Source organism: Mesorhizobium sp. LNHC229A00 (genome assembly GCF_000502415.1).
GTDB lineage: Bacteria > Pseudomonadota > Alphaproteobacteria > Rhizobiales > Rhizobiaceae > Mesorhizobium.
In genome coordinates this window covers 1-56082 of record NZ_AYWQ01000030.1, presented here as the reverse complement: position 1 = coordinate 56082, position 56082 = coordinate 1, and the positions used below count along the sequence as shown (strand labels likewise).

Sequence of the window (56082 nt, the reverse complement as noted above, 5' to 3'; positions counted from 1 at the left end):
GGTTGCTCCTGTCCTGTGCAGCGATCCGCTCGTCCGGCGCGCGCTGGTCGCCGTCGCGCCAGATCAGGGGACGAAAGGACCCTGCGGGATCCGAGGCTTGGTGATGGGGCCCAGTTGGCACGAAAGACAATGGCAGAACAGCGTCGTCTTCATTAGCTTTCCCAGGGAGCTCGCGCCCGAGTTCGGACTTCCGGAGATGAGCTAGTGCACTGATCCCACCGGAGTTGTTATAGCGCTTGGCATCTTCATCCAGCGACCCCTCGTGAAGCCGAGCCGCAATCCCCGGCTTTTTGTTTTCAACCAGGTATTCACTGAAACGTCTAGGAGCAGATCCATAGGTCTGAATGGTAGCGGGATTCGGCCCGGTCGGCGCTGCCTTGTACTCTTTGATGGGAGCCGCTGTGTAATCTCTGATGAGCGCGGCGTCGGCAGGGTAGGGATTATTCAGGACAGCGGCGCGGTCCAGCACTGGCGCTCCGCCCGCCCACGTCTTGAGATGACCCACTGCTCTAGCCACGTCCGAGGAGCCACTCTTGCTCTCGTACTCCTTGAGATCCGGATCCAGCGACTCCTCGTGAAGCCGAGCAGCAAATCCCGGCCTGTTATTGTCAAAGAGCCAACGACCAAAGCCGAGAAGAGAATTTACATGGCGCTTGACCGTGCTCTCCNTTGCTCTCGTACTCCTTGAGATCCGGATCCAGCGACTCCTCGTGAAGCCGAGCAGCAAATCCCGGCCTGTTATTATCAAAGAGCCAACGACCAAAGCCGAGAAGAGAATTTACATGGCGCTTGACCGTGCTCTCCAATGCTGACCTCAGCCCTTCGACAATGGTCGCATCGTTGGAATAGAGAGGACCCTTGTCGCGACCGGAGACCCCTATTGGAGGATCTGGCTGCACCGCCGGCGGCACAGAACGAGCATGGCCACGCAACTCGGACGGTGCGGGGGGATTCAGATCAACCACTGACGAATCCGGCGCATCATGATGGCGCGCCGTTGAGTGACCCGGCTGCAGCACCGAGGCACCTAGCCTCGACCCACTGTCTCCGGCGTAGGGCGCCGCGGCGTGTTCTTGTCCGCTCCCTTGCACCATGAGTTGCGCCTCCCATGGCGATGTATCCACNTTGAGTGACCCGGCTGCAGCACCGAGGCACCCAGCATCGACCCACTGCCTCCGGCGTAGGGCGCCGCGGCGTGTTCTTGTCCGCTCCCTTGCGTCATGAGCTGCGCCTCCCATGGCGATCGTAGAAGGTCCGCGTGCGGAATCGAGTCGAAATATCCCGACAAATCAGCGTCGACCTTCTGCTTTTGCAACCGAGCCCACCTTTCGGCCACCGCGGCCTCGCCAACTGCGGAGGGCGTCTCCCCAGCCCTGGCGAACGCTGGCCCGGCAGGCGCCGCCGGCACAGAACGAGCATGGTCACGCAANGAGGGCCGGGATCATGCACTGGTTCGTCCATTTGCTTTTGCAACCGAGCCCACCTTTCGGCCACCGCGGCCTCGCCAACCGCGGAGGGCGTCTCCTCAGCCCTGGCGAACGCTGGCCCGGCAGGCGCCGCCGGCACAGAACGAGCATGGTCACGCAAATCGGACGGTGCGAGGGGATTCAGATCAACCACTGAATCCGGCGCATCATGATGGCGCGCCCTTGAGTGACCCGGCTGCAGCACCGAGGCACCCAGCATCGACCCACTGCCTCCGGTATGCGGTGCCAGGTGCTCGTCCCCCAGCATCATGGGCTGCGCCTCCCATGGCAATGCACCCACTTGATGGGTGGGGGCCTGCATCAGCACGCGAGCGCCTGAATTGCCGATCTCGCTCNTCCCATGGCAATGCACCCACTTGATGGGTGGGGGCCTGCATCAGCACGCGAGCGCCTGAATTGCCGATCTCGCTCAGCTGCTTAGCTTTCCCAGGGAGCTTCTCTGGCCGACCCAATGCCTTCTGCGGCCCGCTGTGCTGCGCAGCGGCGTCCCCAATGGCACGAGCCTCCATGCCGACTGCGTCTTCCGGACGAGCAGCAAGGGCAATTTCGCGCCCGAGTGCGGCGTACGGCGGGAACTTCCGGAGATGAGCTAGTGCACTGATCCACCGGTTACCACTGGAGTCCAAATAACGCCTGGCATCTTCATCCAGCGACCCCTCGTAAAGCCGAGCCGCAATCCCCGGCCTGTTGTTTTCATGCAGGTATTGACTGAAACGTCTAAGAGTAGCCGCATAGTCCTGAGTGGTTTTGGGATTCGGCCCGGTCGCAGGCTCTGCCTCGTACTTTTTGATGAGAGCCGCTTTGTAATCTCTGATGAGCTCGGCGTCGACAGGGTCGGGATTCAGGGCAGCGCGGCCCACCATTGGCGCTCCGCCCGCCGACTCTTTGAGACGACCCAGTGCTCTAGCCACGTTCGAGGAGCCACTCTCGCGCTGGTACTCCTTGAGATCCTGATCCAGCAACGGATCGTCAAGCCGAGCAGCAAATCCCGGCTTGTTATTATCAAAGAGCCAACGACCAAAGCCGAGAAGAGAATTTACATGGTCCGTGACCGTGCGCTCCCCGACCTTACCGGCATAGAGTGCTGACCGCAGCCCTTCGACAACGGTCGCATCGTTGGAATAAAGAGGACGCTTGTCGCGACCGGAGACCACTACTGGAGGATCTGGCTGCACCGCCGCCGGCATAGAACGAGCATGGTCACGCAACTCGAACGGTGCGGGGGGATTCAGATCAACCACTGACGAATCCGGCGCATGATGATGGCGTGTTTCCCCGGGAACAACGTCCCGTACGAACACCGAGTCTGGGTTGCCTTGGTCCGGCGCGACTGGAGCCAGGGCTCTGTCGTGCAACGCTCGCGCTGACTGGCCGAGCCGCTTGATCCGCTGGTGAAACGTCCCAACGGGGCTTTCCTTAACCGCGTCTCGCGCCTGTCGGTCCATGAGTTCAAAGTTCGTGAGATAATTTGCCGTTCCAGATGTATCGTCACCCATGAGTCGGGTTTGTAGTGCCTGCCGATTGACGACGAGGTTGTTGAGGTTCAGGTCTGGCTGGTCTGGCTGCCATCTTTGCAATCGCCCAACCAGCGCCCGCGTGCCGTCCACCACGTAGACTCCGCAATCCCACTCGTTGCTCTGCTGGGCGATGCGGGGTAAGTCCACGCGGGTCTCCAGGCTGGCGCCCAGCCTTTCTGCGAGGTGTTTTGCAAGCTTGTCATGCCATCCGCTGACGGAGTCATAATGATAGGCAACCGGCCGTTCCCGGTCGCTGCGATCAACGAACAGCAGCGACCAATGTTTGCCGCGCTCCGCAAGAGTCTTACCGCCATCGCTCACTGGCACGAACAGGAAGTCGGCTGTGTCGTTACCGTTCTGATTATGGACGATGCGCTGGAATGCGCTTAGCTTGTCGCTCTCGGAGCCCAAGCGCAGATGATAATTGGCTACGAGGGGATCCACGAACCGCGTCCGGGCGGCGAGTTCTGGATTGTTCCCCTGCAACTCCTGCTCCAGGAGCTGGTAATCCCTCTGGATATGTTCGTCGCCTAGCAATTGCAATGCGCCGAGCACCCGCCCGCTGGGGTCGCCGAAAACACCAAAAAACCCTTCGACCGCGGGGGACATCCCCTCAGGAAAGAGCTCTGGCGAGGCGGAATTCCCCGCCCGCAAGCTGGGCGGAGCGAATTCCGGTGGCCTCAGTGGCACCTCCTCCCTTGGTAGCAGGTTGCTCCTGTCCTGTGCAGCGATCCGCTCGTCCGGCGCGCGCTGGTCGCCGTCGCGCCAGATCAGGGGACGAAAGGACTCTGCGGGATCCGAGGCTTGGTGATGGTGCCCAGTTGGTACGAAAGACGATGGCAGAACAGCGGCGTCTTCATTAGCTTCCCCAGGGAGCTTCTCTGGCCGACCCAATGCCTTCTGCGGCCCGCTGTGCTGCGCAGCGGCGTCCCCAATGGCACGAGCCTCCATGCCGACTGCGTCTTCCGGACGAGCAGCAAGGGCAATTTCGCGCCCGNGCGTCCCCAATGGCACGAGCCTCCATGCCGACTGCGTCTTCCGGACGAGCAGCAAGGGCAATTTCGCGCCCGAGTGCGGCGGACGGCAGGAACTTCCGGAGATGAGCTAGTGCAATGATCCTCCGGTCACCACTGGAGTCCTTATAGCGCTTGGCATCTTCATCCAGCGACTCCTCGTGAAGCCGAGCCGCAATCCCCGGCTTGTTGTTTTCAACCAGGTATTCACTGAAACGTCTAAGAGTAGCTCCATAGTCGTGAATGGTTTGGCGATTCGGCCCGGTCGCAGGCGCTCCCTTGTACTCTTTGATGAGAGCCGCTTTGTACTCTTTGATGAGCACGGCGTCGGCAGGGTCGGGATTCAGGACAGCGCGGCCCACCATTGGCACTCCGCCCGCCGACTCTCTGAGACGACGCAGTGCCACAGCCACAGTCGAGGAGCCACCACTGCTCTCGTACTCCTTGAGATCTTCATCCAGCGACTCCTCGTGAAGCCGAGCAGCAAATCCCGGCTTGTTATTTTTAAAGAGCCAACGACCAAAGCCGTAAAGAGAATTTACATGGCGCTTGACCGTGTCCTCCTTGGCCTTACCCGCGTAGAGTGACCTCAGCCCTTCGACAACGGTCGCATCGTTGGAATAAAGAGGACGCTTGCAGCCGCGACCGGCGGAGACCACTATTGGAGGATCTGGCTGCACCGCCGCCGGCACGGCGGAACGAGCATGGTCACGCAACTCGAACGGTGCGGAAGGATTCAGATCACCCACTGACGAATCCGGCGCATGATGATGGCGCGCCGTTGAGTGACCCGGCTGCAGCACCGAGGCACCTAGCATCGACCCACTGCCTCCGGCGTACGGCGCCGCGGCGTGTTCTTGTCCGCTCCCTTGCATCATGGGCTGCGCTTCCCATGGGGCCGCGCCTTCGATGAGGCTCAGGTCTCCCTGAGACGGATGAGGATGGAACGGGTCTGGCAGAGCCGGAACGCCGGGGGCGGGAATTTGGGCAGCGGCTTGGCGCGCCTCGCCCGAGCGCTGCTCAAAGCCCTCTTGCCCGGCCTGTGCCGCTTGCTCTTGAGATGCCGGGGGCTGCACCTGCCGCCAACCTGTTACATTGGATAGGTCAAATTTGTGCCGGTTCACGCTAGCCTCACGTCCACAGATCAGCTGAGCAACCTACTCGGGCATACTTACGAGAAGCTGACGAGGTCCGCGGTCCCGGAGCGGGTAGGCCTAATTTTCTGCGCGCCGATTGCGCTGGCGCGACGTAGCCCGGCCTTTTGCCAGCTCGGCAGCTACGGCTCGCAAAGAGCGTCGTAAGGCTTGCGGAGCCGCCCCTCAGCTCCCGTCGAGGAGCAATCCACAATTCACATATTTGGAAATGGCTCGCTGGTTTACCGGTCTGCGAGCCCTGCAAGCCCATGCTTCAGATGCCGCCCGTGCAGAGGTATTTCATTTCGAGGTAGTCCTCGAGGCAATGGCGGGAACCCTGCGTCAGCGGGAGCGTCAGCTACATAGTCGATAACACGCGCTTTTTACCTCGGTCTCGGCTCGCAACGATGGATTGCTAACGGCGAACTCATGCTGGTCGGCAAGGCGATACTGGCTGGAGCATCAACTCGGCCGACGAGAGTGGCCACACCATCCTATACAGGATCGGCCGATATGCCCGGCATCGCCGCTCTGCAAAAAGCACAGCGGGCATCCAGACGTTGCCGGGTTGACTATGGGTGTCCGAACCGCGAAAAGAGGCCGCTCTTTATGAGTGGCGTGCGCTGGCAGTCTAACCCCAAGCCCCCCGCCCGGGCTGCCGGCGCGCTTCTAGGAACATCGAGGTAGATGACGAGACTCCGAACTACATTTCCAAAGCTATCGGTGGATTCACATTTCAAGCCCAATCGATTTCCTACAGCCAGGCGCGAACGTTCGATTGGAACATTCAGAATTCACATCAAGGTGCACCGCTATTGCGTCCCGAACAGGTTCGGCTGCTCGATGACGACTACGAGATTGTTCTCATCAAAGGTCTGCCACCATTAAAATTGAGGAAGGTGCGTNACATTCAGAATTCACATCAAGGTGCACCGCTATTGCGTCCCGAACAGGTTCGGCTGCTCGATGACGACTACGAGATTGTTCTCATCAAAGGTCTGCCACCATTAAAATTGAGGAAGGTGCGATATTTTTCGGATCGCATTCTGAAACGCATCTTTGAAAGCCAGACAGGCGCCCTCCCGGAGCCGGCGCCCTTGACGGGAGCAGAGGAGGCGCTCTCCGCAGAATCTCAACTCGATGACCCGCTGTGTGAATTGGCGCAGGACTTTGACGATACAGTTTGATGTGAGGCTAGTATGAACCCGCGAAATAGTAATCCATCCCGTGTAACAGCTTTGTCGCAGGTGCAGGACGCCGGCTTGGAAGACGGGCAAGCGGTCCAGGCCCGGCGAGTGGGCTTTGAGCAGCACGTGTCCGAGGCGCTCCGGCCGCTGTTCGATGGTCGAGCTGACGAGCCGCCTACCGGTCCAGAGGAGCTTCTGCGACTGGAAAAGGGGTTTCGGGAGGTGCTTCAGCGAGGGCAGGATCATCAAGCCGCCTCGTCTTTTTTCAGCGATCCAAGGATGCCCGCTGGACGGGATGACCCCAAGGGAAGCGTGTCGGACGCTTTCGCAGCAGCCGGCTCTAGGCACGCCGGAGTTGAGGCCGCCGCCCCGCCAGTGTTAGCTGCCAGCCAACAGCAGATCCGGCCCTCGCCAGTTGCGTTTGACCGACCGGTATCATCCTCGGCTGCTGCAGGCGTGCGCTTGTATGCCCCTTCGATGATCTCTCGGAAGACCAGTTCCGAAAACTGCGATCAGTTGCCCGCCTTGTGCTGCCGCCTCGCCGTCGAGGTCGAAACGCCCGCGAATCAATGGAAGCTCAGCGGGCCATCGGGGCAGAGTGCAACGCCGTCTACACCGCCTATTTGAGGGGAGAGGTACACTTGGCTTTCCTGTTCCAGCAGCATCCGGCCGCACACCGACGCGATGGGGAGCTAGAATTCAAATCGGACCTTCGCAAGGCACGCACCGCGGATCAAACGCCGTTCGTTTGGGAAAAATGGCTCAGTACCGACAAAGCTTCTGTAATGGCCCTAGTGGCCTCGGTTGCGCTCTTGGTCGCGATACAGTGGCAAGACCCCCAGATCAACGAGGCGGTCCTAAGCGAACTGCGGACGATTCAGATCAACTACGCATTGCTCCAGCGAGACGTCGCCCGCGCCGACATGGTATTGGACTTCCGTTCCGTTGCTTCTACCGGGCAAGCATTAAAAAGGAACCTCCAAAACTACCAACGCCTTGTTGAGATTTCGCCCAATGAGAGCTCCGGGGTGCACTCCAGGTTGGTTGCACAGCTCAAAAATTCCCTCGAAAACACAGAAGCTGCCATCTCGGCCTCGGCCGCGCAAAATGAGCTTCTGCAAAGCTCTCTCGTACGCTTTGCTCGCTCGGCTAATCGCCTTCGGGGGGGAGTGTCGAACAGGCCTGAATTTTCCAATCTGATCCTTCAATTTTCGGCCAGACCGGGATTCAGCCTCGCACTACAAATCGATCAGTCTCTCCGCCGACTTCCTCCTAGCCAGGACCAAGTCACGGAGGATGTTGCCCGCGAGGGCCGCGCTATCCTGTCCTCAATGTTGAGGTTGGACCGCGCTGTCAATCGGATCCCATCCTTCGACACGTTCGCCAAGGCTGCGGAATTGGAGCGAGAACATCTGAAAGCCTACAGCTTCGCCAGCGCGCAAGCGCAGCGTACACGACTTTTCTTTGGCTTGGTGTCCATATGCCTCTGCTTGTTTGCGACCATTCGAGCCTCCACGCTGCATGTGCGGACGAACCGGTTGGAAAGGCGGTTAGAGCTTGAAGCGGCGATGAGTGAGATCGAAGCTTGTTTCATCGACAGTCAAGCAACGAAGGCTTCGCGGCGCTTCTCCACCGAAGCAGCACTTAGACTCATTCAATGCGTTTTCGATGCGGATCAATGCGCGCTTGCTCTGGTGGATCCGAGTATCAGCAGGAATACCGAGTACTTTGTCGCGAACAAGCGCATGCGCGTCTGGAACGCCACGCTAATCCATGAAGTCGTCTCACTTGTACACCCGGAACAGCCAGTGTTTCGCGTCGTTCCGGCGTCGGAAGTGGTTCGGACTGCCGTAGGCACTACCGGTGTTTGTCAAATTGTTGGTTGCAGGGCCTCCGATCAGCAGGCTGCGGTTTGTATCCTTGTTTTTGAAGGAGATCGCTCACCACCCTCCACAGACGACCTCCTGGTTCTGGCGAGCGCTACTGTGCGTTTAGGCAACCATCTTGAAATGCAACGTGTACACACGGAACGTAACCTTTTTGAGAGTCGATGGGAGCATGCGGAAAGGCTGACGGCTGTCGGCACAATCGCAAGCGGCGTTACACATGAATTCAATAATGTTCTAGGAGCAATAGTCGGCTACGCAGAGATGGCTAAAGGTCTTGTGCGCCGCCCCTCGAGAATTCGGGGCCACATCGGCCAAATTATCTTAGCCAGCAACCGAGCCAAACTGATTATTGATCAAATTTTGTCACTAAGCCGAAATCGGAAGCGCGTGACGATGCCTTTCGACGTCTCGGAGAGTGTAATGGATCTCGCGCCATTGCTGCGGGTTACACTTCGTGCGGATGTTGAGTTGAACTTCAAGATCAACGAGTGGCAAACGGTGATCGAGGGCAGCCCGACCGAGATACAGCAGATCCTTATGAATCTATGCAAGAACGCGTCGGAGGCTCTCTTGAATGAGGGCCGTGTCGAGATTAGCGTTTCTCGCGCTCACGTCTGTCAAACGAAGCCCGTGGCTAAGGGCACCTTGAAACCGGGAGATTACGTTCTCCTCTCCATCAGCGACGATGGCCAAGGAATCGCAAGTTCGGTGCTTCCGCATATCTTTGAGCCCTTTTTTACCACGCGCTCTCGCGTCGGCGGGACCGGACTGGGTCTTGCTGCAGTGGACCGCCATGTGAGCGCGCTCGCAGGATGCCTTGACGTCACCTCGGCTGTTGGCCGAGGTACACGCTTCGATCTCTACTTACCGGCCTGCGCTGAGGAGCAGGTCAGAGCTGATAGCGCTTTCGGCCCATGCGATGGATCACTTGGCAACGGAGAAATCATTGCAGTCGTTGACCCCGATCCAGCAGCGTTGGAGATCTACAAGGATAAGATCGCCGCGCTGGGTTATAGGCCGGTCGGCTTCGCGACCTTCGAGAGTCTTTGCGACTGGATCGAGAGCGGGAAGGCAGCCGACCTCCTAATTTTCGATAAAGCGACTTTCCTCGGGCCAGGACAGCCCGAAGCCGTACGTACCACCCTGATGACGGTGCCCATCATCGTCGTTGGTGGAAGCGACCCCATGCCGATCACATCTGGTAATCAGACCTTCGTCCTTTGGCTAGCCAAACCGGTCTCGTCCAGGACGATGGAGCATGCAATTCGTAGGATGATAATGGCATGATGCCGCCGACGCGCTCAGGATACCGAGCTACCGAGGCAGTCGGAGGCGGAGCCGGCTGGGATCCAGCAAATACAAGAGCGTCGGACGATCTCTGCGCACCCGGCTCATGGCGAGTTCCTCTCGAACACTGTCGTGGGCTTCCGCCCAAGGAAGGGCTCCCCGACCACGGCAAACCTGCCGCCGTGCTCGTGACCGTCAAGGACAAGTCGCCGCGCGATGGGGTCTGCGGGCCTCCATCCTTGACAAGTCACTGCGCGCTGGCGGCGACAGGCGACGGGTAATATAAGGTCGGGACGAGGAGATGGTCGCCAATCGGTCACGCAAGATGGTTGACGAAATGACTCGAGAGCAAAGCTCGACAATCATCGCCCCATTCACGCCAGACTTCTCCTGTGCGTTCATCATCGGCTACGGCTCCTCGCTGCCCCGACAAGGCTATCGCCGCCCCTTTGAAACTGCCGAGTATCTGACCAATTTCCAGTAGAACCGATTTCACGGCCGCGGTGATGCGGTCGTCGTAGTCGGCGGCCGATTGCGGATCGGGCGGTACTACTGGAGCCATTGCAATTTCTCCTGCCGCAAATGGTCAGCGGCCTCCTGTCCCCTCTCCCCGGATATCACCAAATCAAGGTAAGTTTGAACAGGACTTGTGCAAACGACGCCGGGCGCCGGCTCGATTGTATCAAGCAGTGGCCCTTCATCCTTCAGGATCGAGATCACAACGTTTTCACCCTTCGCCGCCGACGACAGCTTGAGGGCATGTCGCCGAGCGATCCCGCCGGACCTCGCGATTGGAGTGTATCGTTCATCATCTTGGGCTGGCGCTCGGCGGCCGGCCGGCGGCCAGTTTTGCGAAGCGGCTGATGGTCCCGGTCAATAATGACACGCTGCTGCGGGTGGTGCGGCCACGGGCCTGTTTGCAAACAGATCCTCTCAAAGTTGTCGGCATTGATGATTGGGCCTTCCGTCGCGGCCATCGTTACGGCACGATCGTCTGTGATCTGGAGCGGCGGCGGATCGTGACGCTGTTGCCTGATCGTGAGGTTGCCACCGTCGAGGCCTGGCTCGCCGACCATTTGAGCTTTGCTAAACGCACTGATCTCAAGATCCAAAGTAAAATCGTTGCATTGTTAGAGTTAACGGCGTTGCATTTTCACCTGAGAATCGATGCGGTAGGTAAGCTGAGCCGCACTGGGCCGGAAACCAGCCTCTCTACCAGGGGGGAAGAATGCATTCTCTGAGTTGCGAGAGGTAAATACTTTGGATATAGGAGAGAGTCTTGGAATTTCCGAAAATACTGTTAAAGTTCACGTAAAGAATTCCATGCGTAAATTGGGGTGCAACAGCAGGACGGTCGCAGTTGCAAATGCACTGAAATCAGTAGTCATCCACGCGTGAACGGGGCAGCGCTTCCGTACTCTCGGATCTACCCCTCAAACGCCGACATAGCTCAACTCCCGATAGCCCGGACATCATCGAACGTGCTTGAGCAACAGCGCTGGATTGCGCCTTTTGCGCGCGCCTGCGCGACGCACATCCGGTCGTCGATTTCGTCGGACTGACGAGGGCGAACAATGTTGATCATGATGCATTGCTCGTCGATACGCTGCTCTTCTCAAACCATCATCACCCATTTTCCGCGATCGGAGGGATGCCCCTCCTACCTTATGCGGTCTCTTTCTGTCCATTCAACGCCGTGACGGAGCCCTCCTTGAGGAGATAAAAGGCATCGTTGATCACAAATCCGTCAAGGCCCGCGGCCCGGGCATAGGTCAGCAAATCGCTTGCGCGATTGATGAAGCCGGTGCCATTGAAGTTCAGAGACGTGTTGCAAAGAACGCCGACTCCACTTTTCGCCTTGAACGAGGTTAGCAATTGAAAGAGCTGCGCATTCTGCTTCCGCGAAACTGTCTGGGCCCGCGCAGTGCCGTCAACATGTGTGACAGCCTTCAACCGGCTATCGAGAACCTTTTGGAAAAGAAGCATGTGGGGCGACGGGCGTGCCAAGTCGAAGTGGAGCGCGACGTCCTCTTCCAGGCAAACCGGCGCGATCGGGCGGAAACCCTCACGGTTTTTGATGCGATTTAACCGCTCATGAGTTGCCTTTGAAAAAGGCGCCGCCAGAATTGACCGGTTGCCGAGCGCCCGTGGCCCGATTTCGCAGTTCCCCTGCACCCAACCGATGATCTTGTCACTAAGCAGCGCCGAAGCCACTTGGTCGTAGTCGAGTGGATAGACCTCGAGCCCTGTGCGGTCAATTTCGTCAAGCGTGAAAGGCTGGCCTGAATAGACGCTCCATTTGATCTTGGCATTGCCTGTGAAATGTCGCATCGCGTCAACTGCGGTCCCGATTGCGGAGCCTGCGTCATTTGCGCATGGAGGAATGAAAACATCGGAAAAAAGGTTTGTCTCGAGCCATCTGCGGTTCCACTCGCAGTTCAATCCACACCCGCCGGAAATCAGCAACGGGTACCCCTTTGTGAGGTTCTTCTTTGCGAAAGCGTGGAACAAATCGAAGATGGCATCTGAAACGCGCCTGGCGAGGTTGGTGAATTTCTGATGGGTTACGCCAATGTTGTAGTAGGGCGAATTCCGCAGCTCTTCCTTAGGCAACGGATACATATCGCTTGGAAGCAGGAAATCGATTAGCGCCTGCTCGTCCCGGTCGGGCGACCCGGTCTGCCCATAGGCGCAAAGCGCCATTAGCTTGCCTGCGTCTTCGATACGCGCTGGTCCTTTGGGCAAAGTGAATTTCGGATCGGCGAGCGCATAAAGGAAAGTATATTTGTGACCAGGATACGCCATCACTTTTCCCCTATGCACGACCTGTAGGTACTCATCGATTTCATAGAAATCGCCGCACCATCCTTCCCAGATCAGCACGTAACAGGGCATCCCGGCGGGGAATGGCGACATACCGTAGGAGCCCCAGAGATGGGAGCGCTCGTGCGTCGAGGAATAGAAATGCACTTTGCGGCCGAAAATGGTCCTCTCGCCGACAACATCCGATCCCTGAGCTATGCCGTAGTAGCCTACCGCGTCGTGGCCGAATCCCGTCGACTCCCACCCACCGACGGCAATGATATCCGGAATGGCGTCCAGGCGCCCAGCGGCTTCGAGGATAGTCGTCGGGTTAATGGTCGAATATCTAGGAAAACTATCTTTCTCAGCCTCGTAAGAATAAATTAACTTAGCTGCTGATACATCCAACGCGGCAATTGTGCCGTCATGGTCCGGTTTGAACGACATTATTCTCATGCTATTTACTCCTTGGGCGCAATACCGCTTGTCTCCACGAAATTCCCTAATTCTCTGAGCAATTCAGTTATTTCCGCTGCGACAGAACAATCTGGACTGAACCCTTCAAACACGACCGAGAGATGGCCGTTCGCGGCGAGGAACGTCTAACCAATCGGCTAGCAACCGCCAACTACGCTTCCCCCGGGAGCGCTTGCTGCGGAGTGATCTATGACCCGGCAAGAGAAACCCAGCTCCCACAAATCACCGATCTACGGCCTGGCCAAAAGCCGTCCAGTTTGAAGGGTTCAGTCCAGATTGTTCTGTTCGCCAGGGGGCGGAAATGGTGTGATCGACCAGTTGATTAAGTCGACGGCGCGCTGAAGTATTGCCTCAGTCTCCGCAAGGCTGGGCGAAGCTGCGATGACATATCCTATGCGGTCTTGGAAATCGCCCTTCCTGACGATCGGCGTCTCGGGTTCGACATGGAATTTGACCTCGGCGACACCTGATACAGCCGCTGCCAGATGCTCGCCATCGATATAATCGAGAGTGCCATCCAGATCAGGAAATAGGGACTGCGCGGCCGCAGTGTTCGAATGGGTTTTGCGCAAATTCCATTCGTCGCCGATGACAAGCTTGATGTGCTCGGTGATGAGATGGACACCGTAAGCTAGCTGAAGCAGTTGAGGCTCAGGCGCAGCAGCAAGACGCGGATTGACTTCAATGACGACTGGGCCACGCCCCGTCCACCGAAGTTCAATGTTTGTTGGCCCCCACCCAAGGCCGAGAGCCCGCAAACAGCTCAGCGAAACATTAGCGAAACACTCATGCTGCTCATCGGTCAGCTGGGCCGGGAAGGTCAACTGGCGAAAGACAAAATGCGGTGGGGGGCCGTACTCAGCGGTGCCAAACCCAATGAGCTCATTTCCCATCATTGAAGCGAGATAATGTGGACCTTGCACAAACTCTTCGACCAGTATCCTCGGCAAAGATTGCCATTCATGCTTCCCGCCCAACAGGTAGGCTGTATGTCTGGCTACCTCATCGAAGTTCCGGCACAATCGGACACCGACGCTGCCGCTGCCGACGGCTGGCTTGAGAATCACTGGAAGGCCGATCGCCGCAGCAGAGCTTTCAACGTCCCTCGCGTTCGCTGCCAAGCGATAAGCAGGTATTGGAATGTCGGCCTCCGCGAGGAGCTGACGTTGAGTGAATTTGTCGCGGCATCGTTCAATCGATACGGGATTCGGGCCAGGCAGATCGAAATACCGGCAGAGCTTGCCAACGGTCGCATAGACCCGCTCCTCCGCGCATATAATGCCAGCAATGTCATGGGTGGCACGCAACCGGGAACATTCGCCGATCAGAGCATCGAGATTGCTTGTATCGACACGGATTGCCTCACATCCTGCTGCACGAAAGTCGTGGTGAGCTGGGTTAGCTGACAGGTTAATTGGATGAAGACCAAGACGCTTGGCCGCTTGAACGTAAAACAGACAACAACCCCATGCGCCGCCTTCAATCAGGATGAGCGCTCTGCTTGCCATTCTTTTGACCCTCTATTGTCCCAGCGGAGATCGGCATCGGCTATTTCAGCCGTACCTGACCTCAGATTTCCGGTGCCGCCGGCATTAGACTTCCAGTGCCGCCAGCGTTGAGTTGCTAAGGAAAGTACCATCGTTAGTGATTTACGATCGCAAAGAGTCTGTGAATTTTACTTAAAGGTTCTGTTGCAGGGTTTGACCATCGGTGACGCGGCACGAAGGTCTCGACGAAGTTCGGGCCGGTGCGATGTTCAAGGAGCGGATTTCCCAAAAACGGCACAGTCGTTTGCGGAATCCGGGTTCATCGCGCGCACTATTCCGATTTGGTCGCGCGCACCGTTCCGAGATGACGACGCGCACCATTCCGACAATTACCCGCGCAGCATTCCGAGATGATGGCGCGCAGTAAGTCGATATCGTGAGGCCCGATCGTCGGGTTATTTCTCCAGCGGGAACATCGCCATGGAGGAAGTGAATTTGCCGACGAGGAGACTCTTGATGCGCCAGGTGCGCGAGATTTTGAACTGCGGCTGGATGTCGGTCTTCAAACCGCGTCATTGCCAAGCAATTAGGCGGGAGACTTCGGTCCGCGACACGTTGAAGCGATTGCACCGGGAAGGACTTACATGGCCTTTACCGGACACCATCAGTGACAGCGAGCTGGAGCAGCGCCTTTACGGGACGCCCGGTAAAAAAGCTGGGCGCCGGACGCAGTCCGAGCCGGACTGGTCTGCTGTCGCGCGCGAATTGAAGCGCAAGCATGTGACGTTGCAGGTGCTCTGGGAGGAGTACCTTGCTCGGATCCCGATGGATACCGGTATTCGAGATTTTGTGAGTTGTTCCGAAACTGGCAAGGCCGGCTGCCTCTGGTGATGCGGCAGAGCCATGCAGGCGGGGAGAAGCTGTTTGTCGATTATGCCGGTGACAAGGTGGCTGTCGTCGATCGCAAAACCGGCGTGGTGCGGGATGCAGTCCGGAATCATTGGAATACGCAGAATGCATGCGCGCGATCGTCGGAAACCGCACAGTCGTTCCGCTAAATCGCGGACAGCGATGGAGTGCTCCCCTCGATTGAGACAAATAAACAGGGGGCAGTTTCTGGATCACAGGTACTGGATTGGCCGGAAGAGAGATAACGTTTACCGATCAAGAGAAGCACGCTATCCTTTTGCCGATGCAAAGCGGGGGGAAAACGTCAATCGACTGGCTTATGAACTGGGAGTGCCTACGCTGGCGTGAGCGGCTTCGAATCTGCGGCAACCTTGCCCCGGCGGTTGTGTGCGTCAGTTCTGCAAACACCTTCAGGCTCTCATCCAGTCGCTTGTTAATGGCCGAGATCGACTGTTGCCATCAAGGCCCCTTGGAACGCTGGTGCTATGCGACGGAGACGACGCTTGCTGGGTGGCGACCCATGATATCACGCAGAATCTGAAGGACATCAGAGAGTTCTATCAGGTCCCTTGGCGCGCCGAGGCAGATGCGGATTGCGCCGGGGTCACCCTCACCCACCGCAGAGGCGATGGGTGGCGTTACAAGTATGCCGCGACCTCGCGCTGCGGCGGCAAATTGATCGGCCGACCACTCTTGCGGCAACGGCAACCACCCGTAGAAAGCTGGGAACTGAAGTCTCGCCGCTTTGGGAAAGACATCCATGAACACGCGGTAACGCTCCAGCGCCTGCCGGCGCCGCTCGCGCAGAAGTTCTTCCAGCTTACCGTTTTCAATCAGCCGCACCACCGCCTCGCCTAGCATGGGAGCCACAAACCAGGCCGAGGCGTGCAGGAGCAGCTCGGCTTGAGTAATGTAGGCCGTCGGAACCGTCAGTGTTCCGAGTCGGAAGCCTGGCGCGATGCATTTGGAGTAGGACGTGACGTAGAAGGTGCGGTCCGGTGCCAACGAGGCGATTGGCATAGGACGCTCGCTGAAGAAAAACCCGTAGACGTCATCCTCTATGACGGTTAGATCGAGCTCCTCGGCCAGTTCAGCGATGCGGCGGCGACGGGTCAGGCTCATGGTGCGTGCTGTTGGGCTCTGGAGCGTTGGCATGCAATAGAGCACCCGCGCACCGGAACGATGGCAGGCTTGTTTCAGCGCCTCTGGATCCATTCCCTCCTCATCCATCTCCACAGGCACCAAGGTGAAATGGCTGGCTGCAGCGATTGCCTTAAAGCCGGAATAGGTGAAGGCATCCACCAAGATGCTGTCGCCTGGCTTCGCCACCAGGCGCAGCGCGATGTCGATGGCGTGCTGGGCGCCGTTGCACAGGAACAGCCGTGCCGGCTCGACGGCAAATCTTTTGTCAGACAGCGAGGCTGCTACGATTTCGCGGTGCTTCCAGATGCCGCCGTGGGGGTGGTAGCGCAGCAACGGCGCAAGATCACGCTCGCGCACCACCTCGCCAAACAACGCGGACAGGATCTGCGTTTCGTTCCCCTCGGCGGGCACGTTCAGCGCCAAATTGACTGGCTCATGTGCTGTCGCCGCCTCTGCGCGGGCGGCGGAACGGCGACGGACGAAGGTGCCCTGCCCGACATGGCCGCTGACGATACCGCGCTGTTCGGCCGCCTGATAGGCTTTGCTCACAGTGCCGACGGAAAGACTAAGCTCTCGCGCTAGGTCACGGTGCGGCGGCAGGCGGTCGCCGTCCGACAGCCGGCCGTCGGCGATGTCCTGCTCCAGAGCATTGACCAGGGCAAGGTAGCGCGGTCCCTCGGAGGCGAGCTGCCGTGGCCGCCAGCCCGCAAATATCCCGTCCAAGCTCATGGCCGCGCTCCTTTTCTTCTTCGTCTCATCCCCTGCTAGAGATGAAGATGGCCGACATATTTTCTTACAGTGTAGGATTCCAGACCCTCAAGACCGCCTTCGCGGCCCCAGCCACTATCGCCTATCCCGCCGAAAGGGGTTTCTGGGATTGTCACCACCATCTGGTTGATGCCAATCACGCCCACAGCCAACTGCTCCGCTATGCGATTGGCAGTCGCAGCGGAGCGCGTGAAGGCATACCCGGCCAGACCATAGGGCAATGCGTTCGCTCGNCGCTATGCGATTGGCAGTCGCAGCGGAGCGCGTGAAGGCATACCCGGCCAGACCATAGGGCAATGCGTTCGCTCGTGCGAGGCCCTGTTCTATATCATCAACAGGTTGAACCAACGCAAGTGGGCCAAACGGCTCCTCTGTCATGGCTCTTGCCTGATCAGGAACGTCCGCCAGGATCGTCGGCATGTACATCAGGCCAGGAGCTTTGATGCGCTCGCCTCCAGTGATAAGCCGCGCCTGGTGGGCAAGAGCGTCGCTAATCAGGTCGTCCATCGCCGCAAGGCGGCGGGTGTTGGCAATCGGCCCAATCGTCGTGCCCGCTTGCAGGCCGTCGCCAACTACCTGCTTGTCGACGAATGCCCGAGCATGTTCGAGGTATTCATCGTAAATCGGGTGTTCGACGAAGAAGCGTGTCGGCGACGTGCAAACCTGACCGGCGTTGCGCAGCTTGATCGTCATGGAGAGTTCTGCCGCGCGCTGAACGTCGGCATCTCTCGCAACGATGACGGGAGCATGGCCACCCAGTTCCATTGTGGCGAGGGTCAGGGTCTCTCCTGCCAAGCGCGCGAGATGACGTCCGACCGAAGTGGATCCGGTAAAGGAGATCTTCCGGATGATCGGTGAGCGAATGAGATACTCGGAGACCTCGGCCGGCACCCCGAAGACAACATTCAGCACACCACTGGGCAAGCCTGCATCAGTGAGCGCCCGCGCAATTTCGAGCGTCGTGCCAGGTGTTTCTTCAGCGGGTTTGATGATGCAGGTACATCCAGCTGCAAGCGCGGGGGCGATCTTGCGCGCGGGCGTCACGGCCGGGAAGTTCCATGGCGTAAAGCACGCCACAGGGCCAACCGGTTCCTGTGTGACTGTCTGGCGCATATCGGGCAGGCGTGCCGGGATAACACGGCCATAGCTACGCCGCCCCTCTTCTGCGAACCAGTCAAAGAACTCTGCCGCGGCGGTGATTTCACCTTTCGCCTCCGCCAGGGTCTTACCTTCCTCCAACGTCAGCACCGTAGCAATGTGGTCCAGACGCTCCCGCATCAGATCAGCGGCGCGGCGCAGGATCTGGGCACGCTCGTAGGGCGAGGTGCGCTTCCAGCCCCCGAAGGCCCGGCTTGCCGCCGCGAGTGCGCGGTCAAGCTCTGCCGTGCCGGCGTGGGGTAGCGTGCCGAGGGGCTGTTCTGTGGCAGGATTGAGAACGATTTCACTCCCGGCATTGGTTTCCTCGATCCATTCGCCGTCGATGAGCAGTGCCAGTTTCGTGTACATATTTTTTCCTTGGACTTGGAAGGTGCGCTCAGACGCCAGCAAGGCGTAAACGCGATGGGAACAGGTCCGGGCCGAAGGTATCGCTGGAACGACCCGGTAGAGCTTCTATGTGGATCGCCTTAGGCGTTGGCCCAACGAGCGAGGCCGGCGTCGGCTATGATCTTGGCGATGGCGGCTTTCTGTTCGTCTGCCAAGNCTATGCGATTGGCAGTCGCAGCGGAGCGCGTGAAGGCATACCCGGCCAGACCATAGGGCAATGCGTTCGCTCGCGCGCGGGGGCCTGCTATGTCATCAACAGGTGCATCAGGCGTTGGCCCAACGAGCGAGGCCGGCGTCGGCTATGATCTTGGCGATGGCGGCTTTCTGTTCGTCTGCCAAGGGCAGCAGCGGCAGGCGCGGGCCACCGGCGTCGCGGCCAAGCTGGCTCATGGTCTCTTTGATGGCCGCGTAATAAGCCCCGGCCTGGAAGCAACGGTAGAAGGCGAAGACGTCGCGGCCGAGGTCCTGCAGTGCCTTATCGCCAGTAAGCGCCTTGTCCCAGTAGTCACGGATCAACGGCCCCGCAATCTGGTGCGCCATGGCGACGACCCCGTGAGCGCCAACGGCGCGGGCGGGCACGATCATGGTTTCGTAGCCGACGAAGACGCGGAGTTTGTCACCCACGCGCTGCACCAGTTCACTCACCTGCGTAATGAGGCCGGAGCTGTCTTTGATGGCGACCACGGTTGGCAGGGCGGAGAGTTGCTCCACCAGAGCCGGAGTGATGTCGATNCCGGAGCTGTCTTTGATGGCGACCACGGTTGGCAGGGCGGAGAGTTGCTCCACCAGAGCCGGAGTGATGTCGATGCCTGCGCGGCGCGGGCTGTTATAGAGCATCAGCGGCAGCGACGTGTTCCGGGAGATGTACTCGAAGAAGGCCACGATCTCACGCGGGCTCGGCATGGCGTAGATGGGCGGCAGGATCATGCCGCCCGCGCAGCCCGCCGCCACGGCCGACTGACACGCTTCCAGCACATCCCCGACACGCAAGTCGGCGACGCCTGCCAGGACGGGTACGCGGCCGGCCCCATGGTCAACCGTCAACTTGTAGAGGCGTGCGCGCTCGGCCTTGGTGAGAGCATAGAATTCTCCGGTGCTGCCAGCCGCGACGACGCCCTGCGCGCCATTGGCAATGGCGTCATCGATGAGCGCCTTGTATCGGGTCTCATTAATGGAGCCATCGGCTCCAAAGGGAGTGACGAGAACGGGGAAGATACCGCCCCAGCTTACATCGGCCATGGTCTATTATCCTTTCTTGGGAGATGTGGTTGGAGATGCCTCCGCCGGGGCCGCGAGGGGGTCGAGAAGGCTGGCTTGTTCAATGAAGCGGNTGGGAGATGTGGTTGGAGATGCCTCCGCCGGGGCCGCGAGGGGGTCGAGAAGGCTGGCTTGTTCAATGAAGCGGCCGACGAAGGCTGCGAGCCTCGCGTTCGCGCCCGACAGCAGGAGTTCACGCGGAGCGCCGCTCGCGGCCACAACGCCCTGGTCGATGAACACCACCCGATCGGCCAACTCATAGGCGAAGCCGATCTCGTGGGTGACGATAACCATGGTCATGCCATCGGCGGCGAGCTGGCGGATGGCGGCAAGCACGTCGCCCACCAGTTCCGGGTCCAGCGCCGAGGTAGGCTCGTCGAACAGCATGATGGTGGGCTGCATAGCGAGCGCCCGGGCGATGGCGACGCGCTGCTGCTCGCCGCCCGACAACTGTGACGGGTATTTATGCCCGGCGTCGGAAAGTCCCATGCGATTGAGGAGCTCGTGAGCCCGTGCCTCGGCTTCGGCACGTGGCACTTTCTTCACCACCCGCGGGGCTTCGATGATGTTTTCCAGTGCGGTGCGGTGCGCGAACAGGTTAAAGTTCTGGAACACCATGCCGGTCTTGAGGCGCACGGCGCTCACCTTCCTGCTGGAAAGCCTAAGCCGCTCGGACTCGGTGCGGCGGAAAAGAGACGCGCCGTGGATGACGATCTCGCCCTGGTCGGGCTCCATCAACAGGTTCATGCAGCGCAGCAGCGAGGTCTTGCCCGAGCCGCTGGAGCCGATCAAGCAAACCACCTCCCCGCGATGGACGTCAAGATCGACGCCGCGTAGGACATGGTGCGTCCCGAAGGACTTCTCGATGCCGCGTACACTCAGAACGACTTCGGTCGATTTTGCAGTCGTCACATGACCTCCTTGCGCTCGAACCGGCGCGAAAGAGCGCTGAGGGGAACCAGGATGGCGATGAAGATGGCTCCGATCACGGTGTAGACCTCCATTGGCCGGCAGGTGAAACTGGCTATGTAGTCCGCCTGATAAAGCAGATCGGGGATTGTCAGCACCGACAGGAGCGTGGTGTTCTTGAGCTGCATGATGGTTTGACCCACCAGCGGCGGCACCATGCGGCGCAGTGCCTGCGGCAGGATGATCCGCTTCATGCGCTGGACGTACCCCATGCCCAGCGCAACGGCAGCTTCAGTCTGGCCACGGTCGATGGACTGGACACCGGCGCGCAGGATCTCGGCATAGAAGCCGCTGGCATAGAACCCGAGACCGAGGATGCCCGCTATTTCCTTGCCGATCTGGATCTGAAAGAAGATTGGCGGGGCATGATAGATCCACATGAGCAATACCAGCAGCGGGATGTTGCGGAAGAACTCCACCCAGATTCGACCGGTCCAGCGCAACAGTCGCCAAGGACTGAGCTCGAGCTGTGCCATCAAGAGCCCGATCGCGAGGCCGATGGCGCAGGTATAGATCGTGTATTTGAGAGTGATGAGCAGGCCGTAGGCAAGGATGTCCCAATACGCGAGGACGACGGGCGGATCGAATTTCACAACACGCTCCATCAGCTGGGAAGAAAGCCGGCTGACAGCGGATCGTCCGCTTCCAGCACAAGGGTGGAAAATGCGCTGATATGAGCCATGCCGCGCACCTCTGGGATCACGGCGGATTGGCCGTCCTTGCCCAGAGCCACCTCCGCGACCTTGGCCGCGAAGGGCACCCCAAGGATGTTTTCGGCCCGGTAAGGAGCGCCAATCGCCAACTCCCCACGAGCGTGAAGCTGGGCCAGCCGTGCGGAGGTACCGGTGCCGCAGGGCGAACGGTCGAACTNTCGCCAACTCCCCACGAGCGTGAAGCTGGGCCAGCCGTGCGGAGGTACCGGTGCCGCAGGGCGAACGGTCGAACTTGTTGCCTGCCAAAACCACCAGATGGCGGGCGCCGCCCTCGATGGCGCGATGGAATAGCACGCTGCCGACCTGCAGGTGACCGCTTGCAGCGTTGAGCGCCTCCTTGATGGCCATCCCTGCGTGGCACCAGCGGCTGGCGTGGTCGATATCGAAGAGCATATCTACCTGGCTCGCATCGACCAGAGCATAAACGATGCCGCCATAGGCGATGTCGCAGGTCACCGTGCCGAGGTCCTCGACCGCGACCGCTACATCGGCGCAGGCGAGATAGGATGGCACGTTGCGTAGCACCACTGAGGTCAGCTGGCGGGCCTCGAAGGTGCCGGTCACATGGACGATACCTGCCGGGGTCTCGATGGACATGCCGTTTTGTTCAAAGCCCTGCGGCAGTGCGCCCGTGGCGGCCAAGCTGGCGATGTAGCCGGTCGTGGCATGGCCGCACATGTCGAGGTAGACGTAGGAGGAGATGAAAAACAAACCTTGCTCCGCCTCGCGGGAGGNCTCGATGGACATGCCGTTTTGTTCAAAGCCCTGCGGCAGTGCGCCCGTGGCGGCCAAGCTGGCGATGTAGCCGATCGTGGCATGGCCGCACATGTCGAGGTAGACGTAGGAGGAGATGAAAAACAAACCTTGCTCCGCCTCGCGGGAGGGCACTGGCACCGCTGCCACCATGGCGGCATGCCCGCGAGGTTCGTGAAGCAGCACCCCCCTCAACCCATCATGGACCGCGCGGAAATTGTCCCGCTGGGTGAGCACACTCTGTCCGCGCAACGGAGGGATGCCCGAGATGACCGTGCGAGTCGGGTGCCCTGCGGTATGGCTGTCGATGACGGAGAAGAGACGGCTCGTGCGCATGGACGGTCAGCACTTTCCAGCCTGGGGAACTACCTTCATGTCACTGCCGCGATCGAGCATGTAGCGGGTGATGCGCAAGCAAACGAGACCCAGAGAACTTTGCTGCGGGTATTGGAAGCCGGCGCGGCCGCCGTCTGGACCATGAGGCGCAAGCCCGTGCGCCGGCTCGGTGCTCGAGGAAGTGCAGTCTTCACGGCGGCGACGAACTTTTCGATAAACGTAAGCATGGGCAACACCTTCTCAGTTCGTGACGCCTTCGCGGAGGGTCATGCATTTGCCGTGCCGAAGGAGAGAATCCTTCAAAGCAATAGGATGGCTCCTCTACTGCAATGGTGCATATCCGACATCGTCCGATAGTAAACAATGCTGGGCGCAGTCCGATGGCGCGTGAGTTCCGCTTTCCCGCGAAGGAGATCCGGACCGCCATTTCTTGGAAAAGGGCAGGAAATGACAACTGTCGGGTTTGTTGAGGTCACGACGCGGTGTGTTCGGCCAGTCGCTCTGCCGCACGCTCATTTAACCCATTGAATGTTTTGCAGAAAATTATTTCTGAAGCTCCTTGTGTGCAGTCGGCATGATTTTTGGATCTCCCTCGTTGCAGGGCCGCGGGAAACTGCCAACCGATGGGACATCGCTCGATGGACAAAGGAAAACAATATGTCAGTTCGCGCGCTATGGGAAAGGCGGTACTCCGCGGTACTCCCAAGACACGCTCGTCGCCATACCATCGTTGGCTGCGACCCGAAAGCCGACTCCACCCGTCTGATCCTGAACTCGAAGGCGCAGGAAATCCAGCATCTCGGGGCAAAGCAGCGTTCGGTGCAAACCATCGAACTCAGGGGCGTTTCGCGTCAACTGCCGCTTGGGCTCAATCAAGTTGAGGATGGAAGCGATGAGCAAGCTAGTTGGCTTTTATCGTGATCACCAGACGACCACGCCTCTGGCAGTGGCGGAGCAGTCGGCGCAGGTGAAACCACTTGCAGCCGAACTCGCGCGAAGTGGAATTCTACTCGTCGCAACCTGCGCACGAGTTGAGGTCTATGGTGAAGAGTCCACACTCAGTAACATCGATAGCACGATATTTTCTGGTTTTTCATACGAACACATTGAAGGTGCGGCCGCAATTGCTCAACGTCTCGCCGAGATTGCATCGAGCGCTCATTCCCAGATCCTGGGCGAGAATTATATCAGCGATCAGCTCGCGAAAGCTCTCGACTTTGTTGATCCAAACCTTCCGATTTTCCAGATCGCACGATTGGCAATTGATACGGGTCGCGACGCGCGCCAGCGCCAGCGGTTCATCGCATCGTTCAATTACGATCAGATCGTCCGAGACATCATAGCTGATCGATTTCCGGATGGAGAGCTACCCAACCGCCTTTACATCATCGGGGCGGGTATGCTGGGTCGCGGGCTGATCCGGAGTGGTGTCGGAGAGCGATTCCGTTCGACGGTATTCGTAACGCGGAACCCCAAGAACCTTCGCAAACGTCTCCGCCGCTGGACTGACATACGAGTCGCGCTCATGCGTCCGGCAGAGATTGGCTACCCACGCGAACCGCAGTCCATCGTTGTTATCGCAACCGCCGATGTCGATGATGAATACGAAGCCACTCTTCAGGATACCCTTCTGCGGCTGGAACCGCGCGCCATAGTGGATCTGTCGTCGATCCCGGTGTTATCGGGCGCAGCAGTCGGAAAGCTCGATTATGTGAGCATGTATGGCGAAGAATTTCTTCGATTCATTGAACAAAACAATAAGCGTCTGGCTCCGAAACTGCCGCATTTGTTGTCTGACATAGAGGCAAAACTCCGAATGGCACAAAGCGACTTTTGCGCGAACGCAACGTAGCCCGACAGCAAGTACATGCCAGTTCGCGAGAGACCATTTGGAAAAGGCGCAGCCCCGTTCCAGCTACTGAGTTTCCGGACCGAAGGGCCGACTGTTCCAGTGCCGGTCCTAGGGCTAAGAGAGGCGGTAATATGACGACGTCTATTGTAAGATGGTTAAGTCGAAATGACGTTGCACAGACTAATTTGCCCTTCACCTCAGCATTAGACATTATCGAAGGGACGCTTCGTGACCACGCTAATGGCGCATTCGAGAACCCGCCCAAGATCGGAATCCACCCGGGGCACGACGCATTCATCCACGCAATGGCTGGCTGGCTTCCCAAGCAACGCCGAGCCGGCCTTAAATGGGTTGCCGGTTACTCCAGCAATCATAAAGTTGGCTTGCCAAACATCACAGGGCTTTTGGTCTTAAACGATCCGGACACGGGCCTACCAATCTGCGTGATGGATGCTGCTTACCTCACTGCAGTTCGCACATCGGCAGCGTCGGCTATCACCAGCAAGTATTTGTCGCCGCCTCACGTGGGCAGGATCGCAATAATCGGTGCTGGTCTTCAGGGCCTCTACCACGCAAAAATGCTGTCGTTGATTCACCCCGATGCCGAATTCCAAATCGTGGATATCAATGAGAATGCCTTGGGCCGGTTGGCTGAACAGACTTATTCCAAAGCAACAATAGTTCACGTGAAAGACGCTGAGTCCGCGATCCGCGCCGCTGACGTCATAGTGACCGCAACAAGTCGATTGGAAGACGTGGAATTCCAGTTCGGATGGGTCAAGGAGGGCGGCTTGGTTCTGCCCGTCAATCCCCGCGGATGGTCTCAAGATATAACAACGGCTACGGATGTATTGTTGGCCGATGACGTTGAGCAATTCAAAAACTATATCATTGCGACAGGCTCTCCTTACCGGGATATTTCCCGCATTCGTGGATCCGTCAGCAATGTCATTGTAGGACGCGTCGCCGGCAGAGTTAGCAACGCTGATCGCATCGCAGTATTCAATGTCGGTCTCGCAATGCATGATGTCGCTATAGGTTCTGCTATACTCGACATCGCAGAGCAGCACGGCTTAGGGACGATCGTATCCTACTAGCTAGGTATTTAGTTGAGCCGATGAGGCGGCCATAAATGATGTGGCGTGTTCGCGGGGTGCGGTGTCCCGGATGCCCGAAGTTGCGCGACAGTTACCCAAGCGAGGAGTCATAATATGTGCGGCATCTGTGGATGGATTGATTTCGATCGTGACCTCGGAGGTCCCGAAGCACGAAGGGAGCTGCCGACGCGACGGCCACCATGGCCTACCGCGGTCCAGACGACGAGGGGACTTGGATTGACGGGCCCGCGGCGCTGGGACACCGCCGCCTGGCGATCATCGATATCCAGGGCGGTCGCCAGCCGATGACGCTCGACGAGGACGACCAACCCGCCTTGGTGCTCGTCTACGGCGGCGAGACTTACAACTACCGCGAGCTGCGTCAAAGACTCGTCGCCCTCGGCCATCGGTTCGACACGAGCAGTGACACCGAGGTGGTGCTGCACGCCCACCGCGAGTGGGGCCGACGGGATCCCTGCGCAGCGGTGAGCGAACTCAACGGGATGTTCGCCTACGCACTCTGGGACACCGCCAAGCGCGAACTGCTTCTCATACGCGACCGGCTCGGCATCAAGCCGCTTTACTACTATCCCACCCAGCATGGAGTGTTGTTCGGCTCCGAGCCAAAGGCGATCCTCGCCAATAGTCTCGCGGAACCGGCCATGGACACCGAGGGGGCTTCGTCGCGCCCTATGCTCCAGCTCCTTCGCCGACCCGTACAACACCGTGTTTCGCGGCATGCGTGAGGTACGGCCCGGCCACATCGTCCGTGTGACCCGCGAAGGCATCCAGCAGAAGAGCTATTGGCAGCTCGCCGACAGGGGGCACACCGATGATGTGCCTACCACCGTTCGGCGCGTCCGGCGACTGCTGGCACTTGCGTCGATCTATGATGGCGGCTCACGCGCAGATGCTGCCCGGCTCGGCAGCGTGACTATACAGATCGTGCGCGACTGGGTGGTGCGCTTCAATGCGCGCGGTCCCGATGGGTTGATAAACGGCAAGGCCCCGGGCAAGCCGTCGTTGTTGAATGAACATCAGCGTGCGGCCTTGGCACAAGCCATCGAGCGCGGTCCCACCCCCTATCTCGATGGCGTCGTGCGCTGGCGTCTGTGTGATCTGGCCCAGTGGCTGTGCGAGGAATTCCGTGTCTCGGTGAGCGAGCAGACCTTGGGCCGCGAGGTGCGCTCGATGGGCTACCGCAAACTCTCGGCTCGCCCGAGGCATCATGCGCAGGATACTGATGCGGCCGAGGCATTAAAAAAACTTCCCCACCGCAGTGGCAGAGATCGCTGTTGGCCCCGCCAAAGGTAAATTGATTGAAATCTGGTTCCAGATGCCATGAGGGCGGACAGCCCCAGGGGTAAGGGTTCAAACTGGCAGGTGCCCGCCCACTCAAGCAAGGAGCCGCTACCATGTCATCCTAGAATACCGTTCACATCGCCATCGAACTCAGCCTTTCGTCCTGGCTTGTCGCAGCACGACAGCCAGGCGCCGAGAAGTCGCGTCTGTACCGCATCGAAGGCGGTGACACAGCGGCTTTGCTCTCGCTCATCGCCGATCTGCGATCACGCGCGTCCAATAAGTCTGGCAACCCCGTCACCATGGCCTGCTGCTTCGAGGCGGGCCGCGATGGGTTTTGGTTACACCGGTTACTAGCGAAGCATGGCGTCGATGCCTACGTGCTTGAGCCGACCAGTATTCTGATGAACCGACGGGCGCGGCGGGCCAAAACCGACCGGCTCGATGCCGAAGGCATGTTGTTTCGTGTGTTGGCAACTTGGCTCGGCGGCGACCGACACGTTTGCAGTATGGTGCGCGTGCCGACACCCGACGAGGAGGATGCCAAGCGCCCCCATCGTGAGCGCGAACATCTCGTGCAGAAGAAGCTGCGGATCGAGAGCCGGATCGAGGCCCTTCTGTTCACGCAGGGAATACGGGGACGGCCATCGCTACGCTCATGGGACCGGGACCTGGCGGCGTTGCGCACTGCTGACGGACGTGTTCTGCCTCCTCTTATGCAGGCTGAGCAGAACCGCTTCCGACGCAGGCTTGTGCTGAGATCCTGGATCTCATTCGCGAGATGGAAACGGAGCGCGACGAAACGCAAGCCATCACGGCCAATGACGCAACGGTGCAGAAAATCATGGCTTTGCAACGGATCCGCGGCATCGGGGCGAACTTCTCCGCCGTGCTGGTGCGTGAGGTGCTTTATCGTTCATTTGCGGACCGCCGTCAGCTTGCGAGCTACGTGGGGATCGCGCCAATGCCCTATCAAAGCGGCGGCATGGACCGCGACCGGAGCATCAGCCGGGCGGGCAATCCACGAGCACGAACGACACTGATCCAGATGGCTTGGCTATGGCTGCGTTATCAGCCCGGTAGCAAGCTTGCTGCCTGGTTCCGTGAACGTGTCGGCACCCGGCAGGGACGCACACGACGGATCGCCATCGTCCCATGGCAAGGAAACTCCTGATTGCGTTGTGACGCTATGTCGAGACTGGTCTGCTGCCCGACGGCGTCGAAATCAGGACCGCGGCAGCGGCCGCGGCCTAAACCGATCATCGTAGACGGCCGCCGTCAGCGACGATGCGGGACGCGCGACCGTCTTCCTCTTTGGTGGCTTGCCGCTACCGCGTTTCAGGTGGGTCGCGTCTCACCCCGGCAACGCCTCGCGCATGAGGCATTATGGTGCGGGCTCCCCGTTCAGAACCCGCCCGCATGTAAGGTTGCGCAGTAGCTGCTGCGATACAGGATCGCCGGGGTCCGATAAATTCTCTCATGTGTGAAAACAAACCGGAGCGCTGCATGCAAACATAACGTTGACAGCCCAACCCTCATGTAAGACGAGGCGCGGATAGGCCAGAAGAACAAAATCACCCGCCGCTGGGCCAGGCGTGGATCAAGGCCATCTGCACCGCACGACTAGCGCACACGCTCCGCCTATATCTTCGGCGCGATCTGCCCTAAGCACGGCAAGGCCGCAGCTCTCGTCATGCCGTGGTGCGATACCCATGCCATGAACCAGCATCTGATCGAGATCTCCCGAAACGTCGCCAACGATGCGCACGCCATCCTCATCATGGACCAGGCAGGATGGCACATGTCCAACAACCTGCTGGTCCTCGAAAATATCACCATCCTGCCCCTGCCGCCGAAATCGCCCGAACTCAATCCCGTCGAAAACATCTGGCAGTTCATGCGTGAAAACTGGCTCTCGAACCGCGTCTTCAAATCCTACGAAGACATCGTCGACCACTGCTGCCACTCATGGCGAACTCTGCAAGACCGACCCCGGAAGATCATGTCCATCGGTCGTAGAAAATGGGCGAATGAGTTCTGATCAATGAGGGCTGGTATAAGTGCCCGCCCAATTCCATGCTTGCGGGTTTCATTCCCTCCCGCCGCCAGTCGCGCAAGGGATTTGCCAACAGGGATCGAGCCAGTGAGCGAGATTTTTCGAACCACCGGGGATGCAATCAATTGTCTTGAAATCTCAGCGGGATTGCCAAAGACCAGAGGCCGCCTTCTTCATCGAATCCGTCAAAGAGGCGAATGGGCCGAGCGCGGCGAAGTCACGTTGACTGAAGCCGCCGGGATGCTCAATCTGAGCTCCGCGACGGTCCTTCGCCAGATTGCCGCCGGCATTATTCCCGCCGAGCAATATTGCAAGGCGCACCTTGGGTTATCAAACGACGAGATATCGAACAGTCGCATCTGATCGAGCACGCCGACACGTGCCCCAACGGGCTGCCTTCATCAAATCTGGATCAAAAGCCTTTGTGCATTATGACGTGGGACCAGGCGCCTTGGTTGCGCTCACCTATCGCTCGGCGGTGGGCGTCGCAGCGGCGGACCATGCTCCGCACGTGCACGATCAGCCATTAACCCCCTTAGGTCACTATTGCAGTTGCAGCGAACGGAGCATGTACTTTAGATCCGCCCAGAGGTGATCCACATTCTCCAAACCGATGCTAATTCGAAGATGGGTTGTCTGGTCGCCGGACAGCATGACCTGTCGATCAGGAGCGATAACCATCGGCGCGATGATGCTCCTGGTGCCGCCCCATGAGTTTCCGATGACGAATGTTTTTAGGCCGTCCAACGCTCGATCGACGGCCTCCGCAGAAACTCCGTCCAGTTGGAGACTGAAGACGCCGGAACTACCTTTGAAATCTCGCTGCCACAAGGTGTGGCCGGCGCAATTACCAAGGCAGGGATGCAGCACGGCATGACTGCAATTCTCGGCCAATCGGTGTGCGAACTCTTCCGATATCTCACCGACGTGTCGCAGTCGTAGACCCATGGTCTGCATACCACGCAACGCAAGAGAGCATTCGTCTGGCGAGACGCCAACGCCGAAAGAACTCAGTGTAGCTCTTATCCGTCTATAAAGTTCAATATCTCGGAGGATAATCGCTCCTAACAAAATATCGGAATGCCCACCGACATATTTGGTCAACGCTTCCGCAACTATATCGACGCCTAGGTCCAGTGGCTTGCACAAAAGTCCAGTCGCCCAGGTGTTGTCGCATCCGAGATAAGCGCCGGCCGCCTTACTCAAGCGAGAAATGCTCGGAATGTCGCAAATTTCCATACTGGTCGATCCAGGGGATTCGATCCATACCAGCCTGGTGCGGCCTGGCTGAAGTCGCGCCTCCAAGTCTACCATACGCGTCGGGTCGAAAAATTCCGTTTCAATACCCAAATCCCCGAGAATCTCACAGGCAAAATCCTTCACGGGTGGATAGACGTTATCCGCTATGAGCAAATGCTCGCCGTTTTTTAACAGGGCGAGCATCGTGACTGAAATTGCGGCCTGGCCAGAGGGCACGACGATCGCCCTTTCCGCATTGTGCAAGGCGCAGAGCTGACCCTCCAGAGTCCGGGCTGTCGGCGTCCCTGAAAGCCCATAACTATAGCCATCTGGTGATCGAGCCGCCCGGCTGCGGTAAGCGGCAGCGTTCGGAAACACGATTGTCGAGGCGCGGTAGACGGGAACCGCAAGGCTTGCGAAACCGTCAAGTGGCGTTTCCGGCGGAATAACGCAAAGCGTATCATCAAGTTCTATGTTCTTGCGCATTTCATCTTCTCATAAAATTTTCGAAAGAAATTCTTGCAACCGCTTTTCGCGGGGAGCTCCAAAGATCCGATCGGGCGGACCGATCTCGTGAATCATTCCGGCGTGCATAAAGGCGACCCGATCGGCGATCTCGCGTGCGAAACCCATTTCGTGGGTAGCGATCACCATGGTCATGCCGTCCCGGGCCACCTTGCGAATAACGTCCAGAACTTCGCGCACCATTTCAGGATCAAGCGCGGAGGTCGGCTCGTCGAACAACATGGCGTCCGGCTTCATCGCAAGGGCTCTTGCGATCGCCACGCGTTGCTTCTGTCCGCCGGATAACATGTGAGGCATCGCGTGAGCTTTGTCGGCGAGCCCAACCAGGGCCGTGAGTTCGCGGGCTTCTGCTTCAGCTTGAGCTTTCGGTGTCCGCTTAAGACGGATTGGTCCCAGCGTGATGTTGTCGAGCGCGGACAAGTGGTTGAACAGATTGAAGTGCTGGAACACCATGCCGATGCGCTGTCGTAACTTGTTGTTATCGGTCTCGCGCCCCATCAAGGGCGTAATGCCGATCAAGACCTCGCCGCTGTTGGATCTCTCAAGTCCGTTGAGGCAGCGTAAGAAAGTCGACTTGCCGGACCCTGATGCCCCGATCAGGCATACCACTTCCCCGGAATCCACCGTGAGATCCACGCCCTTCAAAACCTCAAGAGCGCCGAAGGATTTGTGCAAGCCGCGTGCTGCGATCATCGGGCAACCTTCCGCTCGAGTCCTGCCGCGAAACGTTCCGCGATGAGGTAAATGATTAGGTAGATGGTGCCGACAAGGGCGAGCACCCGAATTGTGTCGAAGTTCAGAGAATAAATGGTTTGTCCGGCCATAGTGAGTTCCACGACACCGAGGACCGACAGCAACGATGTGTCCTTCAGCGTGCCGCTGAACTGGTTGGCCATGTTCGGCAACATCACCCAGAAGGCTTGCGGCCAAATAATGAGGCGCATTGTCTCCCAATCGCCGAAGCCGATGGAGCGGCCCGCTTCCATCTGTCCGCGATCAACCGACTGAATGCCCGAGCGGATAATTTCGGCCATGAACCCGCCAGTGAAGAGCGTTATCGCAATGGTGCCCGCGACGACGGCCGGCATCCGAACGCCCGTCAGGGCCGGGAGAGCGAAGTAAACGAGCAGGACCTGCACAAGGAGAGGCAGGCCCCGCACGAGCGTGCCGTAGATGGCCGCACCCAATTGTAGTAGCCTTGAGGAAGATATCTTCATCATTGCTAGGGTGAATCCGACAACAGTGCCACCGATCATTGAGATGAACGTCACAATGAGAGTAAGCACCGTGCCTTGCAGAAGTGATGGGAGATATTCTATCCAAGACTGATCAGACATGGCGCACGGTTTTCCTTTTAATCCAGGTGATATTTATGTCTGATCTTCGTCATGTCGCCATTGGCTTGCATCTTCGCGATGCCGGCATCGATGATGGCGCGCAGATTGCTTCCTTTCGGAAAGGCGAAGGCGATGTCGGTAGGATCTAACAGCCCACTCACAATCTTGATCGTCGGCTTGCTGCCTTCCATCTGAAGCTCGTAGGCCACAAGTCCGGAGTCGAAGATCATTGCGTCAGGATCCCCCATTTTCATGGCGAGCAATGAGTTCGTGGCGTCTGGATATACACGAACAGTGACACCCCATTCTGCCGCATGTTTATTGGCCACAGTGAGCGGAAAAGAACCCTGCTCTGCCCCGATCGTCTTTCCCTTAAGGCCAACCACATCGGTGATCTTGCTGCCCGCCGGGACAATGAGAACGGAGCCCTCCGAGGAATATGGGCTGGAGAAATCGACTATTTTCTTGCGCTCTTCCGTCACATAGATACCGGCGACGGCGAGGTCGATCTGGCCGGCCTGCAAGGCCGGAATAAGCGCGGGGAACTTCAAGGACTGATAGTTGAGCTTGAGATTTTCCAGATCGGCAACGCGCTGGAGGATGTCGTTACTGATTCCGGTATATTTGCGGTCTTCGACGTACGAGAACGGCGGTGCGTCTGTTTCCACGCCAATCGCGACGTCCCGTGGCTTGTCTTGCGCGACGGCTGCTCCCGCCATCCCCACTGACAATGCAATGGCACACGATATCAGCAAGTTTCGCCTAATCATGTTCGATCTCCTCCCGATGGCGGTGTTCCTATAATCGGAACATAATCATTAAAAGCGAAACAAGGCGATTTGTCAAGAAACCTACACAAACTGTCGCAAGGCCAACAAGCTGCAGCGTTTGTCGCTATTCCGGCGCGTTGACAATTCGCGCAAAGGGTCTCACTATTGAAACAGTCATTTAAATAGCGGAACACTGTGTGAGGTTGTATGTTGGCTTCTCTCCCGGATCAGTCCGAACTCGGTAAACAGTGCCGGGATCGCTTCTTCACCCTCAATCCCGGTCTTGATGCAGTCGTGACCGATGATCCCGTCCACATCGGCTATTTGTCGGGTTACCGCTCCCTTCTTCACGATGGCGGCCCGTATCCACAGGCGTTGATCGCATCGCGGGAAAAATTCGCGCTTGTTACAGGTGCGAGCGATGCGGCTGCAGCTTTGGAAGTACTAGGTGATCCGGAGACGATCTGGCGCTATGGTACCTTCTTCGTGTTCAACACCGGCGATTCTCCATCTTACCGTGAAATGCCGGCGGCAAGCCGAACTCCTGCCGAAGCCTTAACGGCCGCGATAGCAGCGACGATCGGCGGCTTAAGAAATATCGGTGGCGATCTCAGCCAGCCCGACTTGCGTGCCGCCGTGGAGAAGATGGTGCCGAGAGCGCGCCTTCTGCCTGTGGCCGAGGGGTTTTGCCGGTCAAGGGCGATCAAGCTCGCGGGTGAACTCGATCTGCTGCGATATGTTTCCCAGCTCACAGATAATGCGGTCGAGCGCGCTACCGGCCTGATCCGGCCTGGTGTCAACGAGTTGGAGATCGCCGCTGAAATCACGCAGACGATCACGGTTGGCGGCGGCATTTGTCGTTTCGTGGTCGTGACGTCAGGAGAGCGCTCCTCGCGCGTTGATGCTTATGCCCGAAATCGTCTCTTGCAGGAAGGAGATCTCGTCCGGCTGGATATCGGCGCGACCGTGAACGGCTATTGTTCCGACATGGCGCGTACTTATGGCGTCGGAGATCCCGGGCCGCTTGCGAGGGACCGTTACAATGCGCTCCTGTGGGGAGAGACTCGTGAGCTGGAATCAATCCGTCCGGGAATTCCTGCTGGCACGGTTTTTGAGGCGGCGATGAAGGAGGTGAGATCCGGAGCATTGCCCGATTATCAGCGCAATCACTGCGGTCACGGCATCGGCTTGCAGGCACATGAATTTCCGCTGATCGGGCCGAGCAGTGAGACGCTTCTGGAAAATGGAATGGTGCTCTGTGTCGAAACCCCCTATTACGAAATTGGATGGGGAGGAATGATGGTTGAAGACACGGTAATCGTAACTGATACTGGTTATGAGCTGCTGACGAACGCCTCCCGGGAGCTCTTGCGGCCGACGTAAGCAGGGCAATCGACCGGATCGGACATCATCATGCGCGAGCGGAAATCGAGCGAGAAGATTGGGTCAAAGAGCCAGTCTCTCGACCGAGGGTTAGAACTCCTGGAAGCGGTAAATCAGGCGGAGAAGCCGATTGGCACGCGAGAACTTGCTCGCCTTCTCGATCTTAGCCCGGCCATTGCACAGAGGCTCGTGAACACCCTGACCGAACGGCACTATCTGCAGCGAGATCCTGACACCAAAAGGTACATAATCGGCTACCAGACATTGACTTTCGGCGCGTTTCTGATGTCGCGTGACAGCCTGCTGGTCCATGCCCGCAAGGAACTCGAAGAAGTCACGAGAAAGTTGCGCGTCGATTCCTACATGGCTGCGTTGCAGGGTCGGCGGGCTATCTACCTTATGTGCGTCACGGGGGACGCTCCAGTCACTGTTCGCGCCGAAGCGGGAGAAGTTATTCCCTTGCATTCGACGGCCATCGGGAAGTGCATCCTTGGATCTCTTCCCGAGGAGCACGCCCTAGATCTTTTAGGACCCGGGCCGCTCCCCGCCATTACCAGCAAGACGATTACGGATCCAAAGCTGCTTCTTGAGGACCTTCATAAGGCGAGAGAGCGCGGCTTTGCGGTGGTGCAGAACGAAAATATTGACGGCATTACTTCCGTTGGTGCACTGATCACGCAGCCAAGGTCCGGTCCGCCTATGGCAATTAGCCTTTCATTCTCTCCCTATTTTTCGAAGAACATAGACGTTGAGGAAGCCGCGGCCGTTATTAAGGCTGCTGCAAATAGGATAAGCAGACCATAGTGTAGCGGTATTCGACTCAAAACCGCTTTTCGAACGCTTTCGGGATCTCCAATCGAGAATTGGGAAAATCTACAGAAATACTGCTGCGTCTGAGTAGTCACGGGTGAAAAATTGATGCCGATTACGCTCCGCCCTCCGCGCGGCAACCCGTTCCGTGCCATGAAAGAATGAGTCCATGACACGGCCAGAGTTTCCGCCGCCCTTTCCTGTCGAAGAGTCGAAGAATACCGCGCCTCGCGACCTTGCGCACTGTGATGGCCAAGCGGCAAAGGGACTCGTTATCGTGGAGCAACTCGAAGGGTTGCCCCACGATAAGGCCGTTGTAGGCCGCAAGGTTCAAGCGCGTCCTGAAGTATCAAAGGTGGTTACTGGAGATGAGATAATGCACTTGCAGCCAATCGGACTTGGCATTGTCACGCCGTCCGGGAATTCTGTCATCGAGCGGGACTATCCCCGCCTCGCGCTTTCCGAGGTAGGCTTCCATTTCACTCGCGTGTTCAATTCGGAAGATACGGCTCAGCAACTGTCCGGCATGAAGGCACAGGCTGCTGACGCCGCACGGCTGCTTGGCCATGTCCGCTACATGAAGGCAATCGGGTTCGCCTGCACATCCGGCAGCTTCCTCGAGGGGCTTGGTTACGACGAGAGCATCGTAGCCTTGATGGAGGAGGCTAGCGGACTGCCGTGTGTAACTACATCTGGCAGTGTCTTGACTGCGCTGCGCGCGCTCGGCTTACGCAATCTTGCTGTTTTCAGCCCATACGAGGAATGGTTGTCGAATAGGCTTACGGCTTTCTTGGAAAGCCACGGCGTTGGCGTCTCGTATCATGCTTGGGGCTTCGATATGGATAGCACTGAGGAACTGGACCGGTGGGGTCCGATCAATGATTGGGTCATACCGAAGATTCCGGATAGCGCTGATGGAGTCTTCATAAGCTGCACGAATTTTACCTGGCTGAAGGGCATAAAGCCGCTCGAGCAGCGGCTTGGTCGGGCCGTGATCACTAGTAATCTAGCGACACTTTGGAACATGCTACATGTTGCGGGAGCGGGCGGTAGACTTTCGGGAGAAGTCGCACGCCTAGCCGACGTGCGGCCGGTCGAATGACGGAGCGAGGGTTTTTGTTGCAACTGCTGAAATGCAAGGCAGGAGGACCAGTCCGAGGCCATTAGGTTGTGTTGCGACGGTTGAATAGCGGCCCTGTCCAAGGGAGCCTCTGACATTTTCGAAGGGATATAGGTTCAAGGCCCGGTGACCCGTCGTGATCTTGTTTTGTGTAGTCGGTACTTGGCCTCGGTCTGAGCTTGAGTAATTGCCACTGGGCCGTCCGTTGCGTACCGCTATCGCTGCGTTTTCCACCGCCTCGCGGCTGTGGTGAAAGGTGAAAGCTCCCCGCTACTGCGGTTCCCTGGATGCCGATCGTCAAAAGCTCATTTGGAGGCTATCCCCGCCTGAATTTCATCAAGTGGAGTTTGGTCGCGCGGGAAACAAAAAATTGTAGCTCAATCATTTAATGCAATCTTTATAATATCTTAACAAAAAATAGAATTGTAAGTTTTTGGCGGACTTGTATAGTTTACGTTGCAGACAATTGATGTCCCAATGCTGAATGCGCATCCGCTACGGAGGCGGCAGCGTCATGATTTGCGCCAATACTGCGCGTCGACAAGTTTTTCCGGGGGGCAGTCGATGATCCATGCTGGATTGGTTTCGCGTATCCGGATTTTGCCCTCAGCATGGTCGCGCCAAAGGCTGGTCATGACGCTGCATTGCCACAAGATTGGGTGGCTATGGCCCCTACTCTGCTCGCGCGACATGACTCGCCGCTCAATCCGATCAGGGAGGAGACCTTCTAGTTTACACTAACACCGGCGGCTACCGGATGGACCCTCTCGATAACGAATTTCAATCATCACCCAACGCCGACCCGCCTCTGCTGGTTCGGGATGCATATGGGCAGCCAGCAGTCATCCCTGACGCGAATGGAGACGCATAAATGCTCTGCACGACCACAACCCAACTAATCGGCCAGACACCGGTCATGGCGATCTCCGTGCCCGACCGCGACACCACCCTTGTGCTGAAGATCGAGAAGAACAATCCCGGTGGGTCGATGAAGGATCGTATGGCCCGGAGCATGGTGCGAGCCGCGCTCGAGGACGGGCGGCTTGCCCCCGGGGGCACGATCGTCGAATCCTCCTCTGGCAACACCGGCATCGGGCTGGCTCTGGCCGCACTGGAGTTTGGCCTGCGCTTTGTCGCGGTTGTCGATCATCATGCCGCGCCGGACAAGATCCGCATGATGCGCGCGCTCGGCGCCGAAATCCGCTATGTCGAAGGTGATTTCCGCGAAGACGAAGTGGCCGTGGTCGAGCGGCAACGCTTGGCCGCTCAGCTCGGGGAGCAACTTCCCGGCGCACTTTTCCTGAATCAATCTGACAATCCGGCAAATCCCGAAGGCTATGCCGGTTTGGTCGACGAGCTTTTGGCGCAACTTCCGGACGGCATCGATGCTTTTGTCGGCTGTGTCGGGACCGGCGGGTCGATGACCGGGATCGCCCAGCGGCTCAAGCGGCATAATCCTGCCGTGCGCACGATCGCGGTAGAGCCGGCCGGATCGATCGTCTTCGGCAAGCCCGGACACCCCTATTACCAATCGGGAACGGGAACGCCGACCGGGGATGAGGTCGGCAAGGTGCTTGACTATGCATGCATCGACGAAGGTGTGCAGGTCACCGACACACAGGCCTTCGAGACCGCGCGCTATGTCGCCCGGCGCAAGGGCCTACTGGTGGGTGGCTCAACCGGCGGCGCCATTTATAAGGCGTTGGAGTTCATTGCCGCACGCACGCTCTTCGGCACGGTGGTCACGCTGGTGGCCGACGGCGGGGAAAAATATCTCGGTTCGGTTTTCGACGATGAATGGATGGCAAAACGCGGCTTGCTGGATCCGACAATCGGCGCGCGCTTGGATGGGTGGCTGGCCGCAAAGGCATGCGCAGCATGAACGTGGGGCCTTTTGCAACGGTTGAAAGGCAAGCGCAAAGAGGCCTGGGCCAAGGCCAACTATTCGGTAGGAGTTTCGAACCGCTCAGCAAGGATAGATTCGGAATAAAGGTGTATCTCGCCCGTCGTTTGAGGATCATGTGATCCTTTCGATCCCGGACAGGATGATTGCGGCTGATGTCAGTGATTTGAAGCCGAACATGGCCGAACGCCGCGCTTGATTTGCCGATGGCCCTTAGGCCGTGGCAGGAGATCGTCGATCTGGCTGTGGGGGTGGCCGTTGACGATCCTGGTGAGGACATCGGCGAGATAATCGAGCGGCTCAACACCGTTGAACTTGCTGGTTTATGCCGACCGTCAAACGATGCCGAAGCGCCTCGTCCGATCATGGCGAAGCACTTGCCCGCCATTTCGACCGAGAACCGGTCGTCGACACTTGTCATAATTCTCATCCTCAAAGGGCGCTCAGGGAATTCAAGAAGTCGGTCGTTTGGCCGATAGTCGGACCGTAGTCGAATTCAAAGCAGACGGCTACGACAAGACATAGGAAGCAGAGACCGGCCTGAGGACCCGACGGAATTTGTTTTCACAGCCGTCGACCGCTCCCGACCAATGCATTGCGCGCTATGCGCGCTACGACTGACCATGAGAGGTTTGTTCACGACGAGCCCGAAATACTCATCGAGAAGCGCGAGCACGGTCTGCTTGTGGTTCCGGCTTCTCGAGCCCGTACATCTTCACGACGTATTCGGCCAACAGTTGAAGAGCGCTCTCTTCGTCTCCTCCGTGAACGACGAACGGCTCTGTGATTCGCTGCACAGTTACGTCATCAAACTGCGCGGCAGCGAAGAGATCGAGCACCTCGCCCGCGGAGCTGCGGGTACTATTCGTCACGCCGGCGCCAGGCTCGTCCCCATCGGTGAACCTTGGCATAATGTCGCCGGCCAGCAGCTTTTTCTTGCTGAGCAGGCCCCGCGTCTTCAGGTGGTGTCAGGTGCCGAAAACCGACGAAGGCGACCAGGTCATAGGGCCGGCCACGCAGTTCCTCCCGGACGTCATCGATCAGGAGGTCGATGCTGCAGCTTTTTCCGACGGTGCGGGCCAGCGTTTCGCGGCTGACCGGTTCGCCGGCCGCGAAAATCGTCGCCTCGACGCGGTTCATCCATTCGCGCCAGCGCGCTTCCGGCGGCAGGTGATCCAACTCGCGGTCAAACAGGCGGTCGCCTGACCGACCGTCGTCTGGTCGGCCTGTCGCTCGTCTCGCGTGTCGCCGCGCGATGCCCCGAACGTCATTCAGCAATCGGTGTCCGCCCCCTTGGCCCTGAGTTTTGGGGCGACGGCGAGCAACCGATCGGCGCGGCGTTCGAGCCCCGCCGAGAGATCGATGGCGCGCAACGCAGCGCGCGCCTGCGCGGCAAGCAAGTCAGGGTCCCATGGCGCGTGGCAGGCCGTGGCCCTCGACGGCCGCGTAGGCGCCGGTCAGCATTCCGACCTCGCCCTGGGTCGTGGCGAGCCGCCGCAGCGCGTCCGCCAGAACGCTGACCGCCGCGTCGTGGCGGAGTGAAAAAACCGAATTTCTCCAACACCGCGGTGAGACTTTTCTTCGTCACAAGCTCCTCCGCGGGCCGCGCTGCCAGCCGGCGCCAGCCGAGGAGCAAAAGACCGGCCGGGCCGGGGTTTGTCGACCTGGGGGGCAAAAAATCGCCGGGGCGGGCGAGGAGCAAGGAATCGCGCAGCGCCGCTTCATCCTCGACGCGCCCGCCCGCTTCGTCGTTATCGCGGCCGCCGAAAGCGCCAGGCGCCGGCCCACCGCTCCTGCCGGCGGACTATCGCATCGAGCGCTCCAATTGCGCCGGACGCAATCGCAGCGTCCTCAAGGGTTTGCGACGTCTCGATCGCCCTTCGCAGCCAGGTCGATACGGGCAGCGCTAATGCTGTCGGCGCGACCCCAGCGAGCGGTTCATAAAGCCGCATATGGCTCGCATTTGATCGCGTTGGAGCAAATCTGGGGATTCATTTGTAACCTCATCAAGGTCTGGCGGCTCGGATCCAACTTCCTTGCAACTGTCGAAACGCTCAGCTCTTTGACCAGCTCGGCTAACGCAGCCAGACCGCCGGATCAGAAAGAGCACGCTTGCGAAATACGCCAGCTGAAGGAGCAGCGAACAAGCCAGCGTCGTGACTACTACTGTGCCGATGGAATGAGAAGCGAAGTAGACGGTCAGAGCGGTGCTGCAAAGGACCATTCCCAGGACGCGACAGAAGATTCTAAAGGGCAATGCCGTTCTCCTGGATTGTCCACCAGATCACGCAGCGACATTGTCGGCCGCAATATGGGTCTGGCAGTTCTTCGGGCAGACGCGGGCGCAGGCTCCGCAGCCAATGCAGCGGCCGGGATGGTTGACGACCATGATCATGCGATTGAGCTCGCCATCGAAATCGTCGTCTTCGCCGTCGCAGGCGCCGAGGATCTCACCCGCGTCATCCACGCCATAAAGATGCATAACCTCGCGCGAGCAGACTTTGAAACAGCGGCCGCAGCCGATGCAGGTCGCGCCGTCTATAGCGGTGAGATATTCCGGCACCCATCCAGAGCCGTCGCAGGTGGTGAATGTGCTCGTCATCGTAACTTCTTCATTGAAGCGAGCTCTCTCCTGGCACCATCCAACTCGGCAAAAACGGCCGACGTTTCTTCGGCAACTTCCTCTATCTCCGTCCATTTTCCCGGGAGATCCTCTGCAAGGTCGCGCAATTTCATCTTGGCAAGTGCCGCGCGCAGCTGAAGCTTTCGGACTTTCGTTCCCATCTCATCCAGCTTTGACATAGATCGTTCCTCGAAATCGGTGTCTTCACGCCCGCGCCACGTCGCGATAGGCTTCAATGGCTGGGGGCGCATCGTCGACCAGTTTCGTACCGACCTCCGGGAGTTTCCTGAACGTCTCAAAGCCGAACCGGTGGATGTCACGACAGAGAGACCAACCGCTCGCCGTGAAACAATCGTCCGAGGCCCCCATGGGTTTCATCTCCATCATTGGCGATGTCATCAGGCCGGAGCGCTCCTCGATCCTAAGCCCGACGGCCGTGTAGAACATATCGAGCCTCCACAGCACGTCCGGATCGGGGTATCCCATGCCACGGATCGCCTGGCGCTTTTTTCTGGTGGGAAGTCGGCCAGCAGCGTGGCGTTCGATTTGCCTTCCCATAATCAGTAGGACTCGTGAGCACGGAGAACCGCACCAGGCATTTGACGAACGGGGTGGCAAGGGCCGCCTCGTCCTCGTTGACAGCCGGGCTGGCCGCGGCATCAGACATTTCGCCTTCTCCTCATTTCAGTCCTCTTCCTCGAAGGACGATATCTGTTTTCTGGGACGCCTACTTCGGACACACTTGCTCAGCCGACGCCTAGCTCGGCGCCGCTGATTCCACGCAATTGATGTCCCTCGGGCCGACCTTGAACACGTCCTCGACTGCGAAGTCTTCCACGCGAATTCGCATCGAACATCGCTTCCGCCGCAATGCGGGAGGCCATGAAGATTCGAGCCTCGATCCTGGTGCAAACGATCGACCAAGTGCTGCATGGACCTCCTTGCTGCGCTCACGCCAACCACGCGTCCAACTTGGTCCGGGCCTCGACGGCCGTTGGAGCGTCTTCATCAGCCGCGATCCCGAGGACCTCAAGTCCGCTGTCCTTGTATTTCTCCTGTAGCTGCATCAGCTCGAGCATCTCCGCCGCACACAGTTCGCACCAAGTTGCCCAAAATTCGACGATATAGACTTTGCCGGGCTGGAGGTCCGCAACGGGCTCGCCACGCAGCCAGTCCTCCACTTTGATCGAAGGAGCCGGCGACCCCATCCGCAACATCATCTTGCCCTCCAAAAAAAGCTGTTGCCAAAGGTTGCGTAACCTTATGCGCAAGCTTGTTTCTCTTTGCGACGGGGCACGAGGGTGGTTCAACGAAGAGAGACCATCGCTCGTCTTGCGCATCTGCGTGCAGTCAGCCTTCACTCAGTGTTGCTCAACTCAATTCGCAAAGGCCGTGCCAACGCGCTCATCGCTGCGGTAAACGCTTGATTATACTTTAAAAGTTGTGAGGCGCCCCAAGATAGCCGGTTGTATTGGACGCGACATGTTTTCTGCCATTGTCAGGTCTTGGACACGCATCACCCGCTTCGCGTCGGCACAGAAACGTGGCTGCGGACGTCTCGACATAGGGACGAACAGATGGACATCATAACTGCGTTGGCTAGCGCCAGCCACGTCATCATCGTCCGCCTCAAGCCTTGCTTGAGCTTCTTGCCGTTCCGGTCGATCAGCGGAACGCCATTGCGATTGCAGGGGCCGCTCCCTCCGAGCATCGCCTCTGCCGTTCCTCTTCCGCTTTGCGCTTTCCCGGCTCGCAACGCCGGAGTTTCACGAGCCGGTCATGTCCGGCTGCGGGTCGCGAATAACGCCAGATTGACGATAATGATCGTGGCGAAGAGAGCCGGGATGTGTGCCGGCATGTGCCAGGCCGGTGAACTTTCCCGGATTCCTGCTTTTTTTGTTCTATATCCCCGTGGACAGGTCCTACAGGGACCGCCTGGTGCGAATGTGAGCGTTGTGGGAATTGACCGGCCTCAAGGCCGCTCGATCGCCACTCGGTGGGCCGGGCAGACTGAAAACGCCGAAGATGCGGCGCCCTCGCCGCTGACCCGGCTACCATCCCAGGCGATGACACGTGATTGCTGCCACCGTTCGCGCCGAGGCCGGCAAGAGCCCGACCGTCGGACTCGAAGGTCGGTGCGTTGGCCGCTGCAGGGTCGTTTCCGTGTTCAGGCCAGTGGTGAGGGAAATCGTGATAACGCTAATACAAAGAGGCTATGGTCCGAACGCGGCCTGCCGCGCTGAAACGACTCTCTTTCTCGACCTGACGCCGGCTCGAGTATCGGTGTTTTGAGCGCATCGAGGACGCCTGGGCTTCTGCCCGGCCGTTTGTCTGCGCGTTACGGGTTGTCTCGGCGAGCAGACACCGAGCGCGCTAGGGGCGTTCGGGGAATGTTCTTCGCGACGGCGCTTGCAAGTTGCTCATGAGCTTCGCGAAACTTGCGCCTTTGCCGCGACCTTTCTCCGACTTGGCATCAGGATAGGTGACCCAGGGGAGTAGAGCTTCGAACAGCATCGGTGCTACTTCAAGCCCGTCAGCGAGCCAAAAACAGCGGCAATGGCGGCTTCCGAACTATCCATCTCGTCACGCCACCGAAGAGCCGCTCGCGCAGCCGGCGGCTGCCATAAGCACCCATGACTATCATTTCTGCAGACGTGTCGATTGCGTGCTGCGCGAGCACCGTGGCTGCCGATTTTCCGGCGCTCGCCAGCAGGTCAACCGACACCCGAGCACCGTGCCTAGTGAGATAGGCAGCGATATCGGCTCCCGGCTCGGTACCGTTTCCGGTGCAGGTCGCCTCCGGATCGACGAGTGCGACACGAACTTCCTCAGCACCGGCTAGCAGATGCAGCGCTTCCCGAACCGAACGGGACGCCTCGACTCGCGAATCCCAGCCGACCAGCACCCGCCGTGGAGACAGAGTCGCCTCAGCGCCCTCCGGCACGACAAGCACCGGCTTTCCGGTGTCGAACAGGCTGCCGTTGATAACAAGGGGACCGACGTTAACGTCGTTGAGAAGTGCAGGGCCGACGATTGTCAGGTCATTGCAGAGCGCCCGCGCTCGCACTGCGTCACCGACGCTGGCCTGATCGCAGTTGACAACATCGACATCATAGCACCGCCACGTGGCTCTCAGCAGTTTGTGAATTTCCCTATATGTTTTTTCCAGACTGGCCGCGTCCTGTGAAAATCTCTCGATTTGCCTGTACCGTTTTTCCAGTGCGGCAATGGCGTGTGCGCGTTGTCTGGGCCATTCGGGGAGGCCATCACCCAGCGGCGGAGGCGTCATAACGAGAGGCGGAGGCGACATAATCAGGACGGACAAATGTGCGCCGACCTCGGCGCACAAGCTCGCAGCTGTTCTGACGTCCCGATCGGAGTGGTCAGCTCCCGCTACACTGAGTAGGCTTTTGAAGGCCATCTGACTGCTCCCCCTGAGTATGTCGCGCCCGTAGCGCGTTTCGAAGCCGCAAGACTTGCCTTCGAACGAAGATGGAGAGTGGCACACCATCCGTTCGCTATTCAGTCGTCCGGCTTCTCGAGCGAGTAGCCGGCAGACCTGACAGTACGAATGACGCTACCTGGCGAGGCTGCCTTCAGCGCCTTTCTGATCCGGCTGATATGGACGTCGACAGTGCGTTCACCGATATGGATATTGTCCGGCCAGGCCGCGTCGATCAGCTCGTCTCGGCTGAAGACCTTGCCGGGGGCCTCAAGGAATTGCCGCAGCAGGTTGAATTCGAGAGGTCCGAGATGGATGTCGTGGCCATTACCTCGAACCCGGTGAGCATCGAGCTTCATCTCAAGGCTGCCGCAACAGAGCCAGCTGCCGTTTTTTATCCCGTTTGAACCCGGCTGTGGCAGCGCCAGCTTCATCCGTAGACAGTCAAGCAGCTTGGCCGGCGCGAAGGGCCGCACAAAGCTCTCGTCAATACCAGCCTTCAAGAGATCGAGGTGCTGGTTCTCGGCGCCGGGCGCGATCAGCGCAATTACGGGCAGGCCGCCGGTCCGGGGCTCCCCCTTGAACCGGGCGCAGATTGTGGAGCCTGTCGCGCTTGCCGGCCCGCAGTCCAGCACTACCGCCTGGAGCTCCCGTTGATCGGCCAATGCAAGTGCTTCCTTCACCCCGCCTGCCGGCTCACTCGTGAAGCCGTCCACTCCCAGAATGTGGCTGAGGAACAGATACAACTCAGCATCTTGCGAACAGATCAGGACCAGTGGCTTCATCAGCGCTACCCCAAGAACCAAATCGGCATCGACCGCCTCGGTTGAGTGGGCTGGCCATCGCATGTCCTCAAGGCCTGACATGATCCCCTTGATCGAAAATCGGTTCCATCACGCCCGCGCCACCTCGGGATAAGCCTCAATGGCTGCGGTGGCATCGCCGGCCAGTTGGGTGCCGGCCGCGGCGAGTTTCCAGAACGTCTCGAAGCCGAACCGATGGACGTCGCGCAGGGTCTTTGACACAACGACCAGTCGCCCGGCCGTGAAGAGCACGCGCCCGAAGCCCTCGTGGCTTATCTCCATCATCGGCGATGCCATCAGGCCGGAGCGTTCCTCGATCGCAAGCCCGACGGCGGTGTAGAACTTATCGAGCCTCCACAGCACGTCCGGATCGGGATCGCCGATGATGGGAATTGCACGGCGCTGTTCCCTGGTGATGATGAAGTCGCCCAGCAGCTCGGCGTCCGATTTGCCTTCCCATGACCCATGGGAATCATTGGCACGGATCAGCCGCACGAGGCATTTGACGAACGGGGTGGCAAGGGCCGCCTCATCCTCGGTGGCGGCAGGGCTAACAGCGGATTCAAACATTTCGCCCACTCCTCATTTCAGCTTTCGTCCTCGAAGGAGGGTTTCTGTCCGGCGGCACCTGCCTGCGCGAGCACCTTGCGCAGCCAAGGGGGAGGACACGTCCTGAGCATCATCTGGGTGCGCAACAACACCTCTTGGATGGTCTGGGGCTGCGGCACTTTGATCGGATGGATCTTTGCGGAAACAAGTTTGGCTGCCGAAGGTCCGCCGATCGCCAGACAAAACAGCAAATGGCAGCCCTTTAGCGCCTCCACCTTCGGGGTGATGCGGTCATCGCCCTCGGTTCGGTGCTTCCCGCTCTCGTCGGAAACGTCGTCAAAGGCCACGGCTTCCACGAGATTCCACTCCTCGCGCATCACGTCGTAGACAGCAAAGCGCCTGGCCGATCCGAAATGGGCGTTGAGGTTCTTCATGTCCTGCGTGGCGATGGCCACGCGCAATGCGCCGGCTTGGCGTTCCGGCTTCGGTGCGTGAACCTCGTCAGTGACGAGCGAGAGGCGACGAACGGAGCGCATCTGGCATTTCTCGCTTACGGAGTGGATCAAGCGCCTCAGGCGTCGGCGCGTGCCCGTTGGCTTCGAAAATGTTGGCAACCTCGAAGATCAGGTCGCGGGTCCCTTGGTAGAGGATTGTGAGCTTGTGCTGTGCCCCGAGCCGGTCGAAGATCGGGAAGCCGACCCGCATGAGCGGAATGCCGAGGCGCTGCGCCGCCTGGCGGCCGTGGGAATGAGTAACGAGAAGATCAGCGCCGGCGCCAAGAGCTTCCAAATCGCCGAGATCGCCGATTTGAACCGACTGCGCCGGCACTTCCTCCAGAATTTTCGACATAGCGGCCGTTGTGACCGCCGCCGCGATTTCGGAGCCCATGGCGATGAAGAAGCTCGCGAGTTGGTAGAGTTGGTCTGGTTCAGCAGCGATCGCAATTTTCTTACCTCCAAAGTGGAAATGTCCGTCGAGCAAGGCGTCCTGCAACTGCGCACGGCGACGGCGTACCCCAGCCGGCGCCGCCGCGCCCGAAACCGCCGATAGGTGCGAGACGAACCGGTCTGCGTCCTTCAATCCAGTCAGCGACCGAAACAGCACGTAAGGTACGCCGGTTAACCTGTGCAGCAGCTCGGCCGGGCGGCGCATATGCTCACCGATGACAATGCATCGCTCGGCCGTGCCAAGCTCGCGGATATCCTCGACGCTGGTGCCGCCATAGGTGGTCGTGACCCAACGGTCGGGCACCGTACCGTCGAGCGAGCCGGAGACGTCCGGCAGAATCACCGGTTTGAGTCCAAAGCTTTCAATCATCTCACGCAAATGCTCGATATCACCCACAGTGAGGTTCCAGCCAGGCAGGATCACGATCTTGTTGGACTGCCGCGCCTGCTCGCCGGGCCGCGTAATCCTTTCGATCATCGCGGTGACAGCCTTGGCCCAGCCCTCTTCGATCGCGCCGTCGAAATCCGGTGTGTTGGCTAGCACGACCTCCGTACCCGCGAGTTCTTCCGCGCGCTTCAGCCTGATATTGGCGACATCCCCTGCGCAGTCTTCGCCCCGGGTTTCCACCAGCGCCGTCGTGCAGACCCCGATCAGTGTTGGCCTTGTGCGGGCCTTGAGGTTGAGGATCGCCTCTTCTAGATGCTCTGCCCCGCCGAGGATCGTCGCCACCTCATCCATCGCCGTGGTCTGCAAGGGGATGGCTTCCTTGAAATGCCGCACAAAGAGCACGAGCGCGAAACTGGTGCAGCCCTGGCTGCCATGGAACAACGGCATCGCGCCGTCGACGCCAAGAAAGGCCAAGGCGGCACCCAGCGGCTGCGATGACTTCAGCGGATTGACCGCCGCCGCTTTGGTCTGGGGAAGGATGCGGACCATCGGCTCTCCTCAACACTCGCCGAAATCACCGGCCGTCGTGCCGGCGAATTCCTGGACAACATGCAAGGCCGCGGTCTCGCTTTTCGTGCGCGGCAGTTCCTCCCTCACTGCAGGCTGGCAATCCCATGGTGCCGGCTCCCGTACCTGGCACCAGATGGGGTTATGAATGGCCAGGTCGATCTGGCGTACGAGTTCCACCATCCCGTCATAGCCGGCGTAAGGGTGTTGGCGCTCCTGGTTGATATCGAGCCAAGGTGTCTTGGCCTTCAGCGCGACGAATTGCGTGCGCCCGCCCGACAGCATGATATCGGCCTTGTGTTCCGAGAGCATGGCGTAAAGCTCGCGCGCCGCCATCTGCTCGAACATGTGGTTGTCGTCCTTGAGGATCTGCTTGATGCGTTCCTTGTCTTCGACGGTCGACTTTTTGACAGAGGTGCCGACGATCTCGATGCCGATCTCCATCAGCCCATGGACGACCGACCAGGACTTCACACCGCCGGTGTTGAGCAGCACGCGCTTGCCTTCGAGCCTCGGCCGGTAGGCGGCGAGCTTCTTCCAAGCGATCGCCTCCTCCTCTGCAATCAACGCCTCGGTGCGGCCGAGGATCTCCGGATCGGCGCCCTTCTTCACGAGCAGCTGAGATATTTGTCGGAGCGCTTCAGACGTGGCGCTGATGCCGTAGAAGGAGCCCTCGAAAAACGGGATGCCCCAGCGCTGCTCCATCTTGCGGGCGAGATTGATGAGCGCGGTCGAGCACACGATCATAGCCGCCCGGGCACGGTGCGCGCAGGCAATGTCGAAGTAACGCGCGTCACCGGGAATGCAGGCGCGCACCCGGATGCCCAGCCGGTCAAGGAGCGGCTTCACCAGCCAGAATTCGCCCGAGAGGTTGAATTCGCCAAGGATGTTGATGTCGTAAGGGCCGACATCGTCGGGCTCGGCCGTGCCGATGACATGCTCGAGCAACGCCTCGCCGGCAAGCTTGTTGCCGAGATTCTTGGAGCCGACGAAGCCCGGCGCATTGACCGGCACAACGGCCAAGCCGAACTTTTCCGCCGCGCGTTTGCACACGGCCTCAATGTCGTCGCCGATCAGCGCCGTCACGCAGGTCGGATAGACGAAGATCGCCGGCGGCCCATACGCTTCCTTGATCTCGCGGATCGCTTTGAAAAGCTTCCGCTCGCCCTGCCCCATCACAACATCGAGTTCGGTGAGGTCGGTCGTGAAGCTCGTGCGCCACAGCGTTGGCCCGGACGAAGCCGCACCGCGGTTGTCCCAGGAATTGCCCTCGCAGGCGAGCGGCGCATGGATCAGGTGCGCGACGTCGGTGATCGGCTGCAGCACGATCTTGGCGCCGTCGAAGGCGCAGCCGCCGGCAGCCGCCCCGGGGGTCAGCGGCTTCGAACAGCCCTCTTTGCGCGCCTTGGCATCCTTGCCGCGGTTCTGCTCGCAGGCAGGCTCGTTGAAGACATCCCGGATTTTGGCTCTGAGCGAGGACATTGCGTCGGTCTCCAAAGTCCCTCGGGAAGACGATCGGCCAAAGCCGACCGTCAAGCTTAGCGGGTGAGGTCATACGAATAGTCCGTCACGCCCGTCTCGCTTGTCTCGCGATCGAGCTTGTCGAAGATCTTGTCCAGGATCGTCGTCAGTACGCGCAGTCCGCCTTGGTAGCCCATCAGCGCAAACCGATGGTGATGGTGGCGATCGAAGATCGGAAACGTCAGCCGGATCAGCGGCGTGCCCGTGTCGCGCTCCAGATACTTGCCATAGGAGTTGCCGATCAGCAGGTCCACCGGCTCGGTGAAGAGCAGCGAGCGCATCGCCCAGAGGTCCTTGCCCGCCCAGACTTGAGCGTCCTTTCCGAAGGGCGATGATGCAAGCAGTTCCTTCAACTCCGCTTCCCATGCCGAGGAGCCGTTGGTGGCGAGGCAATGGGTGGGCTCGCCGCCCGTCTCCATGATGAAGCGGGCCATGGCGTAGACAAAGTCCGGATCGCCGTAGATGGCGTATTTCTTACCGTGCAGCCAGGATTGGCTGTCGGCCATAGCGTCAACAAGTCGGCCGCGCTCCAGGCGGATTGCCTCGGGGATTTGCTTGCCGGAAATCGCGGAGACCTCCATCAGGAAGTCGTCGGTCGCCTGAACTCCGAGCGGGTAATGGAACGAGGCAGTCGCCTGCCCTACCCCCTCGCAATACTCCAGTGTTTTTCGGCTGTTGTAATGCTGTAGCGAAAGTGTCGCCTCGGCGTTGAGTGCCTTTCTCACGTCTTCGATCTTCGTGCCGCCGTCATACATGCGGTATTCGCCGTCCGACGGCGTGTCGAACTGGTCAGAGGCGTCTTGGATGAAGGTATAGGACACACCTACCAGATCGAGCAGGCGTTTGAGTTCCCGATTGTTGCCGACACAGAACCCGTCGAAGCCCGGAATGATGTTGATGGTTCCCTCGGCTTCTGTTCGTTCTTCGCCCTTCCAGAAATGCTCCAGAATACCCTTGACTGCGACGTCATAGCCATCGACATGGCTGCCGACAAAGGCCGGCGTGTGGGCGAAGGGGACGTCGAAGTCGCGTGGGACCGAGCCTTCGTCCTTGGCGTTCTCGATGAAGCTGTGCAGGTCATCTCCAATGACCTCCGCCATACAAGTGGTCGAGACGGCGATCATCTTTGGGTCGTAAAGTTGGTACGTGTTGGCGAGCCCGTCGACCATGTTCTTCAGGCCGCCGAACACTGCCGCGTCCTCGGTCATCGAGGAGGAAACCGCCGAAGCAGGCTCCTTGAAATGGCGCGACAAGTGCGAGCGGTAATAGGCCACGCAGCCCTGGCTGCCATGGACGAAGGACATGGTTCGCTCGAAGCCTGCGGCCGCGAACACCGCGCCGAGCGGCTGGCAGGCCTTGGCGGGGTTCACGACAAGCGCTTCGCGAGCAAGGTTCTTTTCGCGGTATTCCCACGTCTTGGTGAATTCGCCTTGGTCGGTAACGACCTGGTCCGGGTGCGGACATTCGAAATTGAGCCTCTTCCCGGCAAGCATCTGCCTGTATTCCGGCTCGCGGAACAGGGGCGCGTGGTCGAGAACTTTTTCAGCCGACTGCGACATGGGTGGTTACCTCTTTCCATCTGGGCCGCCATACGGCGGCACAGGGACGTCGAAACGTTTCAGGTCTCCCGCGGACAAGCGGCCACAGGCGTTCACGCCTCCCGGCTTCCGGGAGGCCAGGGTTTCATTCGGCTGCGATCGCCGCCGACGGCTCGGCTTGTTCTTCCAGGGGGCGTCGTAGAGGTTCCAGACCGGGTTGTTGATGGCCAGATCCATGTCGCGGGCGAAGATGGCGAAGCCGTCGTAGCCGTGATACGGGCCGGAATAATCCCAGGAATGCATTTGACGGAACGGTATGCCCATCTTCTGGACCGGGTACTTCTCTTTGATTCCGGAGCCAACGAGATCAGGACGGATCCCTTCGATGAACTTCTCCAGCTCGTAACCAGTCACGTCGTCATAGATCAGGGTGCCCTTCTTCACGTAGTGGCCGGTGCGCTGATAGTCGTCGTTATGGCCAAATTCGTAGCCAGTGCCGACGATCACCATGCCCAGGTCCTCATATGCCGTGACGACGTGACGGGGGCGCAGCCCGCCGACATAGAGCATCACCGTCCTGCCTTCGAGGCGCGGCCGGTACTTGGCGATTANGTGACGGGGGCGCAGCCCGCCGACATAGAGCATCACCGTCCTGCCTTCGAGGCGCGGCCGGTACTTGGCGATTATGGCATCGACCAAGGGCCGGTATTTGGCGATGACCGCCTCGGCCTTGGCCTCGATTTCCGGCCCGAAGTGCTTGGCTATCTTGCGCAGAGAGGCTTCAGTCTGGGAGGGGCCGAAGAAATTGTACTCCATCCAGGCGATGCCATACTTTTCCTCCATGTGCCGGCAGATGTAGTTCATCGACCTGTAGCAATGGATGAGATTGAGCTTCGCCTTTGGCGCCCGCTCTATTTCGGCCAGCGTAGCGTCGCCCGACCAGTTGCCGACCACGCGCAGGCCCATCTCCTCAAGCAGGATGCGCGAAGCCCAAGCGTCGCCGCCGATATTGTAGTCGCCGACCACATTGACATCGTACGGGCCGGACTCGAACTCCACTTCCTTCTTCTCGAACACCCAGTCGCGGATCGCGTCGTTGGCGATGTGGTGGCCGAGGGATTGCGAGACGCCGCGGAAGCCCTCGCAGCGCACCGGCACGATTGTCTTTTCGTGCTCCTTGGCCTTGTTGCGGGACACAGCTTCGGTGTCGTCGCCAATCAGGCCAATCGGGCATTCGGATTGCACAGTCATGCCCTTGTTCAGCGGAAACAGTTCCTCGATCTCGTCGATGATCCGTTCAAGCTTCTTGTCGCCGCCGAAAACAATGTCCTTCTCCTGGAAATCGGAGGTGAACTGCATCGTGACGAACGTGTCGATGCCGGTCGTGCCGACGTAGTAGTTCCGGCGTTGAGACCAGGAATATTGCCCGCAGCCGACCGGCCCGTGCGAGATATGGACCATATCCTTGACTGGACCCCACACCACGCCTTTCGAGCCGGCATAGGCGCAGCCGCGAATCGTCATCACGCCGGGGATGGACTTGATGTTCGATTTGACATCGCATTCGGAAAGGACCTCGCTTTCCTCGCCAGCCTCGTCGCCGCTCTTTGCNACGCTGAGGTGCTTTTTGCGGCGCTTCGCCGACTTGTCAGGATATTGCGACAGCACCTCCTCGATAAGCTTCGCATGGAGGGCACCGTCATTCTCGTATTCCAGGCTCATGGGACCCCTTTCAAGGTTCAGGGTGACGCCTCACCGACGAGGCGCCGTTCTTTGAAAGGCGCACCAGGTCAGGGCGCGCCTCATGTCGGCAGCGGTCGCTACTGTGCGGCCGCCTTGGCCGCTTCCTTGACCTGAAGCTCGGCAAGCATCTGCTCGTCGGTCTTCATGATGCCGAAGTCGAGCAGCATGTCCTCGAGCTCCTCCATGGTGATCGGGGTCGGGATGGTGCCCTGGCCCGAATTCCCATGGATCTTCTCGGCCAGCGCCCTGTATTCCCCGGCCTGCTTGGAGTCCGGCGCGTACTGGATTACAGACATCTTCCTGAGCTCGGCGTGCTGGACGATGTTGTCGCGCGGCACGAAGTGGATGAGCTTGGAATTGAGCCTGGAGGCCAGCGCTTCGGCGAGGTCGAGCTCGCGGTCGGTTTGGCGCTCGTTGCAGATCAGGCCGCCGAGCCGCACGCCGCCCGAATGGGCGTATTTCAGGATGCCCTTGGCGATGTTATTGGCGGCATAGAGCGCCATCATCTCGCCGGACATGACGATATAGATTTCCTGGGCCTTGTTCTCGCGGATCGGCATCGCGAAACCGCCACACACCACATCACCGAGCACGTCGTAGGAGACATAGTCGACATCGTCGTAGGCGCCGTTCTCCTCGAGGAAGTTGATCGAGGTGATCACGCCGCGGCCGGCGCAGCCGACACCCGGCTCAGGGCCGCCGGACTCCACGCATTTGATGCCTTTGTAGCCGACCTTAAGCACGTCCGCGAGTTCCAGGTCTTCCACCGAACCTTCCTCTGCCGCGAGATGCAGGACCGTATCCTGCGCCTTCGCGTTCAGGATCAGGCGGGTGGAGTCGGCTTTGGGGTCGCAGCCGACGATGAGGATTCTCTGCCCGAGGTCGACCAGGGCGGCGAGCGTATTTTGGGAGGTGGTGGACTTGCCGATGCCGCCCTTGCCGTAAAAGGCGATCTGACGCAAACCTGACATGTAGCTTTCCTTCCTTCGTTCCATCCATCGCGGCTGCCGCGACATGAATGCCGGTCGGGCAGCTCTAGCCGCCTCGCACCTAAGGATCTCAAGACTCATGCCAATTTGGCTGATCCAACCGAAGAATAATTTCATGGTTGCTTTTCAGGGCTTTAGCTTGAGTTCCAAGAAAGGATCGTCGGAACAGCCCGTGTAGCGGACGCGACATTGGCGACACAAAGCGTCGGATCGCGATCCTCAGTCACCGCATTCGGTTGAACCCCATCGTTGTATTGAGGTGGACGAACAGCATCTCGACCCTCTGCGGGATGCTGCGAACTCTTCTGTGCCCGCGAGCTGACGTGCTTGCTCAACGCGGTCCAAGTGGACACTCCGCCCACTTTGCGCGCGATCCTAGCATACCATCGATCCACGGCCACTAATCCGGGGCACGGGCGAATAGTTCCGCTATATCAACCCGAGGGACTCGGTTTATTTCTCAGCGCAGGAGTTCAGTATCGGCGTCATCGCCTTCACATGTCCGTCGATCCGCTCGAGCACTTTCGCTGCGACAACGTCGCGCTCAGGCAGATGCCACCAGTACTCGTTGACGAGTTTGACCGTCTCGACCACTGCCTTCAGGACTGCTGGCTCCGGAAGCCGTGCACGGTTCGCAAATGCTTTCCATCGCGGTGCTGCTAGCGCCTTGAACGAGCGCTCTCCTCCAAGCGACAGCGCCATGGCGTCGGCGGGAATATATGGCACGGTGGACAGGAGGTCGTAGATTGGTGCAAGCGCCGGCTTGTCGCCGTTACCGGGATAGATCAAAGACCAGTTCTTCAAGTGCATGTCGCCATTGCCGGTGATGACGGTCAGTGCCAGGCGGCGGACGAACTCGAGAGCCGCCGTAGGCGAGACGGCCACGCCAAGAGCCAAGGCTATGTCGTGATAAGCAGCCCCCTCATATTTGCGCGAGGGGTAGACACCGAAGACCTGAGCGAAATCCTCGATGTGTATCCTCTCGCCACCGGCGCCGCGATCGAAGCGTTTGACGAGAAGGACCTTGCCGTCAGACAGCGTGTTGAATTCTTCGGGAACGCCCTCAAAATCGGACTTCTCGACCAGTTCGCATTCAGGAACGTCCATGCCGATTGCTGCTGCCAGCGCCAGGTTGGCGAATTCGTTCTCGGAAACGCCCGGAAAGGCCGTCGAAGGGAACTTGGCAATGTACCGGCCCTGCTCGTCGTCCATCGGCAAGGTAAGGCCGCCGCCTTTTCCAATGTTCTTCATGACCGACAGCTTCATCTGCACGCCGGCAAGCGAGAACCGTGCCTTGGGCTGATCCTTTGAAGCATCCTGCGAAACCGCTATCGCGCCGTCACTGGGCAACGCCCGTACGGCTCCCGGCAGATCGGCGCCTAGTGCCGCTAAAAGATCGAAGTCATTGCCTGGCCGCACATTGCCTTCGTGGTGCCTTTCCATCGCCTCGCGCAATTTCTCCTCCGGCAGGAGGTTCGCGAAAAAAGCGGGCAAGGCGCTTGCCAGAGGCTTCGGATCTTTCCGCAATCCTCCCGTCGCTGCCCGGAACGACAGGCTGAGAACCGGAAAGCCGCCCGTCGCGCGGTAGGCCTCATCGAAGTTGAATGCATTGAAATCGCCCGGCGTCCTGACGACCGTGCCGATCTTCACTGCATTCAAGAGCACGTCCAGCGACGGGATCGCCTTAGGTGCGCGAAAGACTGGAGCCATGATCGTCATCGTCAGGTTGAGTAACAAAGGCGGGTCGATCGTCATCATCATGCGGACGCAATAGAGCCTGGACAGCCGGCACCATGACTTGCGGAACCAGCATCATTTCCAGGCCGAGCGCGCGAGCGATATTCATGAGCGTCGTTGCACGCGCGGCTGCGGCTCCCTTTTCGATGTCGCGATATCGGGGACGGGATATACCCGACAAATCAGCGACCTGCTCTTGCGTCATCGCAGCGGCCAGCCTCGCCTGCCTGAACAGCCCACCGATTTCGCGTAGAATTTCCGATTGAGGGTCCATATGATACGTAAACGTTCCATTCCAACGCTGGATGATATGGCAGAGTATCTTATCCAGTGATCGAGTCAACACGTTGTGATCTGTTTGCGTATCATGCATCAGCCTTATGATACGTAAAGAGATCAATCATCCTGCATTTAGCGCCGCCCGACGGTGAACGCCGTCCGAAACTGACGCCCGATCAGCCCTCCGAAACTATCGGAATGTTAAATCAAGGCGGTCCGGCAGCTGAAATCGCTCGTCTCTTCTCGTTCATACGGCCGGCCGCGCTGACTGGGGGTCGATGTGATCGCCACTCCTTGATGGCAATGGCTTTGTACCATCTGCTACTGCCGGTCTCCCGCCGCACCTGGTGTTCCGACCCTTTCAGGGGCTCAGCGCGGTTCGCGTGACCGATCATCCTGGATCAAGCATCGACATAGCCGTCGAATACCCTTTGCTCTCGGCGGTCCGTTCGAGCATGGCGGGGCGCCTCCCTGATCACGAAGCAGCACCCGAACAAGCCCGCGACCAGCGCGAATCCCCCGCTTCAGAGACTTTCTCACTCAGTAAACTAGGCGCCCGCCGCCACGTGCGCGCGACGCCTGCATCAACCGGCGGGCAGATGCGCCGAGGGCAACAAGCGCGCCTGACGCAACGCGGCAAGATCAGCCGAGCCGGTGCAGAAGCAGGCGACGGCCAACTGGCGGATGACGATCTCGAAATGCGCGACAACCGCCTCGGTGGATACCGTAGCCGCGCGCAGCACGCCGGCTGCCTGGCCGGCGATGTCCGCGCCCAGGCGGATGGCCTTGGCCACGTCGACGCCGTCGCGGATCCCGCCCGACGCGATCAGCTTCACCGCTGGCAGCGCCCGACGTACCGCCTGCACGCTAGATCGGAAGAGCACACGTCT

Annotated in this window: 37 protein-coding genes and 14 pseudogenes; 16 read left to right on the top strand and 35 right to left on the bottom strand. The window is 59.2% G+C overall.

The window, feature by feature from the left end; all coding sequences use genetic code 11:
• On the bottom strand, nucleotides 1-469 hold a 469-nt coding region (locus X742_RS1000000175260), incomplete at its 3' end, for a hypothetical protein (RefSeq protein WP_210164353.1).
• A gap of 1164 nt (nucleotides 470-1633) precedes the next feature.
• The gene (locus X742_RS1000000176850) at nucleotides 1634-3613 is read right to left on the bottom strand and encodes a Ulp1 family isopeptidase (RefSeq protein ID WP_348524197.1); all 1980 of its coding nucleotides are present in this window, start codon (nucleotides 3611-3613) and stop codon (nucleotides 1634-1636) included.
• 2223 nt (nucleotides 3614-5836) lie between these two features.
• Between X742_RS1000000176850 and X742_RS1000000176240 the strand changes: the two are divergent.
• Together X742_RS1000000176240 and X742_RS141635 are read left to right on the top strand one after the other, a co-directional pair.
• A pseudogene (locus X742_RS1000000176240) lies at nucleotides 5837-6337 on the top strand (type IV secretory system conjugative DNA transfer family protein); the annotation flags it as partial.
• A gap of 641 nt (nucleotides 6338-6978) precedes the next feature.
• On the top strand, nucleotides 6979-9513 hold the full coding sequence (locus tag X742_RS141635) for a two-component system VirA-like sensor kinase (RefSeq protein ID WP_031248691.1): 2535 nt from the start codon (nucleotides 6979-6981) through the stop codon (nucleotides 9511-9513).
• A gap of 316 nt (nucleotides 9514-9829) precedes the next feature.
• Here X742_RS141635 and X742_RS1000000173415 read toward each other — a convergent pair whose 3' ends face one another.
• Nucleotides 9830-10075: a hypothetical protein gene (locus X742_RS1000000173415; protein WP_084569695.1), complete on the bottom strand. Its 246-nt coding sequence runs from the start codon at nucleotides 10073-10075 to the stop codon at nucleotides 9830-9832.
• A 211-nt stretch (nucleotides 10076-10286) separates the two neighbouring features.
• Here X742_RS1000000173415 and X742_RS1000000173405 point away from each other — a divergent pair.
• Nucleotides 10287-10595 (top strand): annotated as a pseudogene (locus tag X742_RS1000000173405) (transposase); the annotation flags it as partial.
• Nucleotides 10596-11178: 583 nt separating this feature from the next.
• On the opposite strand, the gene X742_RS141645 reads toward X742_RS1000000173405, so the two are convergent.
• Both X742_RS141645 and X742_RS0138930 read right to left on the bottom strand, forming a co-directional pair.
• Nucleotides 11179-12771, bottom strand: coding sequence for a carbamoyltransferase C-terminal domain-containing protein (locus X742_RS141645; RefSeq protein WP_023775298.1), 1593 nt, complete (start codon nucleotides 12769-12771; stop codon nucleotides 11179-11181).
• Between the two features lie 287 nt (nucleotides 12772-13058).
• On the bottom strand, nucleotides 13059-14300 hold the full coding sequence (locus X742_RS0138930) for an acetyl-CoA carboxylase biotin carboxylase subunit family protein (RefSeq protein WP_031248689.1): 1242 nt from the start codon (nucleotides 14298-14300) through the stop codon (nucleotides 13059-13061).
• A 495-nt stretch (nucleotides 14301-14795) separates the two neighbouring features.
• Between X742_RS0138930 and X742_RS1000000173395 the strand changes: the two genes are divergently transcribed.
• Nucleotides 14796-15170: a hypothetical protein gene (locus tag X742_RS1000000173395; protein WP_245275650.1), complete on the top strand. Its 375-nt coding sequence runs from the start codon at nucleotides 14796-14798 to the stop codon at nucleotides 15168-15170.
• Nucleotides 15171-15671: 501 nt separating this feature from the next.
• On the opposite strand, the gene X742_RS141655 is transcribed toward X742_RS1000000173395, so the two are convergent.
• The 6 genes and pseudogenes from X742_RS141655 to X742_RS01000000170960 all read right to left on the bottom strand — a co-directional run bounded on the left by X742_RS141655 (nucleotide 15672) and on the right by X742_RS01000000170960 (nucleotide 22672).
• Nucleotides 15672-17060, bottom strand: coding sequence for a PLP-dependent aminotransferase family protein (locus X742_RS141655; RefSeq protein ID WP_023775292.1), 1389 nt, complete (start codon nucleotides 17058-17060; stop codon nucleotides 15672-15674).
• 35 nt (nucleotides 17061-17095) lie between these two features.
• Nucleotides 17096-18605 (bottom strand): annotated as a pseudogene (locus tag X742_RS01675) (NAD-dependent succinate-semialdehyde dehydrogenase).
• Between the two features lie 303 nt (nucleotides 18606-18908).
• Nucleotides 18909-19883, bottom strand: a complete 975-nt coding sequence (locus X742_RS141660; protein WP_023775289.1) for a dihydrodipicolinate synthase family protein — start codon at nucleotides 19881-19883, stop codon at nucleotides 18909-18911.
• A gap of 6 nt (nucleotides 19884-19889) precedes the next feature.
• Entirely contained in the window at nucleotides 19890-20813 is a 924-nt protein-coding gene (locus X742_RS141665; protein ID WP_023775288.1) for an amino acid ABC transporter ATP-binding protein, read from the bottom strand.
• On the bottom strand, nucleotides 20810-21475 hold the full coding sequence (locus X742_RS0138925; RefSeq protein WP_245275649.1) for an amino acid ABC transporter permease: 666 nt from the start codon (nucleotides 21473-21475) through the stop codon (nucleotides 20810-20812). The genes X742_RS141665 and X742_RS0138925 overlap by 4 nt, the downstream gene beginning before the upstream one ends.
• Nucleotides 21475-22672 (bottom strand): annotated as a pseudogene (locus X742_RS01000000170960) (proline racemase family protein). The gene X742_RS0138925 and the pseudogene X742_RS01000000170960 overlap by 1 nt, the downstream one beginning before the upstream one ends.
• A 655-nt stretch (nucleotides 22673-23327) precedes the next feature.
• Here X742_RS01000000170960 and nifH (X742_RS1000000176235) point away from each other — a divergent pair.
• The 7 genes and pseudogenes from nifH (X742_RS1000000176235) to X742_RS141685 form a co-directional block, all read left to right on the top strand.
• Nucleotides 23328-23509 (top strand): annotated as a pseudogene (nifH, locus tag X742_RS1000000176235) (nitrogenase reductase); the annotation flags it as partial.
• Nucleotides 23510-23564: 55 nt separating this feature from the next.
• A complete protein-coding gene (locus X742_RS141675; protein ID WP_032925087.1) occupies nucleotides 23565-24524 on the top strand; it encodes a hypothetical protein in 960 nt (319 codons plus the stop codon).
• A gap of 131 nt (nucleotides 24525-24655) precedes the next feature.
• A complete protein-coding gene (locus X742_RS141680) occupies nucleotides 24656-25621 on the top strand; it encodes an ornithine cyclodeaminase family protein (protein WP_031248682.1) in 966 nt (321 codons plus the stop codon).
• A 200-nt stretch (nucleotides 25622-25821) separates the two neighbouring features.
• Entirely contained in the window at nucleotides 25822-26367 is a 546-nt protein-coding gene (locus X742_RS1000000174455) for a hypothetical protein (protein ID WP_023775283.1), read from the top strand.
• Between the two features lie 115 nt (nucleotides 26368-26482).
• Nucleotides 26483-26954 (top strand): annotated as a pseudogene (locus X742_RS1000000174450) (winged helix-turn-helix domain-containing protein); the annotation flags it as partial.
• A gap of 106 nt (nucleotides 26955-27060) precedes the next feature.
• Nucleotides 27061-28108 (top strand): annotated as a pseudogene (locus X742_RS01000000170945) (IS110 family transposase).
• A gap of 358 nt (nucleotides 28109-28466) precedes the next feature.
• A pseudogene (locus X742_RS141685) lies at nucleotides 28467-28964 on the top strand (IS630 family transposase); the annotation flags it as partial.
• Between the two features lie 19 nt (nucleotides 28965-28983).
• Here the strand turns inward: X742_RS141685 and X742_RS1000000174445 are convergent.
• Nucleotides 28984-29140, bottom strand: a pseudogene (locus tag X742_RS1000000174445) (aldehyde dehydrogenase family protein); the annotation flags it as partial.
• On the opposite strand from X742_RS1000000174445, the gene X742_RS1000000176230 reads away from it, so the two are divergent.
• Nucleotides 29067-29342: a hypothetical protein gene (locus tag X742_RS1000000176230; RefSeq protein ID WP_023775278.1), complete on the top strand. Its 276-nt coding sequence runs from the start codon at nucleotides 29067-29069 to the stop codon at nucleotides 29340-29342. The pseudogene X742_RS1000000174445 and the gene X742_RS1000000176230 sit on opposite strands and share 74 nt — an antisense overlap.
• Before the next feature lie 180 nt (nucleotides 29343-29522).
• Here the strand turns inward: X742_RS1000000176230 and X742_RS141690 are convergent, their stop codons facing one another.
• From X742_RS141690 to X742_RS141705, 4 genes are read right to left on the bottom strand one after another with little or no spacing between them, the layout of a single operon-like run.
• On the bottom strand, nucleotides 29523-30704 hold the full coding sequence (locus X742_RS141690) for a PLP-dependent transferase (protein WP_023775277.1): 1182 nt from the start codon (nucleotides 30702-30704) through the stop codon (nucleotides 29523-29525).
• Nucleotides 30705-30713: 9 nt separating this feature from the next.
• On the bottom strand, nucleotides 30714-31436 hold the full coding sequence (locus X742_RS141695; protein ID WP_023775276.1) for an amino acid ABC transporter ATP-binding protein: 723 nt from the start codon (nucleotides 31434-31436) through the stop codon (nucleotides 30714-30716).
• A complete protein-coding gene (locus X742_RS141700; RefSeq protein ID WP_023775275.1) occupies nucleotides 31433-32080 on the bottom strand; it encodes an amino acid ABC transporter permease in 648 nt (215 codons plus the stop codon). The genes X742_RS141695 and X742_RS141700 overlap by 4 nt, the downstream gene beginning before the upstream one ends.
• A 17-nt stretch (nucleotides 32081-32097) precedes the next feature.
• Entirely contained in the window at nucleotides 32098-32850 is a 753-nt protein-coding gene (locus tag X742_RS141705) for a transporter substrate-binding domain-containing protein (RefSeq protein WP_084569691.1), read from the bottom strand.
• 207 nt (nucleotides 32851-33057) lie between these two features.
• On the opposite strand from X742_RS141705, the gene X742_RS141710 reads away from it, so the two are divergent.
• The 4 genes from X742_RS141710 (at nucleotide 33058) to X742_RS141720 (ending at nucleotide 38045) form a co-directional block, all read left to right on the top strand.
• Nucleotides 33058-34233, top strand: coding sequence for a Xaa-Pro peptidase family protein (locus X742_RS141710; RefSeq protein WP_023775273.1), 1176 nt, complete (start codon nucleotides 33058-33060; stop codon nucleotides 34231-34233).
• A gap of 30 nt (nucleotides 34234-34263) precedes the next feature.
• A complete protein-coding gene (locus tag X742_RS141715) occupies nucleotides 34264-35037 on the top strand; it encodes an IclR family transcriptional regulator (protein ID WP_023775272.1) in 774 nt (257 codons plus the stop codon).
• Nucleotides 35038-35320: 283 nt separating this feature from the next.
• On the top strand, nucleotides 35321-36145 hold the full coding sequence (locus X742_RS1000000171780; RefSeq protein ID WP_156939477.1) for a hypothetical protein: 825 nt from the start codon (nucleotides 35321-35323) through the stop codon (nucleotides 36143-36145).
• An 889-nt stretch (nucleotides 36146-37034) separates the two neighbouring features.
• Nucleotides 37035-38045 (top strand): cysteine synthase family protein, encoded by a 1011-nt coding sequence (locus X742_RS141720; RefSeq protein WP_023775270.1) that lies wholly within the window; start codon nucleotides 37035-37037, stop codon nucleotides 38043-38045.
• 179 nt (nucleotides 38046-38224) lie between these two features.
• Here X742_RS141720 and X742_RS1000000176225 read toward each other — a convergent pair.
• The 19 genes and pseudogenes from X742_RS1000000176225 to X742_RS0138890 form a co-directional block, all read right to left on the bottom strand.
• Nucleotides 38225-38389: pseudogene (locus tag X742_RS1000000176225) on the bottom strand (transposase domain-containing protein); the annotation flags it as partial.
• Nucleotides 38390-39026: 637 nt separating this feature from the next.
• Nucleotides 39027-39323 (bottom strand): annotated as a pseudogene (locus tag X742_RS1000000173375) (SMC-Scp complex subunit ScpB); the annotation flags it as partial.
• Nucleotides 39324-39337: 14 nt separating this feature from the next.
• Entirely contained in the window at nucleotides 39338-39466 is a 129-nt protein-coding gene (locus X742_RS1000000174435) for a DUF1403 family protein (RefSeq protein WP_156939476.1), read from the bottom strand.
• Nucleotides 39467-39972: 506 nt separating this feature from the next.
• Nucleotides 39973-40290 carry an exopolysaccharide production repressor protein gene (locus X742_RS1000000173365; RefSeq protein ID WP_245275651.1) on the bottom strand — a complete coding sequence of 106 codons (318 nt, stop codon included), beginning with the start codon at nucleotides 40288-40290 and terminating at the stop codon, nucleotides 39973-39975.
• A gap of 60 nt (nucleotides 40291-40350) precedes the next feature.
• The gene (gene fdxB, locus X742_RS141745) at nucleotides 40351-40668 is read right to left on the bottom strand and encodes a ferredoxin III, nif-specific (RefSeq protein WP_023775264.1); all 318 of its coding nucleotides are present in this window, start codon (nucleotides 40666-40668) and stop codon (nucleotides 40351-40353) included.
• Nucleotides 40665-40868, bottom strand: a complete 204-nt coding sequence (locus X742_RS141750; RefSeq protein WP_023775263.1) for a CCE_0567 family metalloprotein — start codon at nucleotides 40866-40868, stop codon at nucleotides 40665-40667. The genes fdxB and X742_RS141750 overlap by 4 nt, the downstream gene beginning before the upstream one ends.
• 25 nt (nucleotides 40869-40893) lie before the next feature.
• Nucleotides 40894-41356: pseudogene (locus X742_RS01000000170940) on the bottom strand (DUF269 domain-containing protein).
• A 289-nt stretch (nucleotides 41357-41645) separates the two neighbouring features.
• Nucleotides 41646-41909 (bottom strand): annotated as a pseudogene (locus tag X742_RS141755) (TlpA disulfide reductase family protein); the annotation flags it as partial.
• A 1313-nt stretch (nucleotides 41910-43222) separates the two neighbouring features.
• Nucleotides 43223-44110 carry a universal stress protein gene (locus tag X742_RS141760; protein WP_031248674.1) on the bottom strand — a complete coding sequence of 296 codons (888 nt, stop codon included), beginning with the start codon at nucleotides 44108-44110 and terminating at the stop codon, nucleotides 43223-43225.
• A 101-nt stretch (nucleotides 44111-44211) separates the two neighbouring features.
• The gene (locus tag X742_RS141765; protein ID WP_023775258.1) at nucleotides 44212-44997 is read right to left on the bottom strand and encodes a response regulator transcription factor; all 786 of its coding nucleotides are present in this window, start codon (nucleotides 44995-44997) and stop codon (nucleotides 44212-44214) included.
• 27 nt (nucleotides 44998-45024) lie between these two features.
• Complete coding sequence (locus X742_RS141770; protein ID WP_023775257.1) at nucleotides 45025-45504, bottom strand: NifX-associated nitrogen fixation protein; 480 nt, start codon at nucleotides 45502-45504, stop codon at nucleotides 45025-45027.
• 17 nt (nucleotides 45505-45521) lie between these two features.
• Nucleotides 45522-46019, bottom strand: coding sequence for a nitrogen fixation protein NifX (nifX, locus tag X742_RS141775; protein ID WP_023775256.1), 498 nt, complete (start codon nucleotides 46017-46019; stop codon nucleotides 45522-45524).
• Nucleotides 45985-47367, bottom strand: coding sequence for a nitrogenase iron-molybdenum cofactor biosynthesis protein NifN (gene nifN / locus X742_RS141780; RefSeq protein WP_023775255.1), 1383 nt, complete (start codon nucleotides 47365-47367; stop codon nucleotides 45985-45987). Before nifN ends, nifX begins: the two co-directional genes overlap by 35 nt.
• A gap of 9 nt (nucleotides 47368-47376) precedes the next feature.
• Nucleotides 47377-48867, bottom strand: a complete 1491-nt coding sequence (gene nifE / locus X742_RS141785) for a nitrogenase iron-molybdenum cofactor biosynthesis protein NifE (RefSeq protein WP_023775254.1) — start codon at nucleotides 48865-48867, stop codon at nucleotides 47377-47379.
• Nucleotides 48868-48923: 56 nt separating this feature from the next.
• Nucleotides 48924-50465 (bottom strand): nitrogenase molybdenum-iron protein subunit beta, encoded by a 1542-nt coding sequence (nifK, locus tag X742_RS141790; protein ID WP_023775253.1) that lies wholly within the window; start codon nucleotides 50463-50465, stop codon nucleotides 48924-48926.
• Between the two features lie 162 nt (nucleotides 50466-50627).
• Nucleotides 50628-52166, bottom strand: a pseudogene (locus tag X742_RS141795) (nitrogenase molybdenum-iron protein alpha chain); the annotation flags it as partial.
• Between the two features lie 98 nt (nucleotides 52167-52264).
• Nucleotides 52265-53158 carry a nitrogenase iron protein gene (gene nifH / locus X742_RS141800; protein WP_023706403.1) on the bottom strand — a complete coding sequence of 298 codons (894 nt, stop codon included), beginning with the start codon at nucleotides 53156-53158 and terminating at the stop codon, nucleotides 52265-52267.
• A gap of 471 nt (nucleotides 53159-53629) precedes the next feature.
• Nucleotides 53630-54886 (bottom strand): HipA domain-containing protein, encoded by a 1257-nt coding sequence (locus tag X742_RS141805; RefSeq protein ID WP_031248669.1) that lies wholly within the window; start codon nucleotides 54884-54886, stop codon nucleotides 53630-53632.
• Complete coding sequence (locus X742_RS0138890) at nucleotides 54861-55187, bottom strand: helix-turn-helix transcriptional regulator (protein ID WP_031248668.1); 327 nt, start codon at nucleotides 55185-55187, stop codon at nucleotides 54861-54863. Before X742_RS0138890 ends, X742_RS141805 begins: the two co-directional genes overlap by 26 nt.
• Nucleotides 55188-56082 lie beyond the last annotated feature (895 nt).

Excerpts from the sequence above, each read along its gene's own strand:
- X742_RS1000000173415 (WP_084569695.1), bottom strand. The coding sequence starts at position 10,075 with ATGGCTCCAGTAGTACCGCCCGATCCGCAATCGGCCGCCGACTACGAC.
- X742_RS141645 (WP_023775298.1), bottom strand. The coding sequence starts at position 12,771 with ATGAGAATAATGTCGTTCAAACCGGACCATGACGGCACAATTGCCGCG.
- X742_RS0138930 (WP_031248689.1), bottom strand. The coding sequence starts at position 14,300 with ATGGCAAGCAGAGCGCTCATCCTGATTGAAGGCGGCGCATGGGGTTGT.
- X742_RS1000000173395 (WP_245275650.1), top strand. The coding sequence starts at position 14,796 with ATGCGCCAGGTGCGCGAGATTTTGAACTGCGGCTGGATGTCGGTCTTC.
- X742_RS141655 (WP_023775292.1), bottom strand. The coding sequence starts at position 17,060 with ATGAGCTTGGACGGGATATTTGCGGGCTGGCGGCCACGGCAGCTCGCC.
- X742_RS0138925 (WP_245275649.1), bottom strand. The coding sequence starts at position 21,475 with ATGGAGCGTGTTGTGAAATTCGATCCGCCCGTCGTCCTCGCGTATTGG.
- X742_RS141675 (WP_032925087.1), top strand. The coding sequence starts at position 23,565 with ATGAGCAAGCTAGTTGGCTTTTATCGTGATCACCAGACGACCACGCCT.
- X742_RS141680 (WP_031248682.1), top strand. The coding sequence starts at position 24,656 with ATGACGACGTCTATTGTAAGATGGTTAAGTCGAAATGACGTTGCACAG.
- X742_RS1000000174455 (WP_023775283.1), top strand. The coding sequence starts at position 25,822 with ATGGCCTACCGCGGTCCAGACGACGAGGGGACTTGGATTGACGGGCCC.
- X742_RS141690 (WP_023775277.1), bottom strand. The coding sequence starts at position 30,704 with ATGCGCAAGAACATAGAACTTGATGATACGCTTTGCGTTATTCCGCCG.
- X742_RS141695 (WP_023775276.1), bottom strand. The coding sequence starts at position 31,436 with ATGATCGCAGCACGCGGCTTGCACAAATCCTTCGGCGCTCTTGAGGTT.
- X742_RS141700 (WP_023775275.1), bottom strand. The coding sequence starts at position 32,080 with ATGTCTGATCAGTCTTGGATAGAATATCTCCCATCACTTCTGCAAGGC.
- X742_RS141705 (WP_084569691.1), bottom strand. The coding sequence starts at position 32,850 with ATGATTAGGCGAAACTTGCTGATATCGTGTGCCATTGCATTGTCAGTG.
- X742_RS141710 (WP_023775273.1), top strand. The coding sequence starts at position 33,058 with ATGTTGGCTTCTCTCCCGGATCAGTCCGAACTCGGTAAACAGTGCCGG.
- X742_RS141715 (WP_023775272.1), top strand. The coding sequence starts at position 34,264 with ATGCGCGAGCGGAAATCGAGCGAGAAGATTGGGTCAAAGAGCCAGTCT.
- X742_RS141720 (WP_023775270.1), top strand. The coding sequence starts at position 37,035 with ATGCTCTGCACGACCACAACCCAACTAATCGGCCAGACACCGGTCATG.
- X742_RS1000000173365 (WP_245275651.1), bottom strand. The coding sequence starts at position 40,290 with ATGGTCCTTTGCAGCACCGCTCTGACCGTCTACTTCGCTTCTCATTCC.
- fdxB (WP_023775264.1), bottom strand. The coding sequence starts at position 40,668 with ATGACGAGCACATTCACCACCTGCGACGGCTCTGGATGGGTGCCGGAA.
- X742_RS141750 (WP_023775263.1), bottom strand. The coding sequence starts at position 40,868 with ATGTCAAAGCTGGATGAGATGGGAACGAAAGTCCGAAAGCTTCAGCTG.
- X742_RS141760 (WP_031248674.1), bottom strand. The coding sequence starts at position 44,110 with ATGGCCTTCAAAAGCCTACTCAGTGTAGCGGGAGCTGACCACTCCGAT.
- X742_RS141765 (WP_023775258.1), bottom strand. The coding sequence starts at position 44,997 with ATGTCAGGCCTTGAGGACATGCGATGGCCAGCCCACTCAACCGAGGCG.
- X742_RS141770 (WP_023775257.1), bottom strand. The coding sequence starts at position 45,504 with ATGTTTGAATCCGCTGTTAGCCCTGCCGCCACCGAGGATGAGGCGGCC.
- nifX (WP_023775256.1), bottom strand. The coding sequence starts at position 46,019 with ATGCGCTCCGTTCGTCGCCTCTCGCTCGTCACTGACGAGGTTCACGCA.
- nifN (WP_023775255.1), bottom strand. The coding sequence starts at position 47,367 with ATGGTCCGCATCCTTCCCCAGACCAAAGCGGCGGCGGTCAATCCGCTG.
- nifE (WP_023775254.1), bottom strand. The coding sequence starts at position 48,867 with ATGTCCTCGCTCAGAGCCAAAATCCGGGATGTCTTCAACGAGCCTGCC.
- nifK (WP_023775253.1), bottom strand. The coding sequence starts at position 50,465 with ATGTCGCAGTCGGCTGAAAAAGTTCTCGACCACGCGCCCCTGTTCCGC.
- nifH (WP_023706403.1), bottom strand. The coding sequence starts at position 53,158 with ATGTCAGGTTTGCGTCAGATCGCCTTTTACGGCAAGGGCGGCATCGGC.
- X742_RS141805 (WP_031248669.1), bottom strand. The coding sequence starts at position 54,886 with ATGGCTCCAGTCTTTCGCGCACCTAAGGCGATCCCGTCGCTGGACGTG.
- X742_RS0138890 (WP_031248668.1), bottom strand. The coding sequence starts at position 55,187 with ATGGACCCTCAATCGGAAATTCTACGCGAAATCGGTGGGCTGTTCAGG.